Annotated in this window: 51 protein-coding genes and 6 tRNA genes (2 of these 57 cut by a window edge); 15 read left to right on the forward strand and 42 right to left on the reverse strand. The window is 33.7% G+C overall.

The window, feature by feature from the left end:
- The 3 genes from ACXHHC_RS06265 to ACXHHC_RS06275 all read left to right on the forward strand — a co-directional run.
- On the forward strand, positions 1–1,857 hold the 3' portion of the coding sequence (locus tag ACXHHC_RS06265) for a TonB-dependent receptor (protein WP_458228780.1). Its footprint begins 855 nt before the window's first position; only the last 1,857 of its 2,712 coding nucleotides appear in the window; its start codon lies beyond the left edge, outside the window; it ends in the stop codon at positions 1,855–1,857.
- 65 nt (positions 1,858–1,922) lie between these two features.
- Positions 1,923–2,957, forward strand: coding sequence for a phytase (locus ACXHHC_RS06270; RefSeq protein WP_458228781.1), 1,035 nt, complete (start codon positions 1,923–1,925; stop codon positions 2,955–2,957).
- Between the two features lie 82 nt (positions 2,958–3,039).
- A complete protein-coding gene (locus ACXHHC_RS06275; protein WP_458228782.1) occupies positions 3,040–3,516 on the forward strand; it encodes a GyrI-like domain-containing protein in 477 nt (158 codons plus the stop codon).
- Here ACXHHC_RS06275 and ACXHHC_RS06280 read toward each other — a convergent pair.
- From ACXHHC_RS06280 to ACXHHC_RS06335, 12 genes are all read right to left on the reverse strand, one after another.
- Positions 3,513–4,091 (reverse strand): pseudouridine synthase, encoded by a 579-nt coding sequence (locus ACXHHC_RS06280; RefSeq protein WP_458228783.1) that lies wholly within the window; start codon positions 4,089–4,091, stop codon positions 3,513–3,515. The two genes, ACXHHC_RS06275 and ACXHHC_RS06280, sit on opposite strands and share 4 nt — an antisense overlap.
- A gap of 47 nt (positions 4,092–4,138) precedes the next feature.
- Positions 4,139–4,444, reverse strand: a complete 306-nt coding sequence (locus ACXHHC_RS06285) for a hypothetical protein (protein ID WP_458228784.1) — start codon at positions 4,442–4,444, stop codon at positions 4,139–4,141.
- Positions 4,445–4,677: 233 nt separating this feature from the next.
- Positions 4,678–5,262 (reverse strand): Crp/Fnr family transcriptional regulator, encoded by a 585-nt coding sequence (locus ACXHHC_RS06290; RefSeq protein ID WP_458228785.1) that lies wholly within the window; start codon positions 5,260–5,262, stop codon positions 4,678–4,680.
- A 27-nt stretch (positions 5,263–5,289) separates the two neighbouring features.
- On the reverse strand, positions 5,290–5,631 hold the full coding sequence (gene arsC, locus ACXHHC_RS06295) for an arsenate reductase (glutaredoxin) (RefSeq protein ID WP_458228786.1): 342 nt from the start codon (positions 5,629–5,631) through the stop codon (positions 5,290–5,292).
- 18 nt (positions 5,632–5,649) lie between these two features.
- The gene (gene prfB / locus ACXHHC_RS06300; RefSeq protein ID WP_458228787.1) at positions 5,650–6,756 is read right to left on the reverse strand and encodes a peptide chain release factor 2; all 1,107 of its coding nucleotides are present in this window, start codon (positions 6,754–6,756) and stop codon (positions 5,650–5,652) included.
- A gap of 83 nt (positions 6,757–6,839) precedes the next feature.
- Positions 6,840–8,972, reverse strand: a complete 2,133-nt coding sequence (locus tag ACXHHC_RS06305; protein WP_458228788.1) for a peptidylprolyl isomerase — start codon at positions 8,970–8,972, stop codon at positions 6,840–6,842.
- 85 nt (positions 8,973–9,057) lie between these two features.
- The gene (locus ACXHHC_RS06310) at positions 9,058–10,314 is read right to left on the reverse strand and encodes a hemolysin family protein (RefSeq protein WP_458228789.1); all 1,257 of its coding nucleotides are present in this window, start codon (positions 10,312–10,314) and stop codon (positions 9,058–9,060) included.
- 5 nt (positions 10,315–10,319) lie between these two features.
- Positions 10,320–10,505, reverse strand: a complete 186-nt coding sequence (locus ACXHHC_RS06315) for a hypothetical protein (RefSeq protein ID WP_458228790.1) — start codon at positions 10,503–10,505, stop codon at positions 10,320–10,322.
- Positions 10,498–11,091 carry an LPS export ABC transporter periplasmic protein LptC gene (gene lptC / locus ACXHHC_RS06320; RefSeq protein ID WP_458228791.1) on the reverse strand — a complete coding sequence of 198 codons (594 nt, stop codon included), beginning with the start codon at positions 11,089–11,091 and terminating at the stop codon, positions 10,498–10,500. The genes ACXHHC_RS06315 and lptC overlap by 8 nt, the downstream gene beginning before the upstream one ends.
- Positions 11,092–11,222: 131 nt before the next feature.
- Positions 11,223–12,575, reverse strand: a complete 1,353-nt coding sequence (locus tag ACXHHC_RS06325) for a hypothetical protein (RefSeq protein WP_458228792.1) — start codon at positions 12,573–12,575, stop codon at positions 11,223–11,225.
- Positions 12,576–12,584: 9 nt separating this feature from the next.
- Positions 12,585–13,847: a hypothetical protein gene (locus ACXHHC_RS06330; RefSeq protein WP_458228793.1), complete on the reverse strand. Its 1,263-nt coding sequence runs from the start codon at positions 13,845–13,847 to the stop codon at positions 12,585–12,587.
- On the reverse strand, positions 13,828–14,571 hold the full coding sequence (locus tag ACXHHC_RS06335; protein ID WP_458228794.1) for a type III pantothenate kinase: 744 nt from the start codon (positions 14,569–14,571) through the stop codon (positions 13,828–13,830). The genes ACXHHC_RS06330 and ACXHHC_RS06335 overlap by 20 nt, the downstream gene beginning before the upstream one ends.
- A 99-nt stretch (positions 14,572–14,670) precedes the next feature.
- Between ACXHHC_RS06335 and ACXHHC_RS06340 the strand changes: the two genes are divergently transcribed.
- The 4 genes from ACXHHC_RS06340 (at position 14,671) to ACXHHC_RS06355 (ending at position 18,461) form a co-directional block, all read left to right on the forward strand.
- Positions 14,671–14,746 (forward strand) — tRNA-Phe (locus tag ACXHHC_RS06340).
- Positions 14,747–14,796: 50 nt separating this feature from the next.
- Positions 14,797–14,907: a GIY-YIG nuclease family protein gene (locus tag ACXHHC_RS06345; protein ID WP_458228795.1), complete on the forward strand. Its 111-nt coding sequence runs from the start codon at positions 14,797–14,799 to the stop codon at positions 14,905–14,907.
- A 122-nt stretch (positions 14,908–15,029) separates the two neighbouring features.
- Positions 15,030–16,631: a choice-of-anchor I family protein gene (locus ACXHHC_RS06350; protein ID WP_458228796.1), complete on the forward strand. Its 1,602-nt coding sequence runs from the start codon at positions 15,030–15,032 to the stop codon at positions 16,629–16,631.
- 261 nt (positions 16,632–16,892) lie between these two features.
- Positions 16,893–18,461, forward strand: coding sequence for a choice-of-anchor I family protein (locus tag ACXHHC_RS06355; protein ID WP_458228797.1), 1,569 nt, complete (start codon positions 16,893–16,895; stop codon positions 18,459–18,461).
- A 107-nt stretch (positions 18,462–18,568) separates the two neighbouring features.
- Here ACXHHC_RS06355 and ACXHHC_RS06360 read toward each other — a convergent pair whose 3' ends face one another.
- Both ACXHHC_RS06360 and ACXHHC_RS06365 read right to left on the reverse strand, forming a co-directional pair.
- Complete coding sequence (locus tag ACXHHC_RS06360) at positions 18,569–19,369, reverse strand: 3-keto-disaccharide hydrolase (RefSeq protein ID WP_458228798.1); 801 nt, start codon at positions 19,367–19,369, stop codon at positions 18,569–18,571.
- A 133-nt stretch (positions 19,370–19,502) separates the two neighbouring features.
- Positions 19,503–20,351, reverse strand: coding sequence for a transketolase (locus tag ACXHHC_RS06365; RefSeq protein WP_458228799.1), 849 nt, complete (start codon positions 20,349–20,351; stop codon positions 19,503–19,505).
- A 161-nt stretch (positions 20,352–20,512) separates the two neighbouring features.
- Between ACXHHC_RS06365 and ACXHHC_RS06370 the strand changes: the two genes are divergently transcribed.
- From ACXHHC_RS06370 to ACXHHC_RS06380, 3 genes are read left to right on the forward strand one after another with little or no spacing between them, the layout of a single operon-like run.
- The gene (locus tag ACXHHC_RS06370) at positions 20,513–21,412 is read left to right on the forward strand and encodes an ROK family protein (RefSeq protein ID WP_458228800.1); all 900 of its coding nucleotides are present in this window, start codon (positions 20,513–20,515) and stop codon (positions 21,410–21,412) included.
- Positions 21,413–21,430: 18 nt separating this feature from the next.
- Complete coding sequence (locus tag ACXHHC_RS06375) at positions 21,431–21,634, forward strand: GNAT family N-acetyltransferase (RefSeq protein ID WP_458228801.1); 204 nt, start codon at positions 21,431–21,433, stop codon at positions 21,632–21,634.
- 3 nt (positions 21,635–21,637) lie between these two features.
- The gene (locus ACXHHC_RS06380; RefSeq protein ID WP_458229234.1) at positions 21,638–21,970 is read left to right on the forward strand and encodes a GNAT family N-acetyltransferase; all 333 of its coding nucleotides are present in this window, start codon (positions 21,638–21,640) and stop codon (positions 21,968–21,970) included.
- Here ACXHHC_RS06380 and ACXHHC_RS06385 read toward each other — a convergent pair.
- The 4 genes from ACXHHC_RS06385 to ACXHHC_RS06400 all read right to left on the reverse strand — a co-directional run bounded on the left by ACXHHC_RS06385 (position 21,962) and on the right by ACXHHC_RS06400 (position 27,875).
- Positions 21,962–23,149, reverse strand: coding sequence for an aspartate aminotransferase family protein (locus ACXHHC_RS06385; RefSeq protein WP_458228802.1), 1,188 nt, complete (start codon positions 23,147–23,149; stop codon positions 21,962–21,964). The two genes, ACXHHC_RS06380 and ACXHHC_RS06385, sit on opposite strands and share 9 nt — an antisense overlap.
- Positions 23,142–24,644: an OstA-like protein gene (locus ACXHHC_RS06390; protein WP_458228803.1), complete on the reverse strand. Its 1,503-nt coding sequence runs from the start codon at positions 24,642–24,644 to the stop codon at positions 23,142–23,144. Before ACXHHC_RS06390 ends, ACXHHC_RS06385 begins: the two co-directional genes overlap by 8 nt.
- Before the next feature lie 151 nt (positions 24,645–24,795).
- Positions 24,796–26,262 (reverse strand): sulfatase family protein, encoded by a 1,467-nt coding sequence (locus tag ACXHHC_RS06395; RefSeq protein WP_458228804.1) that lies wholly within the window; start codon positions 26,260–26,262, stop codon positions 24,796–24,798.
- 119 nt (positions 26,263–26,381) lie between these two features.
- Entirely contained in the window at positions 26,382–27,875 is a 1,494-nt protein-coding gene (locus ACXHHC_RS06400; RefSeq protein ID WP_458228805.1) for an arylsulfatase, read from the reverse strand.
- Positions 27,876–28,157: 282 nt separating this feature from the next.
- On the opposite strand from ACXHHC_RS06400, the gene ACXHHC_RS06405 reads away from it, so the two are divergent.
- On the forward strand, positions 28,158–29,444 hold the full coding sequence (locus ACXHHC_RS06405; protein WP_458228806.1) for a hypothetical protein: 1,287 nt from the start codon (positions 28,158–28,160) through the stop codon (positions 29,442–29,444).
- Positions 29,445–29,667: 223 nt separating this feature from the next.
- Entirely contained in the window at positions 29,668–31,065 is a 1,398-nt protein-coding gene (locus tag ACXHHC_RS06410) for a glycoside hydrolase family 30 protein (protein WP_458228807.1), read from the forward strand.
- A 559-nt stretch (positions 31,066–31,624) separates the two neighbouring features.
- Here ACXHHC_RS06410 and ACXHHC_RS06415 read toward each other — a convergent pair.
- The 5 genes from ACXHHC_RS06415 to ACXHHC_RS06435 all read right to left on the reverse strand — a co-directional run bounded on the left by ACXHHC_RS06415 (position 31,625) and on the right by ACXHHC_RS06435 (position 37,784).
- Positions 31,625–32,896: an adenylosuccinate synthase gene (locus ACXHHC_RS06415; RefSeq protein ID WP_458228808.1), complete on the reverse strand. Its 1,272-nt coding sequence runs from the start codon at positions 32,894–32,896 to the stop codon at positions 31,625–31,627.
- 21 nt (positions 32,897–32,917) lie between these two features.
- Positions 32,918–33,358, reverse strand: coding sequence for a Fur family transcriptional regulator (locus ACXHHC_RS06420; protein WP_458228809.1), 441 nt, complete (start codon positions 33,356–33,358; stop codon positions 32,918–32,920).
- A 79-nt stretch (positions 33,359–33,437) separates the two neighbouring features.
- On the reverse strand, positions 33,438–35,642 hold the full coding sequence (locus tag ACXHHC_RS06425) for a RelA/SpoT family protein (RefSeq protein WP_458228810.1): 2,205 nt from the start codon (positions 35,640–35,642) through the stop codon (positions 33,438–33,440).
- A gap of 99 nt (positions 35,643–35,741) precedes the next feature.
- Positions 35,742–36,986: a M48 family metallopeptidase gene (locus tag ACXHHC_RS06430; RefSeq protein ID WP_458228811.1), complete on the reverse strand. Its 1,245-nt coding sequence runs from the start codon at positions 36,984–36,986 to the stop codon at positions 35,742–35,744.
- Positions 36,987–37,784, reverse strand: a complete 798-nt coding sequence (locus ACXHHC_RS06435) for a TrmH family RNA methyltransferase (RefSeq protein WP_458228812.1) — start codon at positions 37,782–37,784, stop codon at positions 36,987–36,989.
- Between the two features lie 87 nt (positions 37,785–37,871).
- Here ACXHHC_RS06435 and ACXHHC_RS06440 point away from each other — a divergent pair, with 87 nt between their 5' ends.
- The gene (locus ACXHHC_RS06440; RefSeq protein WP_458228813.1) at positions 37,872–38,510 is read left to right on the forward strand and encodes a hypothetical protein; all 639 of its coding nucleotides are present in this window, start codon (positions 37,872–37,874) and stop codon (positions 38,508–38,510) included.
- A gap of 1 nt (position 38,511) precedes the next feature.
- Here ACXHHC_RS06440 and ACXHHC_RS06445 read toward each other — a convergent pair whose 3' ends face one another.
- On the reverse strand, positions 38,512–39,315 hold the full coding sequence (locus ACXHHC_RS06445; RefSeq protein WP_458228814.1) for an HAD family hydrolase: 804 nt from the start codon (positions 39,313–39,315) through the stop codon (positions 38,512–38,514).
- 220 nt (positions 39,316–39,535) lie between these two features.
- Here ACXHHC_RS06445 and dnaB point away from each other — a divergent pair, with 220 nt between their 5' ends.
- Entirely contained in the window at positions 39,536–41,065 is a 1,530-nt protein-coding gene (gene dnaB / locus ACXHHC_RS06450; protein ID WP_458228815.1) for a replicative DNA helicase, read from the forward strand.
- Between the two features lie 158 nt (positions 41,066–41,223).
- Complete coding sequence (locus tag ACXHHC_RS06455) at positions 41,224–42,126, forward strand: peptidoglycan DD-metalloendopeptidase family protein (protein WP_458228816.1); 903 nt, start codon at positions 41,224–41,226, stop codon at positions 42,124–42,126.
- 1 nt (position 42,127) lies between these two features.
- Here the strand turns inward: ACXHHC_RS06455 and ACXHHC_RS06460 are convergent, their stop codons facing one another.
- From ACXHHC_RS06460 to ACXHHC_RS06545, 18 genes are all read right to left on the reverse strand, one after another.
- Positions 42,128–42,673 (reverse strand): phosphatase PAP2 family protein, encoded by a 546-nt coding sequence (locus ACXHHC_RS06460; RefSeq protein WP_458228817.1) that lies wholly within the window; start codon positions 42,671–42,673, stop codon positions 42,128–42,130.
- Positions 42,660–42,971, reverse strand: coding sequence for a DUF3467 domain-containing protein (locus tag ACXHHC_RS06465; protein ID WP_458228818.1), 312 nt, complete (start codon positions 42,969–42,971; stop codon positions 42,660–42,662). Before ACXHHC_RS06465 ends, ACXHHC_RS06460 begins: the two co-directional genes overlap by 14 nt.
- 105 nt (positions 42,972–43,076) lie before the next feature.
- Positions 43,077–47,360 carry a DNA-directed RNA polymerase subunit beta' gene (rpoC, locus tag ACXHHC_RS06470; protein ID WP_458228819.1) on the reverse strand — a complete coding sequence of 1,428 codons (4,284 nt, stop codon included), beginning with the start codon at positions 47,358–47,360 and terminating at the stop codon, positions 43,077–43,079.
- 146 nt (positions 47,361–47,506) lie between these two features.
- A complete protein-coding gene (rpoB, locus tag ACXHHC_RS06475; RefSeq protein WP_458228820.1) occupies positions 47,507–51,319 on the reverse strand; it encodes a DNA-directed RNA polymerase subunit beta in 3,813 nt (1,270 codons plus the stop codon).
- Between the two features lie 153 nt (positions 51,320–51,472).
- Positions 51,473–51,850 carry a 50S ribosomal protein L7/L12 gene (gene rplL, locus ACXHHC_RS06480; protein ID WP_458228821.1) on the reverse strand — a complete coding sequence of 126 codons (378 nt, stop codon included), beginning with the start codon at positions 51,848–51,850 and terminating at the stop codon, positions 51,473–51,475.
- 47 nt (positions 51,851–51,897) lie between these two features.
- The gene (gene rplJ, locus ACXHHC_RS06485; RefSeq protein ID WP_458228822.1) at positions 51,898–52,425 is read right to left on the reverse strand and encodes a 50S ribosomal protein L10; all 528 of its coding nucleotides are present in this window, start codon (positions 52,423–52,425) and stop codon (positions 51,898–51,900) included.
- Positions 52,426–52,447: 22 nt separating this feature from the next.
- Positions 52,448–53,137: a 50S ribosomal protein L1 gene (gene rplA, locus ACXHHC_RS06490; RefSeq protein ID WP_458228823.1), complete on the reverse strand. Its 690-nt coding sequence runs from the start codon at positions 53,135–53,137 to the stop codon at positions 52,448–52,450.
- Positions 53,138–53,152: 15 nt separating this feature from the next.
- The gene (gene rplK, locus ACXHHC_RS06495; RefSeq protein WP_458228824.1) at positions 53,153–53,593 is read right to left on the reverse strand and encodes a 50S ribosomal protein L11; all 441 of its coding nucleotides are present in this window, start codon (positions 53,591–53,593) and stop codon (positions 53,153–53,155) included.
- Positions 53,594–53,670: 77 nt separating this feature from the next.
- Positions 53,671–54,225 carry a transcription termination/antitermination protein NusG gene (gene nusG / locus ACXHHC_RS06500; protein ID WP_458228825.1) on the reverse strand — a complete coding sequence of 185 codons (555 nt, stop codon included), beginning with the start codon at positions 54,223–54,225 and terminating at the stop codon, positions 53,671–53,673.
- Between the two features lie 10 nt (positions 54,226–54,235).
- On the reverse strand, positions 54,236–54,427 hold the full coding sequence (gene secE / locus ACXHHC_RS06505; protein ID WP_458228826.1) for a preprotein translocase subunit SecE: 192 nt from the start codon (positions 54,425–54,427) through the stop codon (positions 54,236–54,238).
- Between the two features lie 123 nt (positions 54,428–54,550).
- Positions 54,551–54,623, reverse strand: a tRNA-Trp gene (locus ACXHHC_RS06510).
- A gap of 55 nt (positions 54,624–54,678) precedes the next feature.
- Complete coding sequence (gene tuf, locus ACXHHC_RS06515; RefSeq protein WP_458228827.1) at positions 54,679–55,863, reverse strand: elongation factor Tu; 1,185 nt, start codon at positions 55,861–55,863, stop codon at positions 54,679–54,681.
- A gap of 75 nt (positions 55,864–55,938) precedes the next feature.
- A tRNA-Thr gene (locus ACXHHC_RS06520) sits at positions 55,939–56,011 on the reverse strand.
- A gap of 74 nt (positions 56,012–56,085) precedes the next feature.
- Positions 56,086–56,158, reverse strand: a tRNA-Gly gene (locus tag ACXHHC_RS06525).
- A gap of 55 nt (positions 56,159–56,213) precedes the next feature.
- Positions 56,214–56,295, reverse strand: a tRNA-Tyr gene (locus ACXHHC_RS06530).
- Positions 56,296–56,330: 35 nt separating this feature from the next.
- Positions 56,331–56,404, reverse strand: a tRNA-Thr gene (locus ACXHHC_RS06535).
- 107 nt (positions 56,405–56,511) lie between these two features.
- Positions 56,512–56,817, reverse strand: a complete 306-nt coding sequence (locus ACXHHC_RS06540; RefSeq protein ID WP_458228828.1) for an HPF/RaiA family ribosome-associated protein — start codon at positions 56,815–56,817, stop codon at positions 56,512–56,514.
- A 4-nt stretch (positions 56,818–56,821) separates the two neighbouring features.
- A protein-coding gene (locus ACXHHC_RS06545) for a tyrosine-type recombinase/integrase (protein WP_458228829.1) crosses the window boundary here: on the reverse strand, positions 56,822–57,671 show its 3' portion. It continues 47 nt past the right edge of the window; the window shows 850 of its 897 coding nt (coding positions 48–897); its start codon lies beyond the right edge, outside the window; it ends in the stop codon at positions 56,822–56,824.

The following is a 57,671-nucleotide window of genomic DNA, read 5'->3' on the forward strand; positions in this document are numbered from 1 at the left end:
GGTTCTGACAACATTGAGTTTGAATGGGACAACAGTGACTTAAATGGAAACTTTATTGCTGAGCACGATATTAGACGTTACGACTTAACAAGACAAAGAGAAAGTGTAGCTTTAAACTTAGATTATAAATTTAACGATAAAAACAAAGTATACTTTAACGGAGTTTATAACACTAGAAACGACTGGGAAAACAGATATAGGTTACGTTTTAAAAATGATGAAACAGACAATGCTGGTATTTTTGAAACAGAAGTAAGAAGACAAACTAAAGGAGGATTAAACAAAGATTCTCGTTTAGAGAAACAACAGATTCAGAGTTATGCTTTAAATGGAGAACACATTTTTAACCACGATATTAAATTAGACTGGAAAGCTAGTTACTCTAAAGCATCGGAAGAAAGACCAGATGAAAGATACATTTCTTACAGACAAAAAGATTTAGAGTTTAGACAAAACTTAAACAACACCAAAGTCCCTTATATGGTTCCTGCAAATGGAGACTACAATGACTTCTCTAAATTTGAGTTAAGAGAAATTACTGATGAAAATCAATACACGGCAGAAGAAAATTACAATTTTAAAGCTGATTTATTATATCCTGTTTTAGATAACCTAACATTAAAAGCAGGTTACCAGTACCAGTTAAAAGACAAGCTAAGAAACAATGACTTTGCCGAATACGAACCAACTTCTGACTTGACAAATGTTCCATTTACTGACAAAACTTTAAATGATTTTGGACCAGGTTCTAGATATGCTTCTGGAAACTTTGTTACTGAGGAATATTTAACTTCTTTAGACCTACAAAACAGTACTTTATTTGATAAATCTGATCTTGAGGATGAGTATTTACCAGGAAATTACAACGCAGAAGAAAATGTTAATTCTTTTTACGGAATGGCAACTTTGGAGGTAGATGAGAACTTTACCATTTTAGGAGGTTTAAGAGTAGAAAAAACAAGTATTGATTATTCTGGTTACAGATTTGATTCTGAAGGAAATGCTGCTACTGTTAGATTAAACGACTCTCAAGACTACACAAATTGGTTACCTAACTTACAGTTTAAATACAACGTTAACAATACTGTTGTTAGATTAGCGTACTCTAACTCTATAGCTCGTCCTAATTACTATGATTTAGTACCTTATCAATACTTAAATTCTGATGATTTTGAATTTGAAGAAGGAAATCCAAACTTAGAACCTACAAAGTCTATGAACTTCGACTTAATGATGGAACAATACTTCTCTTCTGTAGGTATCTTCTCTGTTGGTTTCTTCCACAAAACATTAAACAACTTTATCTTTACTTACAGAGAAGATGGATATATTGATGCTGGTTTCCCTGGTGAAACTTTTGAATATTCTCAATCTAGAAACGGAGATAAAGCAACTATATATGGTATCGAAGCTTCTTTACAAACGAAGTTAGGTTTCATCCATGAGAAGTTAAATAACTTTAACTTATACCTTAACTATACCAATACTAATTCTGATGCTACAGGTATTGAAGGAAGAGAAGATGAAAATTTAGACTTAGCAGGAGCAGTTAAGCACATGTTTAATTCTTCTTTAGCATATGAAACTAAAAAATTAACGCTAAGAGCTTCTTTAAACTACGCTGGAGATTATATTGATGAGTACGGAGGGGAATCTTTTGAAGACAGATACTACGACTCTCAAACTTTTGTAGACTTAAATGGTAACTACGAGATTGCAAAAGGATTAAGGATCTTTGCAGATGTAAAGAACTTAACCAACCAATCTTTAAGATACTACCAAGGATCTAAGAACTTTACCATGCAAAATGAGTACTACGGAATTATGTGGAATGTTGGAGTAAAATACAATTTCTAATTCAAAAATTTATTCTTTCATAAAGTGCCTATATTACTTAGGCACTTTATTATTTATACACCTTTATGAAACAGACTATTCTTTTCCCTATTCTTGCTTTGGTAATGTTCAGTGCCTGCTATAGACCTTTTAAACAAAAAGAACTAGTGTTCTCTGTACAAGCGGCTTTAGAGACCACACCTGTTGAAAGTACAGAAGATGCAGCAGATGATATTTGCATTTGGATACACCCAACAAACAGTGAAAAATCTACTATAATTGGGACAAATAAACAGCAAGGTCTTTGTGTATATAACTTACAAGGGGAATTAATGTACAATTACCCTATAGGTAGGGTAAACAATGTAGATATTAGAAATAACTTTCTACACAAAGGTAAAAACACGACTATTGTTACAGCCTCTAATAGAACCAACAATACCATTAGCATTCATAGCATAAACCCTAATGGTACATTACAGAACATAGCAAGTCAACCTATACAATCTAATTTACCTAAAATCTATGGGCTTTGTATGTACCAAAACAAAGAAACTACCTATGTATTTGTTTCTGGCAAACAAGGTGGAGTAGAAAAATGGAAATTGGTTGCTACACCTTATGGCGTTAAAGGCATTTTAGAAAACACCATTCAAATAGGTTCTATAACCGAAGGAATGGTTGCAGATGATGCCACAGCAACTATTTACATAGCAGAAGAAAACAAAGCACTCTGGAAATACAATGCCGAAAATTTAAATGCTCCACGTAAACTGGTTGCTAAAACTAGCGATCTTAATTTTAAGGATGACTTTGAAGGAGTTACTATTTATAAAAAAGATCAAAACTCGGGTTATATTATTCTGTCTTCTCAGGGAAACAACTCTTATGCTGTTTTTGATAGAGAAACAAACAAATACATTAAAAGCTTTGTAATTAAACACGGAAACATAGATGGTACTAACGATACAGACGGAATTGATGTGACTGCCGTAAACTTACCAAACTACCCTAAAGGAATTTTTATTGCTCAAGATGGAGCTAACACAGATGGAGACCTTCTCAAAAATCAAAACTTTAAAATTGTTGACTTTAGAGATATTTTAAAGGAGTTAGAGTAAACATTCATCTTTTTTTAAAACACAAAAAATCCGCTTTTTAAAAGTGGATTTTTTTTATGTTCGTACTACTTAAACTTTTTCCATGAAACCACAAATAGTCGCATTAGAAGAAAAGAAATTAATAGGAATGTCTTTAAAAATGAGCCTAGAAAACAATAAAACGGGCGTTCTTTGGAAAGATTTTTCTCCTAGAATAAAAGAAATAAGCAATGGTATTTCTTCTGATAAGTTTTCCCTACAACAATACGATGCTGAATATTTTTCAGCTTTTAATCCTAACAAGGAATTTGTAAAGTGGGCAGCAATAGAAGTAGAAAATTATGATTCGATTCCTAGTAATATGGAAACTCTTATCCTAAAAGCAGGATTATATGCTGTGTTTCACTACAAAGGCTACAGTCACGACTCTAGCTTCTTTCATTCTATTTATACCGAATGGCTACCCAAATCAGGATATGTTTTAGACCAACTACCTCATTTTGAAGTTTTAGGTACGAAATACAAAAACAACGATCCCAATTCTGAAGAAGAAATATGGATTCCTATCAAAAAAGCTTAATCCAACTGAAAACTATCCACCTCTAAAATTCCTCCATCTGGTACCTGACTTAGTTGCATTTCTCCAACTCTAACACGTACCAAACGTAGTACTGGTAAATCTACAATTGCACACATTTTTCTTACCTGTCTAAACTTACCTTCTGTTATGGTAATACTTAGCCAAGACGTAGGACCGTGCCTTTCGTCTCTTATTTTTTTTGAACGATGCGGTAATTTTTCCGGTTGAGCTATTAATTTTACCTTACAAGGCAAAGTATCATAATATTTTCCTTTCCCTAAACCAATGGTAACTCCCTTGCTTAAAACAGTTACATGTTCTCGATTCGCTATTCCATCCACTTGTACATAATATTCTTTTTCCACTTTCCTGGAACGCACCATCTCACTCACCTTTCCATCGGTAGTTAACAACAAGAGCCCTTCGCTAGGTTCATCCAAACGTCCTATGGCCATGGTTCCCTCTGGTACTTTATACAAGTCTCCTAAATACTTTTTTTTATGAGCCAATCTTTCGTTACTCACAAACTGAGACAAATAACCATAAGGCTTATGAATAAGGAAATGTTTCTGCATCTACTTTAATTAGCAATTAAAAAATTACGAATGACGAATGTATTGATTTATTTTAATGTCATAAACAAAGACTGCTTCAAATAATACATAGCCAATAAAAAAACAGGAACGAAAATTAAAATTGTTACTATATTTTTCTTCCTACGCTCTTGTTTTGCAATTTCTCTATTTCTAGTATTAATCTTTTCTAACTCTTCCTTGGAAACTTTTTTAAAATTAAGTTCAGTATCCGAAAATCCACCTTGTAAACTCCTATATCTATCCTTAGACTCTTTTCTTTCTGCTCTTCTAGATTTAAGTTCTTTTATTCTGTTGACCATATCCTGCATATGGCCAGCTCCTCCTCCCATCATAATGATATCTTTTTATATTCAATTTACAACAGAAATAGTTTATTTACTAATGTGTTAATTCACAGTCTACCTGTTCCTTAGGTTAAGAAAACATTGGCAACAAAAAAGCGATTTTACTAAAAAGTAAAATCGCTGTAAAATAATTTAAGAGGTAGTAACTAATTGTTATCAAAAGATTCAATAGACAAATTTACCTCTTATTATTCTTAAAAAAATTGACATATAATAATAAATCAACCTTGTGTAATCTCTTTTCTAATCCTACTAAGGGTTTCTGTAGTAACTCCTAAATAGGATGCAATGTGATAATTCTTTACATTTTCTACAATTCCTGGATAACGCTGTACAAAATCTAAATAACGTTCTTGCGTATTTTGCGTGTTTGCAGACAGAATTCTTCGTTGGAAATTTGCATAGGCTTTTTCTAATTTCTCTCTAAAAAAAGTTTCTACCAACGGTACCTCTTTGTACAGTGCCTTTAAATCTGTTCTAGAAATCCTGTAAACCGACGAATCTTGTAAGCACTCAATGGTAATTGTAGAGTTCTCTGTATAAAAGAATGCTGTATAATCACTCATCCACCAATCATTTATTGCAAACTGTACAGTATGTTCTTTTCCATCGCTCTTTAAAAAAAAAGCTCTTAAACAGCCTATATCCACAAAATATTGATCGTAAACGACCTCTCCAACATTTAAAATAACATCGCCTTTATTATAATATTCTTTATGAAACTTAGATTCAATAATAGCTATTTCAGCCTGAGAAAAGGTGAAAGATTTAAAAATTTTAAATGCTATTGAATCTGTTATTTGCATACCTATAATTTACAAAAAATAAAAGAATTATAAAACTTCTTCTATTTTTTCGGTAGGTCTTGCCACCACTCCTTTTCCATCTTTTAGAACAATTGGTCGTTCTATTAATTTAGGATTATCTACCATGGCCTGAATTACTTCATCTCCAGACAATTCTTTTCCTTTATAGGTGGTTTTCCATATGGCTTCATTTTTTCTAACCAACTCAATAGGTTCAATTCCTAACTGACCAACAATCTCTTTTAATTCACCAAAAGACAAAGTATCATTTAAATATTTAACAACCTCAAACTCTACCTTTTTGTCTTCCAAATAAGCTACTCCTAATCTACTTTTACTACATCTTGGATTGTGATATATTTTAATCATCCTAATATTCGTTTACTATTACAATTCGTTTTTATTTTCTTCTTGTCCAGACTTCATTAAAAATGACTTTAGAAAACCATCTATCTCTCCATTCATCACCGCATCCACATTGGCTGTTTCAAAGGCTGTACGTACATCCTTAACTAATTTATACGGATGCATTACATAATTACGGATTTGAGATCCAAAATCAATTTTCATCTTACTCGCCTCTATCTCTTCCCTAGCAGACATTTTCTTCTGTAGCTCCAATTCGTACAACTGAGACTTTAACAACTGCATGGCTTTGGTTTTATTATCTAGTTGAGAACGTGTTTCGGAATTCTCTATAATAATACCTGTAGGATGGTGACGTAAACGCACCGCTGTTTCCACCTTATTTACATTCTGACCTCCGGCACCACTAGCTCGCATGGTTTCAAAAGAATATTCAGAAGGATCTATTTTAATTTCTATAGAATCGTCCACCAAAGGATATACATACACAGAAGCAAAAGAAGTATGTCGTTTTGCATTGCTATCAAATGGAGAAATACGCACCAAACGATGCACTCCATTTTCACCTTTTAAGTACCCAAAAGCAAACGCTCCTTCAATCTCTACAGTCACCGTTTTAATACCAGCAACATCTCCGTCCTGCATATTAAGTTCCTTAATCTTATAGCCTTGTTTTTGAGCCCACATGGTGTACATTCTAAACAACATAGCTGCCCAATCGCAACTTTCTGTACCTCCAGCCCCAGCAGTAATCTGTAACACAGCACTCATTTCATCTCCTTCACTAGAAAGCATGTTCCTAAACTCAATATCCTCTAATAAAGTAACTGCTATAGTTTCTAACTCATTTACCTCTTCTTCTGTTGCTTCTCCTTCTTTATAAAAATCTAAAGTAACCCCTAAATCCTCAATCAATTCTTTAGACTTAGCATAATCCTCCACCCATTTTTTTAAAGCTCTTAGCGCTTTCATATGAGCTTCTGCTTTTTTAGGATCATTCCAAAAATCAGGTGCCAAAGACTGTTCTTCTTGATTGCTAATTTCAATCAACTTTTTATCAATCTCTAAATATTCTTTCAACCTAGCAACTCGGTCACTAAGCTTTTGTAGCTGTTCTTGATTTATCATAATTCACAAAGTTAAAAAAGGCAAGTCTGAGAACAAAAAAAGAGGCCTAAAGCCTCTCTTTTTGTTCAAATATTTTTTTTCTACTAGAACCTTTCTGCTCTATAGTCTTCTATTTCTACTCCTTCTTTTAAAGCATCTAACAACTGTCTTGCCACACCTCCTTGAACTGCTTTAGATGAGTTCTTTACATTGATAGCTTTATCGTCTGCAGTAGCTTTAACCACTTCTTTAGTAACAAAAGCAAATACTCCTTTGTCTCCTACAACATTTGTTACCAACGTATTTTCTTTGCTAGAAATTGCAGCTCCAATTACTTTTGGCTCTACTCCTATACCTGCAATTGTTGGTGCTCCTAATGTTGCATTGCTAAAACTAGTTACAGTTAATTTATTAGCACTTGCAATAGCATCTAATGAAGTTCCTTCCATTTTAGCTTTTAACAATGCTGCTTTTTTCTCTTTTACAAGAATTGGTTCTACTTGGCTAAATGCGTTCTTAGCAGACTTAAGACCTTTTTCTTGTAAATCATCCACAACTACAACAGCATATCCGTTTTCATCTAAATCAAAACGCTTGCTTGAGTTAATTCCAGTCTCTTTTTCAAAAGCCCATCTTACAATTTTTCTATTATCTCCTAAAGAACCAACATATACATCTAATTCTTTAATTCCGTTAATAGGACTTACTGTATAGTTTTTCTCTTTTGCTAACTTCTCTAAGTCTCCTCCGTCTCTTACTTCTTTAGCAAATGTTTCTGCATTTCTAAACACTATATTCTCAGTTTCTTCAGAAGCCTCAATCTTTTTAGAAATAGTAGCTAACTTGTAAGCTAAGTTAAAGTCTTTTTGATCTTGGATGTTAATTACATGGAAACCATAGTTAGTTCTAACAACTCCCATATCTCCTTTTGCATTTTCAAAACAGTAATCTCTAAATTCAGGAACCATTGCTCTGTATCCAAACCATCCTAAATCTCCTTTTTTAGCAGCCGAACCTTGATCTGCAGAATAGTTCTGTGCAAGTGTTCCAAATTGCTTTGGTGATTTTGTAACTACAGTTAATAAGCTATCTGCTAATTTTTGAGCATCTGCTAAAGATCTTCTAACAGTTGGTTGTGCACCTTGAGCTCCAGCAAAATTGATTAAAATATGACTTGCTTGAACTGAATCTGGTAACTTTTTTGTTCCAACTAATTTTGTAAGCTTGTAATACTTAGAAAACTTATAAGGACCAACTACTGCTCCTTCAGTTCCGTTTACAATAGCTTCTTTGATAACTGCTGGAATTTCATCTGCAGACTGATATCTATCTACCAATGGTAAATCTGTTTCTACTTCTTCTGCAAAAGCAGCAATGTCAGTAGCATTTTTCAATCCAGATTCTAATCTTAACTCAGCAACTGCCGTTTCATCTTCAATCATCTTAGTTAACTCAGCCTCAATAGCTTTTTCATCAGCTTCTGATGCTTCAAAAGGGAACTTTACAAACTTTAAGTTTCTTGTTGCTTCTGTTTCGTATTCTGCTGCATGATTTTTAACATATCCTGCAACTTCGTCTTCTGTTACTTTAACCGCTGTATTTTCTATAGAAGCATATGGTAAGTAAACAAAGTCTCCAGACACTTTTGTATTCTTTAATACATAGTCACTAGTAGCTTCTGCTTTAGAAACTCCAACTCCGTAGTTAATTAAATCATTGTATGTTTGAGTTAACAAGTTGTACTTGATATCTTTTTCAAAAGACAACCAACCTTGAATACGAGCTTGTCCTTCTTTAGATTTGTCTGCTTGTAAATCTGCAATGTAATTCTTTAAAGCTTCTTCACTAAACTGCCCATTAGCTCCTTTAAACTGTGGACTAGAAGTAATTTGTTGACTACTAATAATTGCTTGCCACAATTCTTCTTCACCAACTACTACACCAGCTTCTTTTAATTTGATCTCGTAGATTTTTTCTCTAACCATCTGATTCCAAACCATATTCTCTATAGTTAAACCACCATAATTAGATCTTGAATTAGACTTGTACAGCTCTACTCTTCTTGCAAACTCCTTGTAAGAAATTTCCTCACCATTCACTTTCCCGATTGCATCGGAATTCTTGCTACTTAAAAAATCGTAAATATCTTTTGGGCTAATCACAAAAGATAGCATTGCCAATCCAATTGCTGCGATTAAAAACCCAGAGCGATCTCTGATTTTTGATAATATTGCCATGTTCTACATCTATTTTTTTTGATTGTCCGCTAAAATACAATTTCAATTGAAATCCTAAAATAAAAAAACAAGAGTTTTAAAGAAATTACTTGTCTTGGTTCTTTTTATGGATCAGATTTACTTCCTCTATACGAGCATTCGCAACTTTTAAAATTTTCACTTTTAAATTTTCAATGCGAAATTCTTCACCTTCGTTAGGTATATCCTCTATATTTTCAATAATAAATCCCCCTAAGGTTTCGTAGGATTCGGACTTTGGAATTTTAAAGTCATACGTTTCATTTAAATAGTCTATTTCTAATCGTGCAGACATTCTATAAACTCCGTCTTCTATTTGCTCTTCTACCAAAGCAATCTTATCATGTTCGTCCTCTATTTCCCCAAAAAGTTCTTCTATAATATCTTCTATGGTAATAATTCCCGACGTTCCTCCATATTCATCTATAACCACAGCTACACTCTTTCGCTTCTTCATCATCACACTCAATACATCGTTAATCATCATAGATTCTGGAATGTATTCTACTGGTAATATGATCGATTTTATGGTCTTTGGATTTTTAAACATTTCGTAGGCATGTACATACCCTACAATATCATCTAAAGAGGTTTTGTAAATCATAATTTTAGAGAAACCTGTATCTACAAATAGCTCTTTTAATTTGGCTACCTTTTCATGTAGTTCTACTGCTTCAATATCTGTTCTAGGGACCATTATCTCCCTAGCTTTTACCGAATTAAAACTTAGCGCATTCTGAAAAATTTGAATTTCGGAGCTAATCGTCTGATCATCTCCATTCTCCATTTGCTTATCTATGTAATGCCCCAATTCTTCTTTGCTAAATTGTTGTTCTCCCTCTTCTTCTTTAGTTCCAAAAAGAATTCTTAATAACCAAGCAGAAATCCACTCTATTAAACTAGAAATTAAATAAAACAACCAATAAAAAAAGTAAGCAGGCACTGCTAAAAAACGTAAGGTCTCGTTTGCATAAACTCTAAAAATAGCTTTGGGTAAAAACTCAGCAGTTACAAGAATTAGTAAGGTGGAAATTAAAGTTTGAATTAAAAGTGACTCATTATAATCTGCCGGAAGTACCTCCATTAACTTTTTACCCATGTAGTAACTGTAAATTACCAATGCAATGTTATTACCCACTAACATGGTGGTAATAAACTTAGAAGAGCGCTCTGTTAACTTACTCAGTAATTTAGACCTATACCCCTCTTTCTTTTTCTCTAATGCAACCTGTAACTTATTAGACGACACGAATGCTATTTCTAAGCCAGAAAAGAAAGCTGAGAGTAAAACAGAAATTATTATAATCAGTATTTCGGGGTCCATTTAAACTATTTTTCGAATCTTTTATTCCTATATTTTCTTTTAAAGAAAAACATAAATATAGCCAATGCAGCCATTAGCATAGACATATAAGACTTCTCTCTTTCTGTGTTCCAATTTGTAAAAACCTCTACAATAAAAACAATCCCCACTATTAAATATGCCCAAGATAAAATTTGGCTAAACTTATTCATTCTCTTCTTGTTTTTCTTCGTTTTCTTCTAAAATTAAATCACCATTGGTTTCATTTAAAATCCAATTGTTAAAATTCTTTTCAGCCTCAAAACCTACTCCATGTATTGTATCATTTTCAGTATACATCGTAAAGGCAGATTCCGTAAAGTATACTTTCTCTTTATCATCAGAATACAGCTGGTTCGTTTTTAACACTCCTCCATTTGCATGGTTTATTACAACAACATTCCCTATTATTTCTGAAAATAAAGTTTCCTCAAACCTAATAGCATAATCTCCTGTTATTGTTGTAGAATCTCTTGTAATTCTATCTATGTTAACAATCTTTATTCCTTTAGGGAATTCTTGATATGGATTCAGTTCTTTATTCTTATAATCCCAGAGCAGCTTTCCGCTAAGTCTTGTTACTATCTTTCCTGAATCTTTTTTTACCAAATTTACATTCTCTGCTACTCCAATAGGTAAATTTTGATCTGCCAAGAAATCGTTAATTTCCTTTGTAGAATTCTTACAACTTAGCACCATAACAGCAATAATCATAAGGTGTAAGCAGTACTTTATCTTTTTTAATTTAATTCGATTCATTGTAATTCTGACTATAGCAAATATATAACTATATATTGTAATTCTGTTTATTATAAACCTAATGGTTTTAAAGCAAAAAAAAAGCCATTCCGAATATACGGAACAGCTTTTTATATTTTTTTACTTACAGATTAAGGTACTCTTACTGTTTCATTAATCCAACATTTAATAGTAAAACTATCTCCTGATTTGTAATCACTATTAAATACTAATTTTTTACTTGGCTTGTTTGCTTTGTAAGATCTTGCCAATTTAGAAGCATAAACCGCGATACTTGGATCTACTCTTCCTCCTTTTAAAGCATAGCTTTCAGCAACAACATACACCATTCTCTTTTCAAATTCATCTTTACCACACTTGTTAGCTCCTTTTTGGTAAGAAGTAGCAATTAATGTATAAGCTCTACCTAAGTTAGACTTGTATCTAATTGCTTTTTTAGCGTAAGATACAGCTTTTGCATATTGTCCTTTCTTTCTAAAGATATCAGCTACTTTGTATAAACTTCTTGCTTTCTTTTCTGGATCAGTCTCTAAAGAAATTGCTTTTTCAAAAGCTGCAAGTGCTTTGTTTGTTTCTCCTTTGTCCATTAAAATACCTGCATATAATACAGAAGCTTGTGGAGATGGAGCCACCTCTTGATATTGTCCTACCAATTTAACATACAAAGGGTCTTGCGTACATTCTTTCTTATACATACGGTTAATAGCTCTTTCTAACCATAACTTATCATTCTTATTCGCATCGTACTCTTGTGTGTACAAAGGAACTAAGTATAAACATGTAGAAATTTCTTCAATTTTTTGATCTAATAAACCTTCTACTTGTCCTAAAGCTTTAGAGTTTACAGTAGCCGCTTTTAACTTTCTTTTCTCTGATGACAATAAAGTCTGCCCTTCTTCTTCTTTAGTTTGTAAGTCTTTTACAACCGCTAAATACTTTTCTACTTTCTTGTTAATAGCTTCTATAGTGGTATCGTAAGTATTGAATACTTCTTTTAAGTTGTTGTCTTTGTTTCTTTCAACAACCATAGAGAAATAGTTAATTATAGAACCAACTCCTAATTTTGTAGGATCAATTTTAAAAGCTTCATCATAGTGCTCAAAAATTTCCTTACTATCTCCGTTTGTAGCTTTTAAGAAATCTGCGTAATCACTGTGAGCTTTTGCAGGATCTGCATTTGGGAAATACTCAAAACGCTTAGAAAACATTTTTTTCTCCAAAGCAATTAATTCTGCTTTTTTCTCTGGAGTAGCTGTCTTTAACATCTTGTTAATTAAGTTACCTCCGTATATGTAGATATTTGCAGTTAATTTTCCACAATTATCTAAACAGTAATCTAAATTCTTTAACGCTGATTCGTAATTTTTTGTTTTATAATCTGTTTTTAACATATTGTATCTTAAAGCACAGTCATCTTGTGCCTGTACGTTTAAGAACAAAACAGAAAATACAATTGTAAATAAAGTAGTTAATTTTGTTTTCATATTATATATTTAATCTATCACTCTTTTATTAAACCATTTATCAGATAAAGAGAATTCAACACCTACATTAAAGTACTCTTCTTGATATTTATTTTTAGAAGCATCTCCTAACCTACCTAACTCAAACGAGAAGTTAGCATAAGAAACTCTTCTTCCTACAGGTAATCCTAGTCCAAAAGATATGCCAAGATTTTTTACGCTCTCATTATTCATCATTAAACCTGTCTTTTCATACTTAAAACCAGCTCTATAAGCAACTCTATTTAAGTAATTCTTTAGTGCATATTTTTGAGGTATAATATACCCTCCTAAGCTTAATTTAGAACTTCCTTCATAAGCAATAGGCAATGTAGCAGACACACTCTGATTAAAAATGTTTCCTGTATAGTTATTGGCATCTTTAAACTCATAAGACAGTCCCGCAAACCAATTATTATCTTTTCCTAAACCTAACCCTAACGCTGTTTTAAAAGAATTCTCTTCTTTACCAGACAGATTGCTTTCTATTGCAGTACCTGCTATTTCAGAAAAAGTTTTAGGACTTGCTTGTATTGCCTCGTAAAATCTAGAAGTTCCTTCTCCTTTTAAGTCGTAACCAAAAACACCATACACACCAGCTGTTGCCTGTAAGTTTTTAGATAATTTATACTTGTACTGAGCTCCAATTCTGGTAGCAATACCAGTTACATTGTACTCATTATTATATACTGTAGATTTTTGAACCCCTCTAAAAGCTTGTAACTTTTCACTTTTACCAAAATAACGATTCATTTGAGCACCTACAGTTAAACCGTCGTATACTTTAAAACCAACTCCAATAAAAAACTGATTTACTCCTCCAGAAGAATTGTTATAAAAATCTGTACTTCCGGTTTCATATCCAACTGCAGAATGACTTCTTAACCCTACAGAAAAAGCACCTAGATCTCCTAAAGGCACTCCTAAAGTTAAATTAGAAATTGCAACAGACCCCGAACTAAAATCTCCAGTTGATGTTTCTACATTTGCACCAAGTGCTTGTACAGATATTGCCAAAGAGGTTAATTTTAAATCTCCTAACAATGCTGGATTGGCTATAGATATTACTTCTGTATTGTTATTGGATACTACAGATAAATCTCCTTGTGACTTTTCTGCTACGGTAGTTTCAGAAAAAACACTACCTATTCCATAATTAGACAATAACGATGAAACTTGCTGCTCCTGAGCATACCCCCCAACAAACAAGAACATTACCACAACTACTACTACTCTACTTAAATTTTGCTTCATCTTTAATTTGATACGTTAGAATTTGGTTTAATCCTTCTAACAAGAAATTTTGGTTGACAAATATGCTATTTTTTAATCGCTTATCCAAGAAATATGCATCTCCACCAGTTAATATTATATTAACTTTCCCAAATTTTTGTTGATAAGTTTCAATTACACCAGTAATCTCAAACACTGTACCATTTACAACTCCACTTTTAATAGATTCTTCTGTGGTTTGTCCAATAAGACCTATCTCTTGATCTTCTACACTTATATAAGGTAACTTTTTAGTAAAAGTATGTAGTCCTTTTAAACGCATTTCTATCCCTGGAGAAATAGCTCCTCCATAAAACACCCCATTACTATCTATAAAATCATACGTAATGCATGTTCCTGCATCAATCACTAAACTGCTTTCTTTAGGATATTTTTGCCAAGCAGCAGCCACTAAGGCAATTCTATCTACTCCTAAAGTTTTTGGTGTTTTGTAGTCTATTATAAAAGGTAAAGAAGTCATATTCGTTAATTTCACCTTCTTTTTTATCAGTAATTTCTCGAATTCTGAAATAATTTCATCGGTTACAGAAGAAACAATACATCCATCAATCTTATATTTTTGACACACCTTACTTATGTCTTCTCGACAATTTTCACGGTTAGTAAACTCAATATCAAGCAACTCCATTTTATTAAAGATTGCGAGCTTTATTCTTGTGTTTCCTTCATCAATTATTAGATTCATCTTCCTGTTTGATTTCACTCAAATATAAGGACATTTTTATTGAAAAAAATTTGTGAAACTTTAAAAAGGTTATATATTTGCAACCGCTAAGATAAGCATGGTGCCTTAGCTCAGTTGGTAGAGCAAAGGACTGAAAATCCTTGTGTCCCTGGTTCGATTCCTGGAGGCACCACCATTAAAACCGTTTCATTTTTTTTGAAACGGTTTTTTGCTTTTTAATAAACTATGAAACATATATTTTATATACTTAAAAGCGAAAAACTTAATAAATTTTACATTGGAGAAACTGCGGATTTAGATTTTAGAATAAAACTTCATCTAAACAAAGCTTTTTAAAGTTTAAAAACTGAATTTAACATTCAGATAACATACATCTTTTACTTTTGACTAAAATTTGCTATAAACACTTGCTAAAAAAATTGCAATTTTCAACTAGCATTCGAAAAACTTACAATAAAATGAAAAAATTATTAAAATTATTTGCTTTTGGTCTATTAGGGGTGTTTACTCTAATATCTTGTGGAGAAGATGGACTTGATGGAGAAGACGGAACACATGGTACTGATGGTATAGATGGAGTTGATGGAACAAATGGTGTAGACGGAGTTAATGCCCAAAACAATTATTTCTCATCTGTTTCATCTATTGAATTTGGTGAAGGTATTGCAGAAATTTCTGCTTTCGACATAAACACTAATACTTTATTCTCAACAAACCCCGATAAGAAAAGAATTGAAGTAATTGACGTAAAAGACATAACAGCACCAACAATTGGTACTCCTATTGATATTACTACTTTTGGTGGGAATGTAAATAGCGTTGCATGTAAAGGTGGTTTCTTAGCCATTGCAATTGAAAATGACATTAAAACTGACAATGGTAAAATAATAATCTTTAACACCTCTGATTTAAGCACTCCATATGCAGAGATTGAAGCTGGAGCTTTGCCTGATATGGTTACGTTTACTCCTGATGGTAAATATATTTTGGCAGCAAATGAAGGAGAACCAAATGACGATTACACCGTAGACCCTGAAGGTACTATAACAATGATTGAAGTTGCTACTAAAACTTCTTCACAAATTAACTTCCATGCTTTTAACCCAGATAAAGCTACGCTAGAAGCTAGTGGATTCAGGGTATTTGGACCTGGAGCTAATTTATCAAGAGATATTGAACCTGAATATATTACAACATCTTCTGATTCTAAATTTGCTTTTATTTCATTACAAGAAAACAATGGTATGGCAAAATTAGATATTGCGTCTAAGACCATTACTAACATTTACCCTTTTGGAACAAAAGATTACAATGATTATTATTTTGATTTTAGCGATAAAGATGGGCAAGTTGGAAAATTTAGTCATGCTCCTGTGTTAAGTTTCTACCAACCAGATGCTATTGACTATTTTGAAATTGATGGCAACGGTTACATTATAACCGCAAACGAAGGAGATGCTAGAGAATACAATGGATCCCCAGGTTTTGTTGAAGAAAGCAGATTAAGCGATATTGATATTAATACTGATTCTCCTATATTTGATGTAGATGAATTAGATATAGCCCCAGCTGATAGAGCTGCATTTATTGATAAAATACAGAAAAACGAAAACCTGGGTAGATTAAAAATTACACTAGTAAACGGTAAGAGAGGGAGTGGATACGATAGAATATACAGTTATGGTGCTCGTTCTTTTTCTATTTGGAACACAAACGGTAAACAAATTTACGACTCGGGTAATGAGCTTGCTTTATTATCTCTAAATCAATTTGGTTCATATCCTGACAATCGTTCTGCTGATAAAGGAACAGAACCAGAAGCTGTAACCACCTTTAAAGATGGAGACACAACTTTTGCTGTAATTGGTTTAGAAAGAAGTGGTGATGTTTTGGTATACAATATTTCAAACGTAAATGCTCCTATCTTTTTACAAAGATTAAAAAACACCTCCCCAGAAGGACTACTTATTGTAGATGCAGCTAACAGCCCTAATGGAAAAACCTTATTAATCGTATCTAACGAAAAAGGAGCCAAACATATAAATATATATTCTAATTAACACTAGAAAACAAAACAACTCAATAAAAAAAACTCAGGATAACCTGAGTTTTTTTTATTGAGTTACATTTATATTATATAATGACTACGGAGTGGAAAAGAAAAAACTCAATCAAATCAATACGCAATTTGATAATTAACTAACACTTCCATAACAAAATCAACAATAAGAAAACTCAATCATAATACTACCATCTTCTACAATTAACCTTTCCTAAACAATAGGGGCTTTATTTTACGGCAAACAAATTTTATCTAAAAAATGAAAAAATTATCTAAATTATTTGCCTTTGGTCTTTTAGGATCTTTTATTATAATCTCTTGCGGAGACGACGGTATTAACGGTACTAATGGTATTGATGGAACAAACGGTACTGATGGTATTGACGGGGTTAATGGAGTAAACGGAGCGTTAGACTTATTAACGTTTGAGAAAATTGGTGGTTTTGACAATGGTGATGACGAAGCTTTTGCAGAAATCTCTGTATTCGACCCATCAACAAACAAACTTTTTATTACCAATGGAGAAGAAAAAGTTGTTTCTGTATTGGATTTAACAAACCCTAAAAGCCCTGTAAAAGGAACTGACATCACTCTGCCTGGTGCTCCTAACTCTATTGCTGTATCAAACGGAATTTTAGCTGTTGCTGTTGAAAACAATGACAAACAAGCTAACGGAACAATCGAAACTTTTAACACAGCAACTCAAGCAGCCATTACATCTTATGCAGCTGGTGCTTTGCCTGACATGGTTACTTTTTCTCCTGATGGAAAATATTTAATTTCTGCTAACGAAGGAGAACCTAGTGACGATTATACAAAAGACCCAGAAGGTTCTATTACTGTAGTAGAAGTAGCAACTGGTACTATTACCCCAATCGCCTTTACAGGACTTACAAATCCTGGAAACGACTTTAGAGTATTTGGACCTGGAGCATCTTTAGAGCAAGATATAGAGCCAGAATTTATTGCTGTTTCTGATGATTCTAAAACAGCTTATATTGCTTTACAAGAAAATAATGGTTTTGCAATTCTAGACTTAGACACGAAAACCATTACTAAATTAGTTGGTTTAGGAACTAAAAACTACAGCATCCCTGGAAACGAAATCGATGCATCGGACAAAGACGATGTTGTTGGAAATTTAAAAAACTGGCCTGTTTTAAGTTATTATATGCCAGATGCAATTGATTACTTTACGTCTAACGGAGCTGGTTTTATTGTTTCTGCCAACGAAGGTGATGCAAGAGATTACGCTGGATACTCTGAGGAGGCAAGAGTTAAAGACTTAACTTTGGACCCAGATGCTTATCCAAACGGAACTTGGCTTAAACAAGAAGAAAACTTAGGACGTTTAAAAATAACTACTGCAAATGGAGATACTGACGGAGATAGTGATATTGACCAAATTTATGGTTACGGTGCTCGTTCTTTTTCTATTTGGAATTCAGAAGGTACTTTAATCTATGATTCTGGTTCTGAGATTGCGCGTAGAACTCTAGCTTTAGCTCCAAGTATATTTAACAGAAACGAAGACGACAAAACCGACGGAAGATCTGATGACAAAGGTGCTGAACCAGAAGCGGTAAAAGTGTTAAAAATGGGGAACAACACGTTATTATTTGTTGGACTGGAAAGAACAAGTGGAATTTTAGTTTACAACATAAACGATCCATTAAACCCTCAATTTCTTAAGTGGATTGAAAACAGCGATGATATTTCTCCAGAAGGTTTAACTGTTGTTGACAAAGTTGATAGCCCTACAGGAAATTATTTAATGATTGCTACAAACGAAGTTTCTAGTACAATTGCTATTTACGAAATTAAATAAATATAGAAAGTTATTTCTCTATATCTACAGATACAAACAGCCTCCATTAGGAGGCTGTTTTTTTACATTTAAAAAATAACGATGTAAGAGTTAATACCTTATTACTTTTAGTTTGCATCATTTAAAAACTGCTCTATTGGAACAATTTCATCAAACTCTTTAATTTCTATATTTCTATAAAAAACCTCAGCAGTCTCAGACTGTAAACCTATTTTTCCTTTACTATAAGGCAAATCTGTAGCCATATTTACTATTTCCCCATTCAGTTTGTGTATTGAGTACTGGTCCCCCATTACAATCACCTCGCATTTATTCCATTGATTGTTTAAACCATTTGCTTTAAATCCATCCAAAGCCAAATGTTCTCCTCTTTTTTTGACCTTCTCTCCTCCATTACTCGGCATTACAAAGCTTTTACCATCTTTTGAATACCATGTAAAATTCTTACCCCAATAATCTCCTGTATGATTCTTATCTTTTACATGATTATATCGTACCTGATACTCTAAACCTTCTGGAAATATCTTATCATCTACTACATGATAGTACATTCCTGCATCGTATTGATACCTTTCAAAATTATTAGAGATTCCTTTTCCCCATTTGTACTCAAACCTAAAAATAAACTTACTATACTCTTTATCGGCATACATCATACCGTGTGTTCCATTTCCTCCAGTATTTAGTTCATATTCAGCTGGAAAATCTTTAAACACATGTACTACTCCTTCACTAGCTGTAAAAACTTTCTTAGCCAGTTTATCATCTCCATTTCTCAATTTTAAATACCATCCATCTAAGTTTTCTCCGTTAAATAAAGGCTTAAAATCGGTGTTAGTTGAGTTTGCACAAGAAGAAATTACATAGCTACCTAGAGCTACCATCAAAAGCTGTATTGTCTTTTTCATAATAGGTTAAAATGATTTAATTAGTTGTATTACTAAAGTATTCATTTTAAGACAAATCCTTACAGATAGTTTATAAAACAAAAAGAGCCTAGCATTTCTGCTAGGCTCTTTAATATTTTTATAAGACTGAATCTTAGTAATCTCCTAAAGTTGCTGGGTTTTGAGATAAAGCATCTTCTAACTGCTCAGCATTTGGTGCTTTACCATGCCATGCGTGTGTATGCATCATAAAGTCAACTCCGTTCCCCATCTCTGTGTATAATAAAATACAAACTGGTTTTCCATTTCCAGTTAATGCTTGCGCTTCTTTAATTCCTGCAATAATAGCTTCTATATCGTTTCCTGCTTTTACTTCTAAAACTTCCCATCCGAAAGCTTCAAACTTAGCTTTTAAACTTCCTAAAGGTAATACCTCATCAGTAGTTCCATCAATCTGCTTAAGGTTTACATCTACAGCAGCAATGTAGTTATCTACACCTTTACCACCTGCATACATAATTGCCTCCCAGTTTTGCCCTTCTTGCAACTCTCCATCTCCATGTAAACTGTAAACGATTCTATCGTCTCCGTTTAACTTCTTAGCTTGAGCAGCTCCAATTGCAACACTCATTCCTTGTCCTAAAGATCCAGAAGCAATTCTAATACCTGGTAAACCTTCGTGAGTTGTTGGGTGCCCTTGTAATCTAGAATCTAACAAACGGAATGTAGCTAATTCTGATACTGGAAAATACCCACTACGAGCTAAAACACTATAAAATACAGGAGAAATGTGACCGTTTGATAAAAAGAATAAATCTTCACCTTTTCCATCCATCTCAAAATTAGAAGCATCGTACTTCATAATTTCTTGATACAAAACAGTAATATACTCTGCACATCCTAAAGACCCTCCTGGGTGACCAGAATTTACAGCACTTACCATACGTACAATATCTCTTCTTACTTGTTGTGTAAAATCTTTTAGCTCTTGAATAGTTGCCATTTTATAAAATTTAGTGCCACAAAAATACAGTTTTATTTATGTGCTACAAATAATTTATGGGCTATCTATAGATATTTTCTAAATCAAAACTATTAGGTTTTAAGATTTCCTTATATTTAGCTTAAATAGAAGAATATTTGTTGAAAAAAATACAATAGAAAATGGAAAAATATCTAGGAATTGATGTTGGTGGAACAAGCATTAAGTACGGAATTGTAAACAAAAAAGGAAAACTCTTAGAAAAAGTAAAACACACAACAGCAGACTTAAGAAATACAGGAGACTTTATTAATGAATTTGTAAAACAAATTGGAAGTGAATTAAATAAGAGTCCTGAAATTAACAAAGTAGGAATTGCTGTACCAGGTATGATCTCTAAAAATCGTTTAAGTACTGTTTTTATGGCTAATATTCCTGAATTTAATGGTGTAGAACTAATTCCTATTTTACAAAAAACATATCCTAATATCTCTTTCTTTTTAGAAAACGATGCAAATGCTGCGGCTTTGGGCGAATTACACTTTGCAAAAACAGAAGTTCCTCAAGATTTTTTATTCATGACTCTAGGTACCGGTTTAGGAAGTGCAGCTGTCTTAGATGGTAAAATTTTTAAAGGTGGTGAAGGTAATGCCATGGAAGCAGGTCATATTATTAGTTCTAACGGTAAAACTGCGGAAGAAAATATGGGAAAAGCTGCTTTGGTAGAAATGGTATTAGAAGAAATTAAAAAAGGGAATACCTCTGCATACAACCCAAATACGCTTTTAGCAAAAGATATTGTACTAGGTGCACTTGACAACGAACCTGTTGCTGTTAAAATTTTTGAATATGTTGGAACTATTTTAGGAGAAGCCTTAGTCTCTACCATTAGAATTCTAGACCTTAAAACCGTTTTTATTGGTGGTGGAGTAAGTAAAACATTTCACATTGTAGAAAAAAACATGATGAAGGTTTTAACAGATAGACTTCCAGACTACTACACAAACAATTTAGACATTAGATTGGCTACTTTAGGTAACAACGCTGGTATTATTGGTGCTGCTGCTCTGTGTTTTAAATAATATATTTCTTAATAAACTATGGAGAATTCTTTCCCCATCTTAGAAACAGAAAGACTAATTCTTAGGCAGTTTTCTATGGAAGATCTTAACCATGTATTCAAAGGTTTATCTCATCCAGAAGTAATAAAGTACTATGGAATTAATTTTACTTCTTTAGAAAAAACAAAGGAACAAATTCAATGGTTTCAACAACTAGAAAAAGAAGAATCTGGAATTTGGTAGGCTATAGAAGCTAAAAAAAATGGTGCTTTTTTGGGTGCTGGTGGTTTTAACAACTGGGAACACACTCACAAAAAAGCCGAAATTGGTTTCTGGCTCCTACCAGAGCATTGGGGAAAAGGAATTATGAAAGAGGGAATGAACTGCATTTGTAACTATGGTTTCAATTCTTTAAAACTTCATAGAATTGAAGGGTTTGTTGAATCTGAGAATCAAAAATGCATCTCTGCTATAGAAAAACTAAATTTCTCTTACGAAGGCACCATGAAAGATTGTGAAATTAAAGAGGGTCGTTTTATTAGTATTTCTGTCTATTCTAAAATCAATCCTTTAGACTAAACTATCTATTACTTCTAAAATAATAGCACAACCTTTTTTAATCTCCTCATCAGAGATTGTTAAAGGCGGACTGATTCTAGCTGCTTTTTTTTCGTACAATAAAAAGAATAGTAACAATCCTTTATCCATACATTTTAAAACTACATCGGTAGCTAGTTGATCATTCTCAAAAATTAAAGCTAACATCAACCCTTTTCCTCTAATTTCTTTAATGGCTGGATGTACCAAACAAGTTCTAAATAATTGCTCTTTTCTAAGAGCTTCCTCCATTAAATTGGTTTCGGTTATTTCTTGTAAAGTAGCCAAGGCAGCAGCCGCAATTACAGGATGTCCTCCAAAAGTAGTGATATGACCTAACTTAGGCTGATTTTGTAATTTCTCTAGCAACTTAAAATCACTAATAAAGGCTCCTATTGGCATTCCACCTCCTAACCCTTTACCTGTAATTAAGATATCTGGTACACAATCGTAATTTTCAAAACCAAATAGCTTTCCTGTTCTACCTACTCCCGATTGTATTTCATCCAAAATCAACAAAGCACCAACTTCATCACATCTTTTTCTTACTTTCGTTAGAAAATTGTTCTTTGGTTCTATAAAACCAGCACCTCCCTGTATTGTCTCTAGAATAACCCCAGCAGTATCTTCTGTAATCTTTTCCAATTCCTTTTCGTCGTTAAACTGAATGAATTTAACTCCAGGAATTAAAGGTCTAAAAGCACTGTTTTGTTCTTCTGCTCCACACACACTCATAGCACCTTGCGTGTTTCCATGATACGCATTTTTAGCAGCAACTATTTCTGCTCTTCCCGTTACTCGTTTGGCTAATTTTAAAGCTCCTTCTGTAGCTTCTGTTCCCGAGTTAACCAAATACACTGTATTTAAATTGTCTGGTAACAAATCACTTAATAGCTTACACAGCTCTGTTTGTGGTTGCTGTATAAACTCTCCGTATACCATTACATGTGTATAAGCATCTACCTGATCTTTTATTGCTTTGGAAACTCTAGGATGATTATGACCTAAACTATTAGCAGACACTCCAGCTATAAAGTCTAAATACGCTTTTCCATCTGCTCCATACACATAAGATCCTTCTGCCTTAACAATTTCTAATGCTAACGAGTGGGGTGTGGTCTGAGCCTGATGTCTGAAAAAATCGTCTTTTAAACTAGTCATGAACAAATATATCTTCTTTTTTTAACGGCTTCTCATCGTCTCTCCAAATAAAGCCTTTTAACTTCCCTTTGTCTTTTGGGTATTGCGATGGTGGATACGTTTTTCCTTCTGGCTTTTTTAAAAATAAAATTTCTTGAATTCTATTATCCTTTAAAGAGAATCTTATGTTACTACACTCTATATCCATAATAGCATTTAGAATCCCTCTTTCATCTCGAGCATAGTTAATAACTGCTCCATTACCTTTGGCCAATAAGCTGCTTAATTTTTGGTCTATAAATTTACCAAACATATTCTTTCCCTGAATTTGATTGTACCCAGCACTATCTTTTTGCACAATCAATGCATTTCTGATAATGTTTAAAGAATCTAACTTATTTGTTTCCGCATTATTAATCAAACGAATGCTATCTCCTGTTATCTGATTGTTATCCGACCATAAAACAGGATTCACATACATTTCTGTAATTCCTTTTCCTTGATAGGTAACCAAAGAATCGCATTTACCACTTAAATCTGACTTAAAGATTTTTACATGATTGTACACTCGCATTACCTTATCGTTTTCTGGCCCTGTTACAGATAGTAAATCTCCATGTATAAACATAGAGTCTAAATCTACAATAGATATTGCCATCGGTTTTTCTGAAACAATGATAGAATCTTTCGCTCTGTAAATCTCCCCATAATCTCCTGTAACAATAATATTATTAACTGTATCTGTTATTATTAAATTCCCCGTACCCGATGCAAAATTAGTTTCCTCATTGTAAAACAAACTATCTCCTTCTATCTCGCTATCTTGATGGTATATTTTTGAATTCTTTAACAAATACCCTAAAGACAATCTAGTATCGTAAATTCCTCTTTCGGTGTATAAATCACTGTCCTTGTTGTCAATAGTAGAAGGTCCATACAAATGGGTTCTTCCAGACTGTGTGTAATAATCCATATGACCAGTTTTTAATGTCATATCCGGATTTACCACCTTTACGTTTTGTTTTGCAGTTAACTTCTTATCATTGGCAAAATATTCTCCAACAACACTTGTTAAAGTATTTTCTTTATTTACAATAGTACCAAAACAATCGTAGTGCATTATTTGGGTCTCTCTATTAAAGTGTAAAGTATCTGTAGTTAAGGTAATATCATTATCCTTTACAATTACTTTTCCCCAAGACAATCCTTTTTGTGTATCTCCATCGTACTGTAGGTGATCACTTGCCTGTGTTAAGGTATCTGCTTGGTTGATAAAAACATCTCCATAAGCGTAAATTTTATTATCCTTTTTATAGAACAAAGCTTTTTTACACGTAAGAATAGCCCCCTGATGCTTTACTTTAACAGCACCATTTAGCACAGTAGCCCCTGGGTACTTTTTTAGATTTGCATACGTTTGATCTGAATGCAAAATCTTGATTTTATGAGACTGTGCTACTCCTAAGAAAGGAATTAACAACAAAAAAAGAATTTTAAATACAATTGTTTTTTTCATACGCGAGCAAAGATACTTTATTCCCTTTATTCTGGAAATCTTTGTTGCATAATTGCTTAACAAGCACAATGCCATTTTTACATTAACAGTAAAAATAAGATCTATAGAAACAGAGAGCTACTACATTACTCTTTGTTTCTATACTATTCCGTTATTCTTTTTTCTTCCCTTTTTCTTTCTTTTTCATTTTTGGAGTAAAACTACCCAATTTCACCCAAGAATTTGTTGGTTTATAATTAGCTGTTTTATATTCTCCTCCTTTATGCGTATTCTCAGCAGACATTAAGAATTCAGCTATTTTAGCTCTCATCTTCTTTACCTTTTTTGGATAATTAGCTACTACATTATTTTGCTCTTTTACATCCTTAGACAAATCGAACAAACGATCGTCCTTAGTATTGGTTGTTGAATTTATAATCAACTTAAATTTACCCTCCACCAAACATGCATACTCTCTAAAACGAAAAGGAATAGCTTTCTTATGTCTTTTTTGTTTTCCCTTTAAAATTGGTAGAACGTTTTCTCCATCATAAACCCTTTCTTTAGGTAGTTCTGTGTTGGTAAATTCACAAACTGTTGGCAAATAATCTAAAACAGACATAGGAATATCTATCGTACTTCCTTTTTTAGTAATTCCCGGAATTAATGCCAGTCCAGGCACACGTACACCTCCATCTAAAACACTTCTTTTTCTCCCACTAAACTCACCTGTACTTCCAGCTCTTTTGGTTTTCATTCTGTCTTTAGGTATCCCTCCTTCTGGTCCATTATCACTGGTAAAAAACAAAGCCGTATTATTAGCTACTCCCAAACGCTTTAACTCATCTCTTAATCTCCCCACTTGCTCATCCATAGCAGTAATACAACCGTAATAATGTGCTGCTTGCCCGTATTCTTTATAAATTTTTAAATATTCAGGACCCGCTTTAATATCTTCATGAGGAGCATGAAACCAAATAACGGTTACAAAAGGCTTGTCTTCTTTAACCGATTTCTGGATAAAAGGAATAATTCTATCCATCATTACCCTTGAATCATCTCCTTTTACATTTTCCATTTCTGGTACTCCATTGTAATAATAAGGATTGTTTTTGGCTCTTTTTCCAGATCCTGGATCCCAAGTACAAACCGCAGATTCTGTTACAAAAGATTCATCATATCCATACCAGGCAGGAGGAGCATAATTAACCGCTGGCTTTCGCTTTGGTCCTTTAGCAGAAATTGTTTTGCTTAAAGTTCCTAAATGCCACTTCCCAAAGTGCCCTGTAGCATAGCCCTTTGCTTTTAAAATAGATGCAATTGTATGTTCTTCCTTAGGTAAGTGCCCCACGTTTGCCGACCATATTCCATGACGATAATAATGTCTTCCCGTTATAAAAGAAGCTCTTGTTGGAGAACAAACAGGCCCTATAGAATAAAAATGAGTTAATTTCGCTCCCTCTTTAGCCATTTGATCTAAATGAGGAGTTTTAATGATTTTGTTTCCATTAAAACCAGTATCTCCCCAACCTAAATCATCGCACATCATTAATACAATATTAGGCTGTTTGTTTTTCTTTTGTGAGTAAACAAACTGAATAGTTACCAAAAGTAAGAGTAATAATGTTTTAGTTTTCATTCTTAATTCGTTTTAGGTTTCTTCTTGTTTTTTATTTTCTTCTTAGAGTTGATACTCATAAAATTTACATTCATAGCAGTCATATAGATGCTTATTTATTGGCTTTGATTGCTAACTTTCTAGTTCAAAGGGTTCCAATACGGAATCCCTTTTTTCTTAGCCTCTTTATATAATTTTACATAAGGAGCATCCCCTTTCCATGTTCTATTTTCGTTTATTAAAAAAGGCAGTGTTTGCTCCCACCAAAGATGATATTGCTTTAAAAGCTTTTTGGCTACCTCTGGATGTTCACTAATGACATTATGATCTTCTTTGGGGTCATTTTCTATATCGAATAACTTATTTCCTGTAACCAATCTCCATTTTTGAGTACGCACTCCCCACCTTGCATCTCTTACAGGAGCAACTCCTGGCTTCCATCTTCCTACTGTGTGATATAGAATTCTATCCTCCCACTCTGCTTTTGGATTTTGTAATAAAGGAACTAAGGAACGGCCTTCTAACTCTTGAATATTGTTAGGAATTTTTGTCCCTGTTAATTCACAAAAAGTTTTATATAAATCTATGTGAGCTGTTAAAGCTTTTACATCTACATTCTCTTGTAGTTTGCCTTTCCAGAACCAAAAACAAGGAACATGTCCACCACCTTCTTGCGGACTCCCTTTACCTGTTTTAAACCCTGCATTAAAAATATCGCTTCCTCCATTTTTCTTTGTAACACCATTATCTGTTGTAAAAATGATTAAGGTATTATCTAAAGCCCCAGCATCAGTCAAACGCTTCATTAATTTCCCAAAATTATCATCAATATTTTCTATCATTGCAAAATAGTTGACAATGCTTTCTACCTTTATTTTTGGATATTTCTTCAGTTTTTGTTTTAAATTAGGATAACGCTCTTTTATCCTATCTATATTTTCCTGTTTTGCAAAATTTGGTGCATGAGGAGTATTGGTAGCTAAATAAGTAAAAAACGGTTTCTTTTGCTCTATGTTTTTCTTCATAAAAGACCATGCTGCATCAAAAAAAACGTCTGTACAATACCCTTTTGTTCTTACAACTTCCTCATTATGTAATAAAACATTATTAAAATACCTTAGCTTATCCTTTTCCTTATTCTCTGGAAAATCTGCACAACTTCCAGGGTAAAACTGTCCTATTCCTCCGGCTCCATGAATTAAAGACTCTGTAAACCCTCTTTGCATAGGTCGGTACTCTTTTATATCCCCTAAATGCCACTTTCCAAATATACCTGTTCTATATCCTGCTTTTTTCAATAACTCTGGAAACAAAGTTGCTTCTATATCTAACAACTCCCTTTCTCTCACCGTTCCTGTAACACCGTTTCTAAACTCATGCCTTCCACTCATAATAGCCGATCTTGTTGGGGAACAGGTTGGACTTACATGAAAATCTGTAAATCTTGTTGACTTTTTAGCAAATGCATCTATGTTTGGTGTCTCCAAATAAGGATGACCCGTATATGATAAATGCTGACCCTGATCATCTGTCATTATCAACAAAATACTAGGTTTCGTATTTTTTAATTTTTGAGCACGTGTAGAAAGTGAATTCAACGCAAATAGGATTGCTATTACAATAGCTTTTCTCATTAGGATTTATTTGTTTGTTTGAACAATGTACTACAATACTAATTACTTAATTATTTGATTTGTTGCACATAAGGTTTTACAAATCTTAAAAAAGGCTATCCCCCCCTAACTTTAAGAACATCATCTCCTTTTATTGTTTAACTATTTACTCTAGAAGACAAATTCCAAACACAATTTTAATCTTACTAAAGCGTTTATAAAACTTAAGTACGATTGTACAAACAAGTATTTTTTTGTAGTTTCATTCTTAAAAACAAAATCAAAAACCCCGATTTATTCAACATGAAAAACACCTTATTTTTTCTTTCTATTTTCTGCCTAAACATAAGTTTTGCTCAAACCAATGAAGAGATTGCCGGAGTTTATATAAAAAAAGCAGATAGAGAATTTACCTCAAATAATATTTCGGATGCTGAAAAGCACTTTAACAAAGCAGTAATACTATTAGATACTATTAAAAACGAAGAAGTAGACCGATTGGGAACTCTTATAAACTTTAGGTTGGGTAATCTAATGGTAGCTCAACAGTATGCGAAACATTACTTTAAAATTTCTTCTAAAAAGGATTCTTTAAAATACGAGCAACAGCTTGAACTTTATGTAACTATAGAAGAAAAACTAGACAGCATTAGTAAAGTGAATGAGGCACAAAGATTAGCTCAGATTGCTAGAAATAAAGAGTTAAAACGTATTGATTCTTTAAAAATGGTTTGGAAAAAACAAGCCAATCGACTCACACTTGATATAGAGAAAGTACTTCCTTTTGATAAGAATGGTTTTGCTATTTATAAAAAAGGGGATTTTTATGGAATTCTATCCGACAATGGAAGTATTATAATACCCGCAGACACCTACAAAGATGTAAAGTCTTTTGATGGTTATACTTTACTTTTAGATCAGGAACAAAATCCCTACGAAATTTTATGTTTTAACGCTAAAACTAAAGAAAGTTTTAAACTTCCAGAATTAAATCAATTCAACAAAATAGCTACGCATTTTGAACATGTTTCTTTGCCCAGAGGTAATGGGAAACTAATAACGTACCCAAACAACAGTACAAAAACTTTAGTATACGATTTAAACACCAAAAGTATTGAAGTACAGAACTACGATAAAGACTTTCTAAAGTCCTTAAAAAAAGAAGATAAAATATCATCATACAAAGAAGGATTGGTAAAAATAAATAAAGTGTGGTATTATTTTGGAGGAGCAATAGCTCCAGGAATTTATACGCTTTACCAACAAGAAACTTCTAAATTTTACGGTTATTTATTTCACTTTGATGGTAGAGTTGTTGCCAAAGATGAGTTTGGATACTTTGGAACACTGCATAAAAATAAAATTCAAGCAAAAAACAAAGATCAAAACATTTGGTTAAACACCAATGTACAATCTACTGAAGCACCAGAAAATGAATCTGGAAACTACTCAGGTAAAACAAAAGTCTTACAACTACAAAACGGAAAAATTCAGTTTAAACAAGACAAAATAATCATACTAGGTGATAAGACATTAGACTCTTTAAACGACTTTTTATTAAACAACAATGTTGCTAGAGAAGATTTATAACCTTACACACTAAAAACCAATCATATATAATGACAGCTTTCTAAGCTGTCATTTTTTATTTAAAACCCCTACTGAACCTCAGCTATCATTGTACAACCTAAGGTTCAGTACAAATCGATTAGTGTTTAAATTATCTATTGCCCAAAAACAATTAAATACAAGCTAAATTGCAAGTAGAAAATCCACCTAAAACTAAAATATAATTTTTAACATCTATATGATTATGATTAGAAAGAAAGCAATAATAATGCTAGCATTTGCTTTTTCAGCATCTCTTTTTTCACAAGAAAAACTAGCTGTAAAAGTATGGGCAACAAAATTAGAACAAGGAAATAAATCACCTATCTATGAAGTAAATCAAAATCAGCCCAAAGCAAAAGGGAATTGGAAAAATCTAATTTACCTTAAGCCAGAGGTTGAATTCCAAACCATAGAGGGTATTGGAGGAGCTTTTAATGAAAATGGTGGTGAAGCATTGCTATCACTAGATAAAAAAGGTCAAAAAGAAGTATTAGAGAACTTGTTTTCTAAAGAAAAAGGAGCTTTTACGTTTTGTAGAACTGCTATTGGGGCAAGTGACTTTGGACTTGATGCTTATAGCTATTCTAATGTTCCAAACGATTACAAAATGAAACACTTCTCTATTAATAGAGATAAAAAATACGTGCTTCCTTATTTAAAAGGTGCTGTAGCTATTAATAAAGATCTTACCATTTTTGCATCTCCTTGGAGTCCACCCGCATGGATGAAACAAAACGAGTCTATGACCGGTTTGACGAAGAAACCAAATACCATGAAAACAGACAAGAAAATCATGGCTGCATATGCTTTGTACTTTGCTAAGTACGTAAAGGCTTATGCTAAAGAAGGAGTTACCATAGATAGAATCTGTATTCAGAATGAAAACGATGCAAATACCAAATACACCAGTAACGCATTTAGAGCAAAAGAAATGGTGGCATTTGCCAATGAATTTATGATTCCTCAATTCAAAAAAAGTAAGTTAAAAACAGGAATCTATGCAGGAACTTTAAGAGCTTCTGACCAAATGGACTTGATGGATTTTACACAATTACAAGACATTGAAGGTATAGATGGTGTCGGAATTCAATACACTAGCTCTGTTATCTTAAACGATGCAACTAGACTGGTTCCTGGTTTAAAAATGTTCCACACAGAAGGTAGGTGTTACAATGGTAAAAATACTACCGAACAAGCAATGACTCGTTTAGACGAAGTTGCTGGGTATATCAACGCAGGATGTACAGCTTACAGCTACTGGAATATGGTTTTAAACGAGACCACTAAAAGTGCTTGGGACTGGCCTCAAAACTCGTTAATCAACATTAACAGAACGACTAAAGAAGTAGTTTACAATCCTGATTACAATGCTATGTACATCATTAGTAAATTCATTCAACCAGGTGATAAACGAATTGCAGCACTAAACAGGGGGAGTTACCCTATGATTGCTGTAAAAGCACCAAATGGAGATATCAAAGTACTGATTCAAAATCCAAATGAAAAAGCTACTAGTTTTAAACTAGAAATGGATGGTAAAGAAGCACAAAAAGTAATTATTCCAGGGAATGAAATTGTTGCTTTGTTGATTAAACACTAAGTTCTTTCTTTTACAAAATTACAAAGCCTAGACCTTTTAATTGTCTAGGCTTTTTTTGTTCTTTATGATATTCAATATAAAATCAATTAACAGTACTAAACTAAGAAGAGAAATTGAGGCTAACCAACACCAATAACCATTTAAATATCCAGTGATATAATCTATCTCACCACTTTCACTGAGTATAATCTCATCCAAACTCATAAAAGACAAAGCCAAAGCTGTAGCGATTATTTATAACATCAGAGCCAATCTTTTCTTCTTTGATTTGAGATACAAAATCAAAGAAATTATAAATAATGGATTAGCCAACCATATAAGTCCTTTAATATCTGAATTTAACCACCCCAACAAAAAGGCAATCAACCCATATGAACCAACTGAAGGTTCATTATACACTAAGTAACATTCTTGGAAAAGTGAACTTAGGTAAACTAGGCTGATAATAATTCCAATAATTGTTTTTAACTTCTTATTCATAGGTTAAATATACATCTCTAAAACCAAAAAAGCTCAGGTTTTCACCTGAGCTTTTTAGTAGTATCTTATATTTTAATTCTTACATTAAAATTGTTTGCTTTCTATCTGGTCCTACAGAAACAATAGAAATCTTAATTCCAGTTTCTTTCTCAATAAAGTCAACATAATCGTTTAACTCTTGTGGGAACTGATCTTTAGAATCCATTTCTGTTAAATCCGCTTTCCAACCTTTTAATTCTGTGTAGATTGGTTTTACGTTTTCTGGCTCAATATTGTATGGGAAATGTTTAATAACCTCTCCTTTATATTCGTAAGCTGTACACACTTTTAACGTTTCAAAACCAGACAATACATCTGCTTTCATCATGTTTAACTGTGTAACTCCGTTTACCTGACAAGCATACTTTAACGCTACCATATCTAACCATCCACATCTTCTTGGACGACCAGTTGTAGCACCAAATTCATGTCCTACTTTTGCCATAGTAGCTCCGTCCTCATCAAACAATTCAGTAGGGAAAGGTCCAGAACCTACACGCGTAGTATATGCTTTAAAGATTCCGTAAACTTCTCCAATTTGGTTAGGAGCAACTCCTAAACCTGTACAAGCTCCAGCAGCAGTGGTGTTAGAAGATGTTACAAATGGATACGTTCCAAAATCAACATCTAATAAAGAACCTTGTGCTCCTTCTGCTAAAATCTTTTTATCTGCTTTAATAGCTTGGTGTAAATACTCCTCACTATCAATAAAAGTCAATTCTTTTAATTTCTCTACACTCTTAAAGAAACAGTCTCTTAACTCATCTAAGTTGTACTCTAAATCCACACCATAAAAATCAATCATTTTTATGTGTTTCTGAGTTAACTTTTCAAAAATTTCTTTCCAGTTGTCCAACTCCAAATCTCCAACACGCATTCCGTTACGTCCTGTTTTGTCCATGTAAGTTGGTCCAATACCTTTTAAGGTAGATCCTATTTTATCTTTACCTTTTGCTTTCTCAGAAGCCGCATCTAACAATCGGTGCGTAGGTAAAATTAAGTGTGCTTTTCTAGAAATTAACAACACTTTTTTAAAGTCTACATCAAATTTAGACAAACCGTCTAATTCGTTGTTAAAAATTACTGGGTCTATAACCACTCCGTTTCCAACGACATTAAGTGCTTCTTTGTGGAATATTCCAGAAGGAATAGTGTGTAACACATGTTTGTGCCCATCAAAAATTAATGTGTGTCCTGCATTAGGCCCTCCTTGAAAACGAGATATTAAGTTATAATTCTGAGTTAATACGTCAACTATCTTTCCCTTACCTTCATCTCCCCACTGCAATCCTAATAATAAATCTACCGCCATCTTACTATTAAATGTATATTTCTATTTTTCTTTACGTTTTCCGTAGAAATACAGCGAATGCTTGTCTATTTCTACTCCAAAAACATCTTCTATGGTTTTTTTGATGGTCTGAATTCTTGGGTCACAAAACTCAATTACTTCTCCATCATCCAAAATTAAATGATCGTGCTGTTTGTCGAAAAAACTCTTTTCGTAATGTGCTTGGTTTTGTCCAAACTGATGTCTTCTTACCAAACCACACTCTAACAATAGTTCTATTGTATTGTAAAGCGTAGCTCTACTTACACGATACTTCTTGTTTTTCATATTGATGTACAAAGACTCAATATCAAAATGTTCTTCCAAATCGTAAATTTCCTGCAAGATTGCAAAACGCTCAGGCGTTTTACGATGTTTGTTAGTTTCTAAAAACTTTACAAACACATTCTTAACGGTTTCTTGATTTTTCTGTTTAGTATCCATAACTAATGTTGTTTAAAAACAGCAAGGTGCAAATTTAACTTTTATTTTGTATCGATTCTACAAAAGAATTGTTTTTTTTCTAAATTATACGCTTTACTTTGGTTACCCCTTTAATTTCTTGTAATTGATTGATTACCTTGGTTAATTTTGTTTTGTTTGGAATGGTAATTGTCACCTGTCCTTCAAACAGACTTCCATCTCCATTTATACTTAGATTATTAATATTTACATTATTGTTATTAGAAATAATCTTAGTAATGCTCCCCAAAATTCCTTGTTCGTCTTCTCCTTTTATGCTAAGCGTTACTTTATATTCTTGCTTGGTAGAATCTACCCAAGTAGCTTTCATAATCCTATATCCGTAGTTGGACTGTAAGCTTATGGCATTAGGACAATTATTTTTATGAATTTTTATTCCCTCATTAATGGTTAAAAACCCAAATACCTTATCTCCAGGAATAGGGTTACAACATTTTGCATAAGTGTATTCTAACTTTTCATTGTCATTACCAAACAACAAGGTATCGTAATTGGTATTAATTTCCTCTTTTTTAACAATCTTAGCTGGGTCTGACTTGGTACGTCTAAATAACTTAGCAAAAGTACTGGTACGTTGATTTACAAAATTTCGTATTTGAGCATTGTCTATCGTTCCGACTCCTATTCTGTAAAACAAATCGAACGTAGTTTTTAACTTAAAGAAAGAAACCATTGCTCCTAAGTTTTTATCAGAAGGGTCTAACTTTAAATGTCTTAATTTACGTCTTAAAATTTCTTTACCTTCCTCGGCAACTTTCTTCTCTTCCTCTTTTAAGGCTGCTCTAATTTTAGCTCTTGCTCTTGCTGTAACTACAAAAGTCAACCATCTTTCAGACGGTTTTTGGTTTTCAGAAGTCATTACCTCTATCTGATCTCCACTATTTAAAACCCTATCTAAAGGAGTTAATTTACCATTTACTTTTACTCCTCTACATTTTAATCCTACATCTGTATGCACGCTAAAGGCAAAATCTAAAGCAGAAGATCCTTTGGGCAAGGATTTAATATCCCCTTTGGGAGTAAACACATAAATTTCTTTTGAGTATAGATTTAGTTTAAAATCTTCTACAAAATCTACAGCACTATTAGAACTATGATTTTCTAATGTGTCTTTTAATTTATTTAACCAATCCTCTAAACCACTTTCAGTTACATTTCCTTGTTTGTACTTAAAGTGAGCCGCATATCCTTTTTCTGCAATCTCGTTCATTCTTCTAGAACGCACCTGAACCTCTACCCATCGTCCTTCTGGGCCCATTACCGTAATGTGCAATGCTTCGTAACCCGTTGTTTTAGGCTGAGAAATCCAATCTCTTAATCTACTTGGGTTTGGACGGTAATTGTCGGTTACAATCGAATAAATTTTCCATGCATCAAACTTTTCATCTTCTTTAGGATCGTAAATAATTCGAATGGCAAACTTATCGTATACTTCTTCGTAACGAACACCTTGAGATCTCATTTTCTTTCTAATAGAGAAAATAGACTTTGTTCTACCCTTTATCTCAAAACTAAAATTTTGCGCTCTTAAACGATCGCTAATTTTAGAAGAAAAGTTGTCTATATAGTCTAACTGATTGTCTTTGTTTGCAATTATCTTTTCTTCAATATCCTTATAAACTTCTGGCTCGGTATACTTTAACCCTAAATCTTCTAGTTCAGTTTTTATATTAAAGAGCCCTAATCTATGTGCTAAAGGTGCGTAGATATATAAGGTCTCCGATGCAATTCTAACCTGTTTATGAGAAGGCATAGCTCCCAAGGTTTGCATGTTATGGTAACGATCTGCAATTTTTATTAAAATTACACGAACATCATCATTCAACGTTAATAGCATTTTACGGAAATTCTCTGCCTGAATAGAAACCATTTGATCCTTACTCATACGAGAGATCTTAGTTAGGCCGTTTACAATTTTGGCAATTTTCTCACCAAACAAACGTTCCATATCTTCTATGGTATAGTCAGTATCCTCTACCACATCGTGTAACAATGCAGCTGCAATAGAAATGGCTCCCAGACCAATCTCCGAAGCAACAATTTTTGCAACAGCGATTGGATGGTAAATGTAAGGTTCTCCAGACTTTCTTCGTTGCTCGCTATGAGCCTCTACCGCAACATCAAAAGCTTTCCGTATCAGCTTCTTATCACCCTCGGACAAATGCTGATAACTGTCTTTTAATAAATCTTTATACCTGCGCGATATTTCTTTATTCTCTAGCTCTGTATCAATTACGTATCCCATATAACAGTAGTAGTTTTTAAAACAAAAATTACTGATAACTATCCAATTGAAGTCATCAGTAAATTTCTATGTTCCTGTTATTAAATATAGTGATTTTCTCTAAGAATTACGAGGATTTTTTAAATTCAAAACTCTCTGTAACAAGGTAGGATGTGAATAATTAAAAAACACATTCCATTTGTGTGGTGTTAAATTGCTCAAACTATTCTTAGACAGTTTTTTAAGCGATGTTATTAAGGGTTCGCTTGCATAGGTTTCTTTGGCAAAATTATCCGCTTGGTATTCAAATTTCCTAGACATGATATTCATAAACAAACCTGTTGCTTCAGAAATAGGACTATATAAAATCCCAAAAGCCAACAATCCTATATGAAAACTACTCTTTTCTACATTAAAAGCCTTTGCCAATATAGGATTCCCCAACAAAGCTCCCATAATATATAGAGTTAGCCCTGTTAAACATAAAGACAGCAATAAATTATAAATTGTATGTTTTCTTTTGTAATGTCCAACTTCGTGTGCAAAAACGGCTACAATTTCTTCTTCCGATAAATCGTTGATTAGTGTATCGTATAGAACAATTCTTTTGTTAGGCCCAAATCCCGTAAAATACGCATTGGCTTTGGTACTTCTTTTAGAACCATCAATAACGTATATATTGCTTAATTTAAATCCTTGTTTTTTTGCATATACCTCTAATTTGGTTCTTAAACCTCCTTCTTCTAATGGAGTTTGTTTGTTAAATAACGGAACTATTAAATTAGAGTAGAACATGGTCATAAATAATGAAAATACAGAGAATATAACCCATGTATAAAACCAAAAATTATTCCCCATTTTTAAATACAACCAAGTAACCAAATACAACATAAGCCCCCCTATAATGGCAGACATAAAAGCACTTTTAATTTTATCTGTCCAAAATATTTTTTTGGTGCTTTTGTTAAAACCATATTTCTGTTCTATCACAAAAGTGTGATAATAATCAAAAGGTACTTGTACCAACGAAACAGCCAAACCAATAATCCCCATAAATACTAAGCTCTGAAAAATAACATGGTTTGTTATTTGTAAACTTACCTGCTCTACAAAAGCAACTCCTCCAAGTACAAAAAACAACAAAGTAGTGGCAATAGAAAAAATACCCGAAAAAGTTAAAAACTTATATTTTTCTAGTTTGTATTGTTGTGATTTTTGATAGGCTTCAGTATCGTATACATCGTTTAACTCTTCTGGAACGGGATCGTTAAAATGTTTCGCATTTACATAACCGATGAGTTCTTCTTTTAAATAGGAAATCAATAAAATGGCTATAATAATTATAAAAAGTAGGTTCCCTGACATCTATTTAAATTTTCTTTGTCTTTTAGCTTCATACATTAAAACGCCAGCAGCAACAGACACGTTCATAGAGTCTATTTTTCCTAACATTGGAATGATAATTTTTTTGTTTGCTTGCTCCAACCAATCCTCACTTAAACCTACAGCTTCTGTACCCACAACAATTGCGGTAGCCTTGGTAAAATCTTGTTCGTGATAATATTCTGAGTCTTCTTTTAGCGCAGCAGCGTAGGTATCAATTTTTTGTTTTTGAAGATACAATAAAATTTCCTGAGTCGTTCCTGTTACCACCTGATTTGTGAATAAACATCCTACACTAGAACGTACAATATTTGGGTTGAATAAATCTGTTTTAGGATTTGCTATTAACACAGCATCTATGTTTGCAGCATCTGCAGTTCGTAACATAGCTCCTATATTCCCTGGTTTTTCTGGAGCTTCTGCAACTAAAATTAAAGGAGTTTCTGTGTTAAAATGCAAGCTGTCTAATGTAAGATTTTTCTCTTTTACAACTGCAAGCACCCCTTCTGTAGAACCTCTATAAGCTACTTTTTCATACACCTCTTTACTAACTTCTATATACTCCTCTGCATTTAGAGATAATACATCAAAATCTTTGGGTAGTATATCGGTATAGTAAACCAATTGTTTTAACTCAAAACCTCCCTCTAGTGCAAGCGATACTTCTCTTCTTCCTTCTACAATAAAAGTCTTTGTTTGTTTTCTATTTTTAGATTTCTCACTTAATGCAACTAAAGACTTTACCCAACTATTTTGTACACTACTAATTTGCTTATGCATTGACCCATTGAATTGAGCTACAAAAATACATTTTTAATTCCTCTTTAGTTTGGTTTGATTTTTGAAAAAGATTTAAAAAAACATCCTATGATTAAAAAAATACTTTTTATTGTTTTACTTATATCAGTACAATCAAACGCTCAAATAATTTGTGAAGATGCAAGAGGTAATTTAGATTTTTCCTCTAATAGCAATCACTATTCTGCAACTCTAGAAGACGACATTTTTAATGATTTTACTTTTACCGATAGTAACAAAAACAAATTAACGCTTAATAAAGAATATGTATTAAAATACTATCCAAATATTCTAAAAAACAAAAAGGTTAAAACACTATTCTTTAAGTCCCTTATTAGAGAACATAAACGTACACACAATATTAAAATGTCTTATGAAGTAGATATTTTTGATAAAGAAATTATTAAGGATTTAAACACCAAAGAAAAAACAGTAAGCTATACCGATATCTTTGATAATGAAGTCTATGAAATTAGTTCACATCATACCAATGAAATCTTTAAGAAAAATAAAAAAGGGGAAATTGAATATGAGTACAATTCTTTTGAAGCCACTCTTGAGATTGGATTCAAAAACTATTGGACCTATGAAGATAACACAGGAAACGAGTTTACCTTTAGCCCTAAAGCTTGGAAAAAATTAATCACGCGTTTTGGAAATAGTGAGCATGTATTCTTTTACCTCCTTCATGAATATACTGACGAATAATTTAAAATTCTCCAATTAATTTTTCTATTACTGCCTCTACCCCATTTTCATCGTTAGAAGACGTACCGTAATTGGCTATTTCTTTTACTTTGGGATGTGCGTTTTCCATTGCAAAACTATACTTAGATTTTTTTAACATCTCTACATCGTTCATATAATCTCCAAAAGCCATAGTTTCAGCCGCTGTAATTCCCATTTCTTCTTGAATTCTCTCTACAGCATTTCCTTTATGATTGGTAGGCAAAGCAATATCTACCCAAAATTCTCCCGATACTTTTACTTGCCATTCTCCTGCATATTTTTCTACATAAGGATAAATATTTGCCTCAGATCCTTCGGAATGATGTATTGCAAGTTTTAATATGTCATCGTCTGGTAACTCATCAAAATTATCTAATAACTCGTACTCACTATAATACTCAGACACTACAGCCTCTAACGCTGGATTTCCTTTTAGATAGTATGCTTTTTTCTTTCCTGCCAACACCAAATAAATTCCCGGAATTTCTTGTGCTACTTTTATAAAGTTTTTGGCATCTTCAGATTTAAAAGCATTTACAAATAACTCTTTGTTGTTAGCAACCACATAAGCTCCGTTTTCTGCAACTACAATAATATCTTCTTTAATAGAACCTAACTTGTCTACAATACTGTAATACTGTCTTCCACTTGCTGCCACAAACTGTATCCCTCTCTCTTTTAAAGCTTTAAATTGTCTAAAAAAAAGTTCGCTCACTTCATGGTCAGAATTCAATAAAGTTCCATCCATATCTGATACAATTAATTTTACCTCTGCTAAGTTCATCCCTATAATTTTTGAAAAAACAAAGATACATCCTTCAATATCAAAACGAATGCACATCTACTTCAAAAAATCATTAAGAAATATTCCATGCAAGTTCATTGTTCACTGAGCTCATTAAAAAGTTATTAACAACCAACCTAAGTTATCAACTCAATTGTCAATTAGTTTTTCTTCCTAATTTTCCCTTTAAATAGATAATATCGATTAAATTTGCTCGTCCATGGAACAGACGAAAAACTTTAAAAAACAAAAGGTAGACGACAGTAAAGTTGTAAACTTAGCACAAGGAAAAATACCACCACAGGCAGTAGATATGGAGGAAGCTGCTCTGGGTGCTATGATGATTGATAAAAAAGGGATAGATGCTGTAATTGATATTTTACATGCAGACGCTTTTTACAAAGAACAACATCAAGCCATTTATGAAGCTATCCATACTTTGTTCCAAAATTCTGAACCAATTGACTTATTAACAGTCTCTAACCAGTTAAAAAAGGATGGAAAGTTAAGTTTTGTAGGAGGTGATTTTTACCTAATTGGTTTAACACAAAAAGTATCTTCTTCTGCCCATATTGAATTCCATGCGCGTATTATTTTACAGAAATACATACAACGACAATTAATTAGCATAAGTAGTGAAATTATAGAGAACTCTTACGATGAAACTGCCGATGTATTTGATTTGTTAGATATGGCAGAAACTAAGTTTTTTGAGGTTACGCAAGGAAACTTAAAGAAAAGCTCCGAAAAATCCGATTCTTTAGTTCGTCAAGCATTAAAGAAGATTGAAGAAATGGGAGGTAAAGAAGGAATGTCTGGACTGCAAACAGGTTTTACCAAATTAGATGCTCTTACCTCTGGTTGGCAACCTTCGGATTTAATTATTATTGCAGCCCGTCCTGGTATGGGAAAAACGGCATTTGTAATTTCCATGGCTAAAAACATGGCTATTGATTTTAATAGTGGTGTTGCTGTTTTCTCTCTAGAGATGTCATCCGTACAGTTAATTACACGTATGATTTCTTCGGAAACAGGACTGTCATCAGAAAAATTAAGAAAAGGAACCTTAGAGCCGCACGAGTGGGAACAGCTGAATATTAAAGTTAAAAACTTAACAGAAGCTCCTATATTTATTGACGATACTCCATCGCTTTCTATTTTCGATTTAAGAGCAAAAGCACGAAGACTAAAGTCTCAGCACGATATCCAAATTATTGTAATTGACTACTTGCAGTTAATGACTGCTGGAGGTGCTGCTAACGGAAACCGTGAACAAGAAATCTCTATGATATCGCGTAACTTAAAAGCATTGGCTAAAGAATTAAACATTCCTGTTATTGCACTTTCTCAGTTATCACGTTCGGTAGAAACTCGTGGTGGTAGTAAACGACCTCTACTTTCTGATTTACGTGAATCTGGAGCGATTGAGCAGGATGCCGATATTGTATCGTTTATTTTCCGTCCTGAATATTATGGTATGACAGAGTGGGATGATGATGATCATTCACCATGTGAGGGACAAGGAGAGTTTATTGTTGCAAAACACCGTAACGGTGGATTGGACAATATCCGTTTAAAATTTACTGGTCATTTAGCAAAATTCTCCGATTTGGAAGAAGATTTTGGAGGACAATTAGAGTCGTCTATGAATAGTAGCTTTAACGAAATTGCAAGCAGTATTACACCTAGCGATGCGTTTGATGCTCCGGTAACACCTGATTCTCCACCAGATGATGACGTGCCATTCTAAAAAAAAAATAAAAACACATACAATCTTAAAGCCTTAATAACGTTTGTTATTGAGGCTTTTTTTACAAGCTTATTGTAAATAGAGGAGTCTAAAAAACAACTATAAAAATAGTTTAAACTATTTTTATAGTTTATATTTGTAGCAAAATTATTTTATTCATGCATTCTATATCTAGTAAACTCTATAGAGGATTTAAAATTTTGAGTTTTGTAATGATCTCAGCCAACCTATATGGTCAACATGCTATTAAGTTTAAAACATTGGATACGCTTTCTTATCCTTTTGATACCATTGTAACTAGTGTAGCTATAAACAACTACACAACTTCTTGGAGTAACACTACATACAATCCGTATAAAAAAAACAGTGTTCAGTTTCCTATACACATCAGCTTTAAAGATTCTTTATACCATTCTCCCATTCCTAGAAAAAAAGTAATTACTTCTAGATATGGTTGGCGAAACAGAAGAGCACATAAAGGTATAGATATAGATTTAATAACCGGAGATAGCGTATTTGCTATCTTACCTGGTAAAATTAGATATGTAAAATACCACTCAGGTCACGGTAAAACAATTGTTGTTAGACACGAAAATGGTTTGGAAACCGTCTATGCACATTTATCTAAGTACCTTGTAAAGGTAAATGATACTGTTAAAAAAGGACAGGTTATTGGTAAAGGTGGAAACACAGGACATTCTACAGGAAGTCATCTACACTTAGAAGTACATTATAAAGGTGTTTCCATAAATCCAGAAATACTTTTTAGTTTTGATGAAAGCAACAAAATAAGACAGCAAAACAACTGGGTTCCTAAATATTGGGCAACCCCTTATTTTCATCGTTCTACCAGGCAGAGCAAAATACAATTGTACGCTTCTAAAAATGAAGCGATTGCAAGCGAGGCCAAAACTAAAATATTCTATACAGTTAAAAGAGGAGATACACTTTCTAGAATTTCACACAAATACAGTGTATCTATAGCTAGTATTTGCAAAACAAACGCTATAAAGCCTAGCAGTGTTATTAAAATAGGGCAAAATTTAGTACTTCTACAATAAGTTAAAAACGATAGTTATAACTAAATAACAAACCATTATCTATCTTTTGAAAAGAAAAAATAGTCGTACTATTTTTATCTTTCTTTCGTGTAAAAAGGTAAGAAGACACTATACCTATAGATGCACCAACTAGTGTATCTTCTATAAAATGTTTGTCAGAATACACTCTACTAAAGCCTGTATAAGAAGCTACTAAATATGCTGGCACACCATAGCCCCAACCATAACGTTTTTGAAGATAAGCTGCTGCCTGAAAAGTAGCTGAAGTATGACCCGATGGAAAAGATTTTAAATCTTCTCCATTAGGCCTTCTCTTTTTTATCAGTTCTTTTAATCCTAAGGTAACTACTGTATTTAAGGCAAAACCTTTTGCATACATCTTTAAACCTTCTTTATCTTTTTCTATAAGAGCAACACCCAATATTGCTGCTGGCGATGTGTACAAAGCAACATCTCCAATAGTTTCTATGGTACTTTGCGCTGTTAACTTAGCAGATAAAAAAAGTACTAAAAGGACGATATAATAATCTTGTTTAAGCTTCTCCAACAGGTCCAAAATTAATTGGGTAATCTTGTTGTTCAAACTCCTTAATCTCACCAACCTGGGCTTCAAAACGGTTGATATTATCTATTAAAGCTTGTGCCAATCTTTTGGCGTGTTGTGGCGTTAATATAATTCTAGATTTTACTTTCGCTTTTGGTAAACCTGGCATAATATTTACAAAATCAACTACAAATTCAGAATTAGAATGATTTATAATTGCCAAATTAGAATAAGTTCCCTCCGCCATTTCTGGAGATAATTCTATATTGATATTTCCTTCTTGCTCTTTTGCTTCTTCCATCTTTATGGTGTTTTACTTTCTTGGTGTAATTTACTATTTGTTTTTAACAAAAAAAATCAGCTTCTAAAATTAGAAGCTGATTTTTATATCAAAATGTATTAAAGATTACTCTTCAAAACTTTTTTCTATTTCATCTTTAGGACCAACAACCATATTGTTGTAGATTCTCATACCTGTACCAGCAGGAATCTTCTTACCAACAATAACGTTTTCTTTTAATCCTTCTAAGTAATCAATCTTACCGCTAACAGCAGCTTCGTTTAATACTTTAGTAGTTTCCTGGAACGATGCAGCAGAAATAAACGACTTCGTTTGAAGTGAAGCTCTTGTAATACCTTGTAAGATTTGCTCAGCAGTAGCTGGTCTTGCATCTCTTGCTTGGATCAATGCTTTGTCTTCACGTTTCAACCTAGAGTTTTCATCTCTTAACTGACGAGCAGAAATCATCTGACCATCTTTGTAAGTTTCAGAATCTCCAGCATCTTCAACCATCTTCATTCCGTAAATATCATCGTTCTTCTCAATAAAGTCATTCTTATGTACTAATGAGTTCTCTAAGAATAAAGTATCTCCAGAATCAATAATTCTTACTTTACGCATCATCTGACGTACAATTACCTCAAAATGCTTATCGTTAATTTTTACCCCTTGTAAACGGTATACCTCTTGGATTTCGTTTACAATGTACTCTTGTACTTTAGAAGGACCTTGAATTCTTAAGATATCTTCTGGAGTAGTAGAACCATCAGATAAAGGCATACCTGCTTTTACATAATCATTCTCTTGTACTAAGATTTGGTTAGATAACTTAATTAAGTATTTCTTAATGTCTCCAAACTTAGACTCTACAATAATCTCACGGTTACCACGCTTAATCTTACCAAAAGTAACAACTCCATCAGTTTCAGCAACAACAGCAGGGTTAGAAGGGTTACGTGCTTCGAATAATTCTGTTACACGTGGTAAACCTCCTGTAATATCCCCAGCCTTACCAGACTTACGAGGAATCTTAACTAAAATTTTACCAGCTTCTATAGCTTCTCCGTCTTCTACCATTAAGTGTGCTCCTAAAGGTAATGAGTAAGAACGTAAAGTTTCTCCCGATGCATCTTTAATTAAGATTGCAGGAATCTTCTTTTTATCTTTAGATTCAGTAATTACTTTCTCTTGGAATCCAGTTTGCTCATCAATCTCTACAGCAAAGTTAATTCCTTGCTCTAAATCTTCAAATTCAACTTTACCTCCAAACTTAGAAACAATTACACCGTTAAATGGATCCCACTGACAGATAGCATCTCCTTTGTCTATTGTATCTTTACCTTTTACAAAGATGTAAGAACCATAAGGAATTACAGTAGTACTTAATACAGTTCCAATCTTATCATCTAAAATCTTAGCTTCTGCTGTACGAGAAATTACAATCTCTACTGCTTCACCGTTAGGATCTTTTCCTGTTACTGTATCTAAATCATCAATAACTAATTTACCGCTAAACTTAGCAACTAACTTGTTATCTTCTGATACGTTACCTGCTACCCCTCCAACGTGGAATGTACGTAATGTTAACTGTGTTCCTGGTTCCCCTACAGACTGTGCTGCAATTACACCAACAGATTCTCCAATTTGAACTTTGTTCTTAGTAGATAACGATTGTCCGTAACACTTAGCACAAATACCTCTCTTAGATTCACAAGTTAATGGAGAACGTACTTCTACAGAGTCTAATCCAGATTCTTCAATTGCTTGCGCTAATTTTTCTGTAATCTGTACTCCTGCAGAAACAATCACTTCGTGATTAACTGGGTCTTTAACATCGTGTAAAGCCACACGACCAGTAATACGCTCGCTTAATGACTCTACAATCTCATCGTTTTTCTTTAATGGAGAAACTTCTAATCCTCTTAAAGTACCACAGTTGTCTTCGTTAATAATAACGTCTTGAGCAACATCTACCAAACGACGTGTTAAGTATCCTGCATCGGCAGTTTTTAAGGCCGTATCGGCAAGTCCCTTACGGGCACCGTGTGTAGAAATAAAGTACTCTAAAATTGATAAACCTTCCTTAAAGTTCGATAAAATCGGGTTTTCAATAATTTCTCCTCCTGATGCAGTAGATTTTTTAGGCTTTGCCATTAATCCACGCATACCTGTTAACTGACGAATTTGCTCTTTAGATCCACGGGCTCCAGAATCTAACATCATAAATACAGAGTTAAATCCTTGCTTGTCTTCTCTTAAACGCTTCATCGACAATTCTGTCAACTGGTTGTTTGTAGATCCCCAAATATCAATAACCTGGTTGTAACGCTCTTTGTTCGTTAACATACCCATGTTATAGTTTTGGATAATTACATCTACTTCTGCATTTGCATCAGCAATCATTTGCTTCTTCTCAGCAGGAATAATAATATCCCCTAATGAGAATGACAATCCTCCACGGAATGCAAATCCAAATCCTAAGTTCTTAATATCATCTAAGAATTTACCTGTTGTAGGAATATCTGTTGCTTTTAATACTCTAGCAATAATTCCACGTAAAGATTTCTTAGTTAATACTTCGTTAATATATCCTGCTGCTGGTGGAACGTGTTCGTTAAACAATATTCTACCTACAGTAGTTTCAATAATCTTAGTTACTTGCTCTCCGTTTTCATCAATATCTTGAGTTCTAACTTTGATACCAGCATTTAAGTCTATTGCTTTTTCGTTGTATGCAATTGTTACTTCTTCTGGAGAATAGAACGTTAATCCCTGACCTTTTACTGTATAATCTTCATCAGTTACACGTAATTTAGTCATGTAATAAAGTCCTAATACCATATCCTGAGAAGGTACTGCAATAGGTGCTCCGTTGGCAGGGTTCAAAATAGAATGAGACCCTAACAATAACATTTGAGCTTCTAAAATAGCCTCTGGTCCTAATGGTAAGTGAACCGCCATCTGATCCCCATCGAAATCCGCGTTAAAGGCAGAACATACTAATGGGTGTAACTGGATTGCTTTTCCTTCTATTAATTTAGGTTGGAATGCTTGGATACCTAAACGGTGTAACGTAGGGGCACGGTTTAATAAAACTGGGTGTCCTTTAATTACATTTTCTAAAATATCCCAAACAACTGGCTCTTTTTTGTCTATTATTTTCTTAGCAGACTTTACTGTTTTTACAACACCACGCTCAATTAACTTACGAATGATAAATGGTTTGTACAATTCAGCTGCCATATCTTTAGGTAAACCACACTCTGATAATTTCATTGTAGGCCCTACAACAATTACAGAACGAGCAGAATAATCCACACGCTTACCTAATAAGTTTTGACGGAAACGTCCTTGCTTACCTTTTAATGAATCAGATAAAGACTTTAACGGTCTGTTAGATTCAGTTTTTACAGCAGAAGACTTACGTGTGTTATCAAATAATGAATCTACAGATTCTTGTAACATACGTTTTTCGTTACGTAAAATAACATCTGGTGCTTGGATCTCTACCAAACGCTTTAAACGGTTGTTACGGATAATAACACGACGGTACAAGTCATTTAAATCTGAAGTAGCAAAACGACCTCCATCTAATGGTACTAAAGGACGTAATTCTGGTGGAATTACCGGAATTGCCTTTAAGATCATCCAAGAAGGATTGTTATCTCTGTTCTTTTGAGACTCACGGAAAGCTTCTACAACATTTAAACGCTTTAACGCTTCTGTTTTACGTTGCTTAGAAGTTTCTGTATTCGCTTTGTGTCTTAATTCGTATGACAATCCATCTAAATCGATACGATCTAATAACTCAATTAAACACTCAGCTCCCATTTTAGCGATGAATTTATTTGGATCTTCATCATCTAAATAACGGTTCTCTGCAGGAACAGTTTCTAAAATATCTAAGTACTCTTCCTCTGTTAAGAAGTCCATTTTTTGTAATGGAGTTCCGTCTAACTGAGTAGCTGTACCTGGTTGAATTACTACGTATCTTTCGTAGTAAATAATCATATCTAACTTTTTAGATGGTAACCCTAATAAGTATCCCATCTTGTTAGGTAACGATCTAAAGTACCAAATATGTGCAATTGGCACTACTAAATTGATGTGTCCTACTCTATCTCTACGAACTTTTTTCTCAGTTACTTCAACTCCACAACGGTCACAAACAATTCCCTTATATCTAATTCTCTTATACTTACCACAAGCACACTCGTAATCTTTGATAGGTCCAAAGATACGCTCACAGAATAAACCGTCTCTTTCCGGCTTATGTGTACGGTAGTTTATAGTTTCTGGTTTTAAAACTTCACCCGAAGAAGCCTCTAAAATAGACTCTGGTGATGCCAAACCAATAGAAATTTTTTCAAATTTCTTTTGTGTTAGGTTTTTATCGTTATTTCTAGCCATGATTCTTTGTTTTTTTAGTATTTAGTAGTTAGTACAGAGTATTTAGTCTTTGTAGCAATGCTACATGTCTTAAACAATTTTCAACTCAATACTCTATACTCATTACTTTATACTTTTTACTTTGTACTTAAACTTAGTACTTAAAACTACTCTTCTAATCTTACGTCTAATCCTAAACCTTTCAATTCGTGCATTAATACGTTAAAAGATTCTGGTAAACCTGGTTCTGGCATTGGCTCACCTTTTACGATTGCCTCGTAAGTTTTAGCTCTACCAATAACGTCATCAGACTTAACTGTTAATATTTCACGTAAGATACTAGATGCTCCATATGCTTCAAGAGCCCAAACCTCCATTTCTCCAAAACGCTGACCTCCAAACTGAGCTTTACCTCCTAATGGTTGTTGCGTAATTAAAGAGTAAGGTCCAATAGAACGTGCGTGCATCTTATCATCAATCATGTGACCTAACTTAATCATGTAGATAACTCCTACAGATGCTGGTTGGTCAAAACGCTCTCCTGTTCCACCGTCATATAAATAGGTATGTCCAAATCTTGGTACTCCTGCTTCGTCTGTTAAGGCGTTAATTTGGTCTAATTTTGCTCCATCAAAGATTGGTGTTGCATATTTCTGACCTAAGTTTTGTCCTGCCCATCCTAATACAGTTTCGTAAATCTGTCCAATGTTCATACGAGAAGGTACCCCTAGTGGATTTAAGATAATATCTACAGGTGTTCCGTCTTCTAAGAATGGCATTTCTTCTTGACGTACAATACGTGCAACAATACCTTTGTTACCGTGACGTCCTGCCATCTTATCTCCTACTTTTAACTTACGTTTCTTAGCGATGTAAATCTTAGCCAATTTTAATACTCCAGATGGTAATTCATCTCCAATAGTAATAGCGAATTTCTTACGTCTTAAAGATCCTTGTAAGTCACTTACTTTAATCTTATAGTTGTGGATTAATTCTCCTACTAATGCATTGATATGATCATCTGTAGTCCAAGAACCTTTTGTTAAATGCGTAAAGTCTGTTACAGAGTTTAACATTTTTAACGTATACTTCTTTCCTTTAGGGAATACTTCTTCTCCTAAATCGTTTTGTACACCTTGTGATGTTTTACCTGTAATTAATGTAAATAACTTCTCAATTAACGTGTCTTTTAAAGATTCGAAATCGTGAGTAAACTGAGCCTCTAATGCTTCTATTTGCTCTTTATCTCTAACTCTCTTAGACTTATCCTTAACGGCTTTCTTAAATAATTTCTTACCAATTACAACTCCTCTTAATGATGGAGAAGCTTTTAAAGAAGCATCTTTTACATCTCCTGCTTTGTCTCCAAAGATGGCACGTAATAACTTCTCTTCTGGTGTAGGATCAGATTCACCTTTTGGAGTAATCTTACCAATTAAGATATCTCCTGGCTTCACCTCTGCTCCAATACGAATCATTCCGTTTTCATCTAAGTCTTTCGTAGCCTCTTCAGAAACGTTTGGAATATCGTTTGTTAATTCTTCTGCTCCTAATTTTGTATCTCTTACTTCTAATGAGTACTCATCAATATGGATAGAAGTAAATATATCTTCTCTTACAACTCTTTCAGAAATTACAATCGCATCCTCAAAGTTGTATCCTTGCCAAGGCATAAAGGCAACCTTCATGTTACGTCCTAAAGCTAGCTCCCCTTTTTGAGTTGCATACCCTTCACATAACACTTGTCCTTCTTCTACTGTATCTCCTACACGAACGATAGGCTTTAAGTTAATAGAAGTTCCTTGGTTTGTTTTTCTAAACTTAATTAAGTCGTATGTTACTTCATTAGAATCGAAACTTACAGCATCTTCATCTTCTGTTCTTTCGTAACGAATTACAATCTTATTTGCATCTACGTAGATTACTTCTCCTGCTCCTTCAGCATTCATTAAGATTCTTGAATCTTTAGCAACTCTACGCTCTAATCCTGTACCTACAATTGGAGACTCTGGACGTAATAATGGAACGGCCTGTCTCATCATGTTAGATCCCATCAATGCACGGTTGGCATCATCATGCTCTAAGAAAGGAATTAAAGATGCAGAAATAGATGCAATCTGGTTTGGAGAAACGTCCATGTAGTCTATCTCTTGTGGATTAGATACAGGGAAATCTCCTTCCTCTCTTGCAATTACTTTCTCTGGCATAATCTCTCCTCCATCTCCAATAGCAATGTTAGATTGTGCAAACTTCATTCCTTCTTCTTCCTCAGCACTTAAATACTTAGGCTCATCAATTTCGTTTACTTTACCGTCTGTAACTTTTCTATATGGAGTTTCAATAAATCCTAAGTTATTTACTTTTGCATATACAGCTAAAGAAGAAATCAATCCAATGTTTGGTCCTTCCGGAGTTTCAATTGGACACAAACGACCGTAGTGAGTATAGTGAACATCTCGAACCTCGAATCCTGCTCTCTCTCTAGATAAACCTCCAGGTCCTAAAGCTGATAAACGACGTTTGTGTGTAATCTCTGCTAATGGGTTTGTTTGATCCATAAACTGAGACAACTGGTTGGTTCCAAAGAAAGAGTTGATTACCGAAGATAAAGTCTTCGCATTGATCAAGTCAATCGGTGTAAATACCTCGTTATCACGAACGTTCATTCTTTCTCTAATGGTACGAGCCATACGAGATAAACCAACACCAAATTGTGCAGCTAATTGCTCACCTACAGTACGAACACGTCTGTTAGATAAGTGGTCAATATCATCAATCTCTGCTTTAGAGTTTACCAACTCTATTAAGTTCTTGATAATAGTGATAATATCGTTCTTAGTTAAAACTTTTTCATCTAAAGATTCGTTAAGTCCTAACTTCTTGTTCATTCTAAAACGTCCTACTTCACCTAAGTTGTAACGTTGCTCAGAGAAGAATAATTTTTCAATAATTCCTCTTGCAGTTTCCTCATCTGGCGGCTCAGCATTACGTAATTGTCTATAAATATGCTCTACAGCTTCTTTTTCAGAGTTTGTAGGGTCTTTTTGTAATGTGTTGTGGATAATTGCGTAATCTGCAGACTCATTATCCTCTTTATGTAATAAAATTGTTTTTACACCAGTATCAACAATCTCATCAATGTGCTCTTTTTCTAAAATAGTATCACGGTCGAATACAATTTCGTTACGCTCAATAGATACAACTTCTCCAGTATCTTCGTCTACGAAATCCTCAAACCATGTTCTTAAAACACGAGCAGCTAATTTACGTCCTAATACTTTCTTTAATCCAGACTTAGAAACTTTTACTTCTTCTGCTAAGTTAAAGATCTCTAAAATGTCCTTATCTCTCTCAAATCCAATTGCACGGAATAAAGTAGTAACAGGTAATTTCTTCTTTCTATCAATATAAGCATACATCACTTGATTGATATCGGTAGCGAATTCAATCCAAGATCCTTTAAAAGGAATTACTCTTGCTGAATATAATTTTGTACCGTTTGCATGGAACGACTGTCCAAAGAATACCCCAGGAGAACGGTGTAACTGAGAAACGATTACACGCTCAGCACCATTTATAATAAACGTACCAGAGTTTGTCATGTAAGGAATAGTTCCTAAGTAAACGTCTTGTACAATTGTTTCGAAATCCTCATGTTCAGGATCCGTACAATATAATTTTAATCTCGCTTTTAAAGGTAAACTGTATGTCAATCCTCTTTCAATACATTCTTGTAGTGAATATCTTGGAGGATCCACAAAATAATCTAAAAACTCTAACACAAAGTTGTTACGAGTGTCAGTAATAGGGAAATTGTCCATAAAGGTTTTATACAAACCTTCATTACTTCTTTCATCAGCTTTAGTTTTCAACTGGAAAAAGTCTTGGAAAGACTTAATCTGAATATCTAAAAAGTCCGGATATTCTGTACTTAATTTAGCTGAGGCAAAGTTAACTCTTGTATTATTTTTCGTTGCCAAAGGTGAAAAAATTTAAGTGTGAATTAATAATTCTAATTTCTTTTTGTAGCTTTTTTTGGGTGCGTTAAAAAAAGAAAGTATTTAACGCAAAAAATGGTTTAGGTCTTCCCCAATGGGAAAGACCTAAACCTATAAGGTTTTAAGTAGTTAAAATTACTTTAACTCTACTTTTGCACCTACTTCTTCTAAAGAAGCTTTGATTCCTTCTGCTTCGTCTTTAGCGATTCCTTCTTTGATGTTAGATGGAGTTCCGTCAACTAATTCTTTAGCTTCTTTTAACCCTAATCCTGTTAATTCTTTAACAGCTTTAACAACTTTTAATTTAGAAGCACCAGCCTCAACTAAAACTACGTCGAATTCAGTTTTCTCTTCTGCAGCTTCTCCAGCTCCAGCAGCACCTCCTCCAGCAACAGCAACAGCTGCAGCAGCAGGCTCAATTCCGTACTCGTCTTTTAATATAGTTGCTAATTCGTTAACTTCTTTTACAGTTAAGTTTACTAATTGTTCTGCGAATTCTTTTAATTCTGCCATTTTCGTTCTTTTTAAAGTTTTTATATTAATTTATTTGTGCGCAATGCTTACTCTGGACGCTCAGACAAAGTCTTAACAATACCAGATAATTTGTTACCTCCTGATTGTAACGCTGAAATAACGTTCTTAGCAGGCGATTGTAATAACGTAATGATGTCTCCAATAACCTCGTCTTTAGACTTGATACTTACAAGTGCTTCTAACTGATCATTTCCTACATATACTGCTTCTTGAACGTAAGCTCCTTTTAAAATAGGCTTCTCGTTCTTTGAAGTTTTACGAAATTCTTTAATTAATTTTGCTGGTGCATTTCCAACTTCTGAATACATAACAGAAGTGTTACCTTTTAAGATTGTTGGTAAGTCACCAAAGTCTTTGTCAGACTTCTCCATTGCTTTTTCTAGCAATGTATTTTTCACTACAGATAATTGGATATCTGCTTTAAAACAAGCTCTTCTTAAGTTAGAAGTAGTAGCCGCATCTAAACCTGAAATATCAGCGATGTAGATTACTCCGTTATTCTCTAATTGGCTTGTTAAATCTTCAATTACTTGAAATTTTTCTTCTCTTGTCATTGTCTTTAAGTTTTAACAGCAATTAAAGCGATTTAGTATCTAACTGAACTGAAGGAGACTGAGTACTAGAAATAAATGCACTCTTAATGTATGTTCCTTTAGCCGCAGTTGGCTTTAACTTAATGATTGTTTGAATTAATTCGTTAGCGTTTTCAGTTAATTTCTCAGCATCGAAAGAAACTTTACCTATAGCAGCATGTACAATACCTGTCTTGTCTACTTTAAAGTCAATCTTTCCAGCTTTTACTTCTGAAACAGCTTTCTTCACATCCATAGTAACCGTACCAGTCTTAGGGTTTGGCATTAAACCTCTTGGTCCTAAGATACGTCCTAACGGTCCTAATTTACCCATTACTGCAGGCATAGTAATAATAACATCAACATCCGTCCATCCAGACTTAATTTTTGCTAAATATTCATCTAATCCTACGTAATCAGCTCCAGCTTCTTTAGCTTCCGCTTCTTTATCCGGAGTTACTAATGCTAATACTTTTACATCTTTTCCTGTTCCGTGAGGTAATGTTACAACTCCACGTACCATTTGATTTGCTTTTCTAGGATCTACTCCTAAACGTAAAGCTAAATCTACAGATGCATCAAAATTAGCCGAAGTAATTTCTTTTACTAATGAAGAAGCCTCGCTTAATGAATAAACTTTAGAACTGTCAACCTTAGCTTGAGCTTCTTTTTGCTTTTTTGTTAATTTTGCCATGTCGTAATTTGTTTATTAATTAGGAGCGTCTCCTCCACTTACTGTTATACCCATAGATCTTGCAGTACCTGCAACCATCTTCATTGCTGACTCAACTGTAAATGCATTTAAGTCAGGCATTTTGTCTTCTGCGATTGCCTTAACCTGATCCCAGCTAATGTTAGCTACTTTCTTACGGTTAGGCTCTCCTGATCCTCCTTTTAATTTTGCAGCTTCTAAAATTTGAACTGCAGCTGGTGGAGTTTTAACTACAAACTCGAAAGACTTATCACTGTATACTGTAATAGCAACTGGTAATACTTTTCCTTGTTTGTCTTGAGTTCTAGCATTAAACTGCTTACAGAACTCCATAATGTTAACTCCGGCAGCACCTAAAGCAGGACCTACTGGTGGTGAAGGATTTGCTTGTCCTCCTTTTACCTGTAATTTTACAATCTTACTTACTTCTTTTGCCATTTTAATATAATTAAATTCGAGCCTTGCACGTTATGTTGGAAGCTAGTGCAAAACCAAAATGTAACATTCGTATTTATTTATGATATTTTATCTACTTGCATATAGTTTAATTCCAATGGTGTTTTTCTACCAAAGATCTTAACCATAACTTCAAGTTTTCTCTTCTCTTCGTGAATCACTTCAATAATTCCATCGAATCCATTGAATGGTCCATCTATTACTTTTACCGTTTCTCCAACTGTGTAAGGAATAGCAACATTGTTATCAACTTCAACAGTCAATTCATCAACCTTACCTAACATTCTATTAATCTCACTTTGTCTCATTGGTACAGGATCTCCTCCTTTAGTTTCACCTAAAAACCCAATAACACCAGTAACGGCTTTAATAACGTGAGGTACTTCCCCTGTTAAATTAGCTTGTACCATTATATAACCTGGAAAATAAACTCTCTCACGAGTAGATTTTTTACCGTTACGTACTTGCACGACTTTCTCTGTAGGAACCAACACTTGCTCTACATAGTCAGACAAGCCAAATCTTTCTACATCTTGTTCAATGTAAGATTTCACCTTATTTTCTTGACCACCTATAGCCCTTACAACATACCATTTCTTAACAGAATCAGCCATATCTACTCTCTTAGTTTAAAATATTAAAAAATCCTTCCAATGCCTTTTGAAAACCTTGATCTACAGCAAAAACAACTACTGCAAAAATAATTGTAAAAATTGCTACTACTACTGTAGATTTCTGAGCTTCTTCTTTAGACACCCAAGTCATTTCATCTTTTAATTCTGAAAATGACGACTTTACGTATTCTATAATATTCATCCTATTTTTCTTAAAAAGTGGTGCAAAGATATAAAATTATTCAACACGTAAATAATTTTATATCTTTTTTATTTTTTCCGTTAAAAAAAGGAACTATATAAAATATAATTCCTTTTTGCTTTGCACGGGCGGAGAGACTCGAACTCCCGACACCTGGTTTTGGAGACCAGTGCTCTACCAACTGAGCTACGCCCGTAAATAAGGAGCTTAAAACTTAATGTCTTAAGCTCCTTTTATATATTATCTTATTACTATAAGATTTCAGTTACCTGACCAGCACCTACTGTTCTACCTCCTTCACGGATAGCGAAACGTAAACCTACGTTCATTGCAATTGGTGAGTGTAAATCAACAGTAATTGTTAAGTTATCTCCTGGCATTACCATTTCAACTCCATCAGGTAAGTTAATAGTACCTGTTACGTCAGTTGTACGTACGTAGAACTGTGGACGGTAGTTGTTGTGGAATGGAGTGTGACGTCCACCTTCTTCTTTCTTTAAGATATAAACCTCAGCTTTGAATTTATCGTGTGGAGTTACTGAACCTGGCTTACAGATTACCATACCTCTTTTGATATCAGACTTTTCAATACCTCTTAATAAGATACCTACGTTATCTCCAGCTTCACCTCTATCTAAGATCTTACGGAACATCTCAACTCCAGTAATAGTAGAAGTTAATTTTTCAGCTCCCATACCAATGATATCAACAGCCTCACCTGTTAATGCAACTCCAGTTTCGATACGTCCTGTAGCAACAGTACCACGACCTGTAATAGAGAATACATCTTCAATTGGCATTAAGAAATCTTTATCTACTTCTCTTACCGGCTCTTCAATCCAGCTATCAACAGCTGCCATTAATTCAACGATAGTTTCAACCCATTTTGGCTCATCATTCAATCCACCTAAAGCAGATCCTTGAACTACAGGAGTGTTATCACCATCATAGTCGTAGAAAGATAATAAATCTCTTACCTCCATATCAACTAATTCTAATAACTCTTCATCATCTACCATATCAACTTTGTTTAAGAAAACAACGATACGTGGAATACCTACCTGACGTCCTAATAAGATGTGCTCACGAGTTTGTGGCATTGGTCCATCAGTTGCAGCTACTACTAAGATAGCACCATCCATTTGTGCAGCTCCAGTTACCATGTTCTTAACGTAATCGGCGTGACCTGGACAGTCAACGTGAGCATAGTGACGATTTTCAGTCTCATACTCTACGTGAGAAGTGTTAATAGTAATACCTCTTTCTTTTTCCTCTGGTGCGTTATCGATAGTATCGAAATCTCTTACTTCAGCTCCAGTGATTTTAGCTAATACAGTTGTAATAGCAGCTGTTAACGTAGTTTTACCGTGGTCAACGTGTCCGATTGTACCGATGTTTAAGTGCGGTTTCGAACGGTCAAAAGTTTCCTTTGCCATGATTCTTAATTTTTATTCTTAGTTATATATATTTAGTGTTTACTCTTAAACCCTTTTGTTATTCTTGCCCTTTAGAGCCAATGACGGGATTTGAACCCGTGACCTCATCCCTACCAAGGATGCGCTCTACCAACTGAGCTACACCGGCAATTGATATATTAGATATTTGAAATCCGAAGTTTCAATACAACTTTCTAATATCTTATATCCGATATAACTTTGAGCGAGAGACCGGGTTCGAACCGGCGACATTCAGCTTGGAAGGCTGACGCTCTACCAACTGAGCTACTCTCGCAATTTACTGATTTATTTCAATCAGAAGGAACTTAACTTTATTTTTAAGTCCTTAGTGGTGAGAGAAGGATTCGAACCTTCGAAGACATAGTCAGCGGATTTACAGTCCGCCCTCGTTGGCCACTTGAGTATCTCACCAATCCATAATTTAAAAGAACGCTTCTTTTACATTGAGCCGATAATAGGACTCGAACCTACGACCTGCTGATTACAAATCAGCTGCTCTAGCCAGCTGAGCTATATCGGCTTTTATTAATTAACAGGCTAAAAAAATGCAGCCCGCTATCTTAACGGACTGCAAATTTAGAAAGTTTTATATATCCTCCAAAAAAATATTGAAGAAATTATTTTTTTTTAATGCTGAAGCTCTCTTTCTTTCTCTTTTATCTTCATAACTTGCCTTTTCATCGCTTCTGTACACAGGCTTATTCCCTCTTCGAACGTCTTTGCCTCTTTTTTCACCATTAAATCATGTAGAGGAACATTTAACTTCAATTCTGTGACCTTGTTCTCCTTTTCACTCGTCTGTTTCACTTTTAAGAAAACCTCGGCATCCACAATTTTGTCGTGGAACTTTTCCAAAGCCTCAACTTTCTTCTTTACAAAATTTACTAAATCTTTGTCTGCTGTGAAATTGACTGATTGTACGTATACTTTCATATCATTACTTTTTTTTTGCACTTCTAGGGTGTGCTTGGTTATACACTTGTTTTAACTTTTCTAAGCTATTATGTGTGTAAACTTGGGTAGCGGCTAAATTGGAATGCCCTAGTAATTCCTTTACAGAATTTAAATCCGCTCCATTGTTTACCAAATCCGTTGCGTAAGAATGTCTTAGAACGTGCGGACTCTTTTTCTGCTTAGTGGAGACCTTACTAAAATAGGAATTAATAACTCGATACACAAGTGATGGATACAATTTAGCACCTCTATTTGTAATAAAAAGATTCTTTACCGTATTGTTAATTTTAGACCGCTCGTTTAAGTAAACCTCTAATTCTTGGCAAATTTCACGGTAAATGGGTATTATACGCTCTTTGTTTCTCTTACCTAAAACTTTTAGTGTTTTAGACTTTAAATCAACATCTTGAACTTCCAAACCTATTAATTCTGCTTGTCGCATACCTGTTGCATACAACAAGTGGATCATCATTTTGTTTCTTACTTTTTCAAAATCAGAATAATCGTCATCTTCTACTAAAAACGCTTCTTCAATTTCTTTTTCAGAAAAAGGAATCATCGCTTTTTTTTCTGTCTTTAGACTTTTTTGCTGAGCAACAGGGTTTATTTTTACCTGTTCTATCTTTAATAAAAAGTTATAAAATGATTTTAAAGAAGTAATTTTTCGGTTGATAGACCTATTACTGATTTGATCTTTATTTAAAGAAACCACCCAAGCCCTAACAAACATGTAATCAACCTCTTGCGGATGCTTAACTTGATACTCTTTCTCTACAAATAGGAAGAAATTTTCTATATCTTTTTTATAAGCTACTACCGTATGTTTAGAATAA

It is taken from the genome of Wenyingzhuangia sp. IMCC45574 (genome assembly GCF_054182685.1).

Bases quoted from the DNA above. Each gene is read 5' to 3' on its own strand.
- ACXHHC_RS06310 (WP_458228789.1), bottom strand. From the start codon at position 10,314: ATGGACCCCGAAATACTGATTATAATAATTTCTGTTTTACTCTCAGCT.
- ACXHHC_RS06540 (WP_458228828.1), bottom strand. From the start codon at position 56,817: ATGAAAGTATACGTACAATCAGTCAATTTCACAGCAGACAAAGATTTA.
- ACXHHC_RS06305 (WP_458228788.1), bottom strand. From the start codon at position 8,972: ATGGCAATATTATCAAAAATCAGAGATCGCTCTGGGTTTTTAATCGCA.
- ACXHHC_RS06415 (WP_458228808.1), bottom strand. From the start codon at position 32,896: ATGGCGGTAGATTTATTATTAGGATTGCAGTGGGGAGATGAAGGTAAG.
- ACXHHC_RS06440 (WP_458228813.1), top strand. From the start codon at position 37,872: ATGATTAAAAAAATACTTTTTATTGTTTTACTTATATCAGTACAATCA.
- tuf (WP_458228827.1), bottom strand. From the start codon at position 55,863: ATGGCAAAGGAAACTTTTGACCGTTCGAAACCGCACTTAAACATCGGT.
- prfB (WP_458228787.1), bottom strand. From the start codon at position 6,756: ATGATAAATCAAGAACAGCTACAAAAGCTTAGTGACCGAGTTGCTAGG.
- ACXHHC_RS06355 (WP_458228797.1), top strand. From the start codon at position 16,893: ATGAAAAAATTATCTAAATTATTTGCCTTTGGTCTTTTAGGATCTTTT.
- ACXHHC_RS06275 (WP_458228782.1), top strand. From the start codon at position 3,040: ATGAAACCACAAATAGTCGCATTAGAAGAAAAGAAATTAATAGGAATG.
- ACXHHC_RS06285 (WP_458228784.1), bottom strand. From the start codon at position 4,444: ATGATGGGAGGAGGAGCTGGCCATATGCAGGATATGGTCAACAGAATA.
- ACXHHC_RS06395 (WP_458228804.1), bottom strand. From the start codon at position 26,262: ATGAAAACTAAAACATTATTACTCTTACTTTTGGTAACTATTCAGTTT.
- dnaB (WP_458228815.1), top strand. From the start codon at position 39,536: ATGGAACAGACGAAAAACTTTAAAAAACAAAAGGTAGACGACAGTAAA.
- ACXHHC_RS06410 (WP_458228807.1), top strand. From the start codon at position 29,668: ATGATTAGAAAGAAAGCAATAATAATGCTAGCATTTGCTTTTTCAGCA.
- rplJ (WP_458228822.1), bottom strand. From the start codon at position 52,425: ATGACAAGAGAAGAAAAATTTCAAGTAATTGAAGATTTAACAAGCCAA.
- ACXHHC_RS06315 (WP_458228790.1), bottom strand. From the start codon at position 10,505: ATGAATAAGTTTAGCCAAATTTTATCTTGGGCATATTTAATAGTGGGG.
- lptC (WP_458228791.1), bottom strand. From the start codon at position 11,091: ATGAATCGAATTAAATTAAAAAAGATAAAGTACTGCTTACACCTTATG.
- nusG (WP_458228825.1), bottom strand. From the start codon at position 54,225: ATGGCTGATTCTGTTAAGAAATGGTATGTTGTAAGGGCTATAGGTGGT.
- ACXHHC_RS06390 (WP_458228803.1), bottom strand. From the start codon at position 24,644: ATGAAAAAAACAATTGTATTTAAAATTCTTTTTTTGTTGTTAATTCCT.
- ACXHHC_RS06270 (WP_458228781.1), top strand. From the start codon at position 1,923: ATGAAACAGACTATTCTTTTCCCTATTCTTGCTTTGGTAATGTTCAGT.
- ACXHHC_RS06345 (WP_458228795.1), top strand. From the start codon at position 14,797: ATGAAACATATATTTTATATACTTAAAAGCGAAAAACTTAATAAATTT.
- ACXHHC_RS06400 (WP_458228805.1), bottom strand. From the start codon at position 27,875: ATGAGAAAAGCTATTGTAATAGCAATCCTATTTGCGTTGAATTCACTT.
- rpoC (WP_458228819.1), bottom strand. From the start codon at position 47,360: ATGGCTAGAAATAACGATAAAAACCTAACACAAAAGAAATTTGAAAAA.
- ACXHHC_RS06385 (WP_458228802.1), bottom strand. From the start codon at position 23,149: ATGACTAGTTTAAAAGACGATTTTTTCAGACATCAGGCTCAGACCACA.
- ACXHHC_RS06465 (WP_458228818.1), bottom strand. From the start codon at position 42,971: ATGGAAGAAGCAAAAGAGCAAGAAGGAAATATCAATATAGAATTATCT.
- ACXHHC_RS06405 (WP_458228806.1), top strand. From the start codon at position 28,158: ATGAAAAACACCTTATTTTTTCTTTCTATTTTCTGCCTAAACATAAGT.
- arsC (WP_458228786.1), bottom strand. From the start codon at position 5,631: ATGATTAAAATATATCACAATCCAAGATGTAGTAAAAGTAGATTAGGA.
- ACXHHC_RS06280 (WP_458228783.1), bottom strand. From the start codon at position 4,091: ATGCAGAAACATTTCCTTATTCATAAGCCTTATGGTTATTTGTCTCAG.
- rplL (WP_458228821.1), bottom strand. From the start codon at position 51,850: ATGGCAGAATTAAAAGAATTCGCAGAACAATTAGTAAACTTAACTGTA.
- ACXHHC_RS06435 (WP_458228812.1), bottom strand. From the start codon at position 37,784: ATGCATAAGCAAATTAGTAGTGTACAAAATAGTTGGGTAAAGTCTTTA.
- ACXHHC_RS06350 (WP_458228796.1), top strand. From the start codon at position 15,030: ATGAAAAAATTATTAAAATTATTTGCTTTTGGTCTATTAGGGGTGTTT.
- ACXHHC_RS06360 (WP_458228798.1), bottom strand. From the start codon at position 19,369: ATGAAAAAGACAATACAGCTTTTGATGGTAGCTCTAGGTAGCTATGTA.
- ACXHHC_RS06370 (WP_458228800.1), top strand. From the start codon at position 20,513: ATGGAAAAATATCTAGGAATTGATGTTGGTGGAACAAGCATTAAGTAC.
- ACXHHC_RS06290 (WP_458228785.1), bottom strand. From the start codon at position 5,262: ATGCAAATAACAGATTCAATAGCATTTAAAATTTTTAAATCTTTCACC.
- ACXHHC_RS06430 (WP_458228811.1), bottom strand. From the start codon at position 36,986: ATGTCAGGGAACCTACTTTTTATAATTATTATAGCCATTTTATTGATT.
- ACXHHC_RS06335 (WP_458228794.1), bottom strand. From the start codon at position 14,571: ATGAATCTAATAATTGATGAAGGAAACACAAGAATAAAGCTCGCAATC.
- ACXHHC_RS06375 (WP_458228801.1), top strand. From the start codon at position 21,431: ATGGAGAATTCTTTCCCCATCTTAGAAACAGAAAGACTAATTCTTAGG.
- ACXHHC_RS06330 (WP_458228793.1), bottom strand. From the start codon at position 13,847: ATGAAGCAAAATTTAAGTAGAGTAGTAGTAGTTGTGGTAATGTTCTTG.
- ACXHHC_RS06425 (WP_458228810.1), bottom strand. From the start codon at position 35,642: ATGGGATACGTAATTGATACAGAGCTAGAGAATAAAGAAATATCGCGC.
- ACXHHC_RS06420 (WP_458228809.1), bottom strand. From the start codon at position 33,358: ATGGATACTAAACAGAAAAATCAAGAAACCGTTAAGAATGTGTTTGTA.
- rplA (WP_458228823.1), bottom strand. From the start codon at position 53,137: ATGGCAAAATTAACAAAAAAGCAAAAAGAAGCTCAAGCTAAGGTTGAC.
- rplK (WP_458228824.1), bottom strand. From the start codon at position 53,593: ATGGCAAAAGAAGTAAGTAAGATTGTAAAATTACAGGTAAAAGGAGGA.
- secE (WP_458228826.1), bottom strand. From the start codon at position 54,427: ATGAATATTATAGAATACGTAAAGTCGTCATTTTCAGAATTAAAAGAT.
- ACXHHC_RS06445 (WP_458228814.1), bottom strand. From the start codon at position 39,315: ATGAACTTAGCAGAGGTAAAATTAATTGTATCAGATATGGATGGAACT.
- ACXHHC_RS06325 (WP_458228792.1), bottom strand. From the start codon at position 12,575: ATGAAAACAAAATTAACTACTTTATTTACAATTGTATTTTCTGTTTTG.
- ACXHHC_RS06455 (WP_458228816.1), top strand. From the start codon at position 41,224: ATGCATTCTATATCTAGTAAACTCTATAGAGGATTTAAAATTTTGAGT.
- ACXHHC_RS06365 (WP_458228799.1), bottom strand. From the start codon at position 20,351: ATGGCAACTATTCAAGAGCTAAAAGATTTTACACAACAAGTAAGAAGA.